Source organism: Luteimonas qiangzhengi (genome assembly GCF_039548515.1).
Lineage (GTDB): Bacteria > Pseudomonadota > Gammaproteobacteria > Xanthomonadales > Xanthomonadaceae > Luteimonas.
In genome coordinates this window covers 113,183-169,046 of the sequence record NZ_JBCLVE010000002.1, presented here as the reverse complement: position 1 = coordinate 169,046, position 55,864 = coordinate 113,183, and the positions used below count along the sequence as shown (strand labels likewise).

Here is a 55,864-nt window from a genome sequence, read left to right as displayed (position 1 = left end):
CATGGCCTATTCGCAGAGCCCGCGCACCAGCCGCTGGCTGATCGACACCGTGACCAGGCGTTTCAACGTGGACCTGGGCGAAGCGGCCGAGTCCGATCCCCGCGCCTATTCCAGCTTCAATGCCTTCTTCACCCGGGCGCTCAAGCCCGGGGCGCGCATCGCCGATCCCGATCCAGCCAGCCTGCTGATGCCGGCGGATGGCCATATCAGCCAGTGCGGGCCGATCGGCGACGCGGATGATGCCGGGCGCATCTTCCAGGCCAAGGGCCAGTCGTTCACCGCGGCGGAGCTGCTGGGTGATGCCGACGATGCCCGGGCATTCGAGGGCGGCGCCTTCGCCACCGTGTATCTGTCTCCGCGGGACTACCACCGCGTGCACATGCCCTGGACCGGCACCCTGCGCGAGACCGTGCACGTGCCCGGCCGGCTGTTCAGCGTGGGCACCGCCGCAGTGCGCCACGTGCCGCGGCTGTTCGCCCGCAACGAGCGCCTGGTGTGCCATTTCGATACCGACTTCGGGCCGATGGCCATGGTGATGGTCGGCGCGCTGCTGGTCTCGGGCGTGGAAACCGTCTGGGCCGGTGAGGAAATCCCCGCCTACGGCAAGCAGATCACCCGCAAGGACTACCGCGGCAAGGGCATCACCCTTGAACGCTTTGCCGAGATGGCGCGCTTCAACTACGGCTCCACCGTGGTTGTGCTGCTGCCGCCGGGCGTGGCCGAACTCTCGCCCGAGCTCGGCGCTGAGACGCCGGTCCGCCTCGGGCAGCGGCTGGCCACGCACGTTGGCTGAACCGGAGCCAGGTATCTCCAGCCTGAAAAAGCGTCCTCCGTACTAGGGTCAGCCCGGGTTACTCGTCGGCTGGGCGTGTGCAAAAGTGGTCGTGTCACTCTCAGTCAGGAGGCCTCGATCAATGGTCGGTAACGTTGCCCAGCACGATATGGGGATTGGGTCCCAACAGAATGTCTGCATGCAGATCGACCAGCGGAAGGTCGAAACGGCCCTGATGTCGATCCGCGCCGATGTCCCGCTCAACCAGTCGCAGCTCGCCGAGGCGCTGCAGAATCCGAACCTCAACCAGTCCGAACGCGATGCGATCATCCAGGAACTGGCAAGCGGGGACGAATCCGGACTGATGGCGTTCTACGCCAACGACAGTGCCCGTGCGATACGCGACGACCCCACCTTGGGCGCGGACCAGCAGGTCATTGGGGAGGCGCTGCAGCAGGCCTATGAGGACGGGGTGATCGGCGCAGACGACCTGCTGCGCATTGCCGACTTCAATGGCGCCGGCAATGGCGCACAGCGCTTCCTCACGATCCTGGAAAGCGGCGGGGGCGGCAGACCCAACGGCACAGTTGAAGCATTGTCCGATGCACTCTGGGAACGCAATGGCAACGACGGCCTGGATCGTGCCGGTGCTGCTATCGGCTACACCTCCAGCCCGGAATTGCAAAGCCGCAATCTGAACACGCCTGAGTTGCGACGCGAAGCATTTGAGGCGCTGGTGGACTTCAACGAGGCCGCGCCCTACAAGGACATCCCTGCCGGCTCGTTGGCCACGCAGTGGGAGAGCGGCGCGTTGAACGCAGCCGGCACCCTGTTCGTCAACAACAGCGCTGAGCTGATCGACTTCTATACCGGCGCCAACGGCGGCACCGTACAAACCGAAACGCTGGCCCGCTTCATGGCCCAGACCGTTTTCAATCCCGATGCCTCGTCGATCGTTCTTGACCGCCAGCGCGACCTGGTACCGGCGATCGAGTCGGCCATCAGCAACCACGCCGACCGCCTGTTGGCGGGCGCTGCCGACGCCCCTGCCGATTCACGCGAACAGGAAGGCCTGATCGAACAGTTCGCACGCCTGGATGCCTCCATCTCCGGCGGGGTCGCCGTTGCAATGGACCGGTATTCGGACGAAATCCTGGCCAACGAAGCCTCGAAACAGCAGTTCTCCTCTATCGTCGGCGCGCTGGTTGGGAAAACACCTGCCAGCAAGGTTCCCGGCTCCAACCTGATCGTCAAGGAAGTAGCCGAGGCCATCTACGATGCTCTATCCACTGATCCGGAGCGACCCGAACAAGCGCTGGCAGGTGTGATCCATGACGCCCACTTCGACCAGGTCCGCGAACTCGCCGATGAGCTCGGCCAAACCGGATTGACCAGCGCGTTCAACGGCGCGTACTCGGCCGAAGCCACTCAGATCCAGCAGAACCTGAACGTCAACTTTGGCGGCCACAAGGACTGACCTTGACGCTGGAGTCCTAGCCCCCGCAGGACTCCAGCGACAGCCGCTGGCCGGCTCGCAGGTTATAGGCGGGCGCGCGCAGGTTGTTGGCATTCGCCAGCTCGCGCAGGTTGCAGTTGTAGCGCTCGGCGATGCGGCCCAGGCTTTCCCCGCGGGACACCCGGTGCTCGCGGGGCGCGGCGCTTGCTGCCGGACGGGGCGCCTGCGGCGGTGGTCCGGAGCGCACCACGGCGCTGCCGGGATCACTATTGACCAGTTCACGGGCGATATCGGCACGGTTGCTGCGGGTGCACCAGCGACCGTACAGACGGGCCACGTCGGCGGTGACATTGAGGGTGGTCCCGGCCGGGATCACGTCATCGGCGCGGTAGCGCGGGTTGAGATTACGCAGCATGCGCATGAAACCGTAGCGCGTACCGCCGTTGCCTAGGCAGATGGTGAGCTCGTAGATCGAGGTGGCCCGCTCCAGCTGCAACAGCTCCGGGCGCGCGTTAATCTTCGGAAACTCCAGCCCGTAGCGGCGCGGGTGCAGGTACAGCCACGCTGCGGCGATCACCATCGGCACGTAGTCCCGGGTCTCGGGCGGGAACTGACTGTAGACCGATTCGTCCCAGAAGCTGCGCCCGCCGTTTTCCCGATGGATACGGCGCGCGCGCCCTTCCCCGCCGTTGTAACCGGCCAGTGCCAGTTCAATACTGTTGCTGAGCTCGGCCAGGCGCTCGTTGAGATAGGCCGCGCTGGCCTCGGCCGAGGCGTAGGGGTCGTAGCGGGTGTCAAAGCCGGTGGCATCGGGGCCCAGGCCGAAGCGCTGGCCGGTGGCGGGCATGAACTGCAGCGGCCCGGCCGCGCCCGCGCGCGAGGTTGAATGCACCCGGCCGGTGGATTCCTTGGCCAGGATGCCGAACAGCAGCGCCTCAGGCAGGCCGGCGCGCTCGAAGTTCGGCCACATCACGTGGCGCATGTACTGGTAGTTCTCATGGCTGACGATCAGCGAGTGGCGCATGTCGGTGAGCCAGCGGCGGATCCCCTCCTGCACCGCTGGGTTGAACTGCACCATCTCCACAAACCGGCGACCATCGCTGAGCAGGGCCGCGGCACGGGCGGCCTCGGGCACATCCGCGACCACGCCTTCGGCGAGCATGCCGTCCGGATCCGGGTCAAACGGATCGATGTCGTCGCCCGGGTCGGCCGAAGCCACGTCCGCTTCGGCCTTGAGCAGGCGCTTGAACGTGGTGACGAACCGGGTGGGATCACAGCCGCGGAGGTCTCCGCATTCCACCATCACGTCTTCCATGTCCTCCAGCGCGGCATCGCTTTCCACCACGGCCCCCGGCTCCTGGTTGCGCGCGCGCACCAGGGCTTCGCGGTAGCGGACCTCGGCCTGCTCCATGCGCTGCTGCAGCGCCTCGGCCGCCTCGCGATCACGGCGCGACTGCGCATCGGCACCAGCGGGGAACAGCAGGGCCAGGCCGAGAACGGCAACGGCGGACAGGCGGACGGCGGACATGGCAGGCAGGGTCATGGCAAGGATGGCTCGAAGCGGACGCGCAGGTTAGCCGCCACCACCACGCGCGGGCAAACCCGGCTGGTCCAGCGCATCAATTCCGGCGGCGGCACGCGTCCGCGCCGCGGACCCGGCCGGGCCGGCATGGCCTAGAATCCCGTGCATTCAATCTGTCAGGACAGACCATGCAGCCGGACCCCATCCTCGTCGGCCGTTCCGTGACCACCCCGCAGAGCGGCAACGTGCATCTGCTGCCCCGCTACGGCAACCGCCACGGCCTGGTGGCCGGCGCGACCGGCACCGGCAAGACGGTCACCCTGATGATGCTGGCCGAATCCTTCTCGCGCGCCGGCGTGCCGGTGTTCATGGCCGACATGAAGGGGGACGTGGCCGGCCTGGCACTCCCGGGAACGATGAACGAGGGCCTGCAAAAGCGCGCCGACCTGATGGGCATCGACGGCTTCACCGTGGAAGGCAGCCCCACCATTTTCTGGGACCTGTACGGCAGGCTCGGGCACCCGGTGCGCACCACCGTGACCGAGATGGGTCCGACCCTGCTGGGCCGGATCCTGGAGCTCAACGACACCCAGTCCGGCGTGCTGGACATCGTGTTCAAGCTGGCCGATGACCGCGGACTGCTGCTGCTGGACCTGACCGACCTGCGCGCCCTGCTGGCATTGGTGATCGAGGAACGCAAGGCGGTCTCGGCCGAGTACGGCCTGGTGAACTCCCAGTCGGTGGGCGCGATCCAGCGCGCGCTGCTGCGGCTGGAGCAGGACGGCGGCGGAGAGTTCTTCGGCGAGCCGGCGCTGGAGCTTTCCGACCTGATGCGCACCACCACCAACGGCCGCGGCGTGATCGGCATCCTTGCCGCCGACCAGCTGCTGATGAAGCCGCGGCTGTACTCAAGCTTCCTGCTGTGGCTGCTCTCGGAGCTGTTCGAGACCCTGCCGGAGGTCGGCGACCTGGACAAGCCGAAGCTGGTGTTCGTGTTCGACGAGGCCCACCTGCTGTTCAAGGACGCACCGTCGGCGCTGCGCCAGCGGATCGAGCAGGTGGTGCGGCTGATCCGCTCCAAGGGCGTGGGCGTGTACTTCTGCTCGCAGTTTCCCGATGACGTGCCCGATGAGATCCTCGGCCAGCTCGGCAACCGGGTGCAGCACGCTCTGCGCGCTTTCACCCCGCGCGACCAGAAGGCGGTGCGCACCGCAGCGCAGACCTTCGTGGCCAACCCTGACCTGGACGTGGTGGACACGATCTCGCGCCTGGGCACCGGTGAGGCACTGGTCTCGACCCTGCAGGACGTCCCTGATCAGGGCAAAGGCATTCCGATGCCGGTCGAGCACACCGTGATCGCACCACCGCGTTGCCGCATGGGCGCGATCAGCGACGAGGAGCGCGCCCGGATCCGTGCCGGCAGTCCGGTGGGTAGCAAGTACGACACCCCGGTCAACCGCGAATCGGCAGCCGAGGTGCTGGCCAGGCGCGCCGAGGAGATCGCTGTCGAAGCCAAGGCGCCTCAGGCGAAAAAGGACGATGGCGGTGGGCGCGGCCTGGGCCAGGTGGCACGCGACGCGATCTTCGGCACCGGCCGACGCCAGGGCATGATCGAGACCATGGGCAAGCAGGCAGCCCGCAACGTGGGCAACCAGATCAGCCGCCGGATTGTGCGCGGGATCATGGGCGTGTTCGGTGGCAAGCGTTGAGCACAGCCGTGGGGCGCTGGCGCCCGCCGCCGGAGACAAGCACCGCCCTGATCACGCCGGAGGGTCATGCACGCCTGAAGGCCGAGCTGGATGACCTGTGGCGCGTGCAGCGCCCGGAAGTGGTCCGCGCGCTGGCCGCAGCCGCCGCCGAGGGCGACCGCTCCGAGAACGCCGAATACATCTACCGCAAGAAGCAGCTGGGCGGGATCGACCGCCGCGTGCGCTACCTCAGCAAGCGGCTGCAGGCGCTGCGAGTGGTGGACACCGTACCGTCGGACCCGCAAGCGGTGTTCTTCGGCGCCACCGTGGAGCTCGAGGACCAGGACAGCGGCGACACCGTCCGCTACCGCATCGTCGGGCCGGATGAGACCGACGCGCCCAAGGGCTGGATCAGCATCGACTCCCCGCTGGCCCGGGCGATGCTCAAGAAGCGTTTGGACGATGAATTCCAGGCGGAATTGCCGGCCGGAGCGGTCTCGTTCGTCATCGTTGACGTGCAATACGAGCAGGATTGAACCAGCCCTCAGGAAAATGATCCCGGCGTGAACGCGACGCTGACATCGGCGGTGCTAGCGTCGCCTGCACCATGTTTGAAAACTTCGACGCCGTGTTCCTGGCGCGACTCCAGTTCGCGTTCACGATCAGCTTCCACTTCATCTTTCCGGCCTTCACCATTGGGCTGGCAAGCTTTCTCGCCGTGCTCGAGTGGCGCTGGCTGCGGACGAAGGAACAGGTGTACCTGGACCTGTTCCGCTTCTGGGTAAAGATCTTCGCGGTCGCGTTCGCGATGGGCGTGGTATCCGGCATCGTGATGACCTACCAGTTCGGCACCAACTGGGCGGTGTTCTCCGATCGCGCCGGGCCGATCATCGGCCCGCTGATGGCCTACGAGGTCATGACCGCATTCTTCCTGGAGGCCGGGTTCCTCGGGGTGATGTTGTTCGGCATGAAGCGGGTCGGCCCACGCCTGCACTTCATGGCCACCCTGCTGGTGGCGTTCGGCACCTTCCTGTCGGCGTTCTGGATTCTCAGTGCCAACAGCTGGATGCAGACGCCGACGGGCTTCCAGATCAATGATGTCGGCCAGTTCGTACCGGCCGGCAGCTGGGTGGAGATCATCTTCAACCCGAGCTTTCCCTACCGCCTGGCCCACACCCTCAGCGCCACCTACCTGACCACCGCGCTGGCCGTTGGCGGCGTGGGCGCCTGGCACCTGCTCAGGCACCGGCGCGGGCGGGGCGTGCCGGCAGCTTCGGATCCGGCGGCGGGAGGCGAGGAAGCGGCTGAGGCTTCACGGGCAACCTCGCTGGCGAGTTCGCGCAAGATGTTCTCCATGGCCATGTGGATGATCGCCATCGTGGCTCCGGTGCAGCTGGTGATCGGCGACCTACACGGGCTGAACACGTTGGAACACCAACCGGCCAAGGTGATGGCCATGGAAGGCCATTACGAAAGCTATCCAGATGGGGCGCCGCTGATCCTGTTCGGCATCCCGGACTCGGAGACGGGCCGGGTCAACTACGCGCTGGAAATCCCCAAGCTGTCCTCACTGATCCTCAAGCACGACCTCAACGCCCCGCTCGACGGGCTGGAGACGATCCCGGAAGACGAGCGGCCGCCGGTGGGGGTGGTGTTCTGGTCGTTCCGGGTGATGGTGGGACTGGGCATGGCGATGATCGCGCTGGGGGCCTGGAGCCTGTACGCACGCTGGCGGCGGCGCCTGTTCGAGTGGCCGGCCCTGCATCGCGCGGCGGTGGGCATGGGCCTGTCCGGTTTCGTGGCGGTGATCGCGGGCTGGATCACCACCGAGGTCGGGCGGCAGCCGTACACCGTGTACGGATTGATGACGACCCGGGAAAGCGCCTCGGCGCTGGACGCCTCCGCGGTCGGCACTTCGCTGGTCGCCTTTATCATCGTGTACTTCATCGTCTTCGGCCTTGGCACGCTGTACATCCTGCGGCTGATGGCCAAGGGCGTGCAGCCCTCCGAGCGGCCCATGGACGAGGACGAGGCGCCGATCCGCAGCGCCGGCATCACCCCGGGCCCGGCCATGCAGATGGCCGACAAGGGAGAGGATTGAACGATGGATCTTGATCTCACCATGGCCTGGGCAGCGATCATCCTGTTTGCGGTGTTCGCCTATGTGGTCATGGACGGCTTCGATCTGGGCATCGGCATCCTGTTCCGCGCCCTGCAGCCCGGTGAGGATCGCGACCAGGCGATGAACACGGTCGCCCCGGTGTGGGACGGCAACGAGACCTGGCTGGTGCTTGGCGGCGGCGGGCTGATGGCAGCCTTCCCGCTGGCATTCGCGGTGATCATGACCGCGGTCTATCCGCCGATCATCGCAATGCTGCTCGCGCTGGTGTTCCGCGGTGTCGCGTTTGAAGCACGCTGGCGCGACCCGGCGCATCGGGCGTGGTGGGATGCGGCCTTCCACGGCGGCTCCACCGTGGCTGCGTTGGCCCAGGGCATCATCCTCGGCGCGCTGCTGCAGGGCATCACTGTGGACGGTCGCGAATATGCCGGTGGGTGGTGGGACTGGTTGACCCCCTTCAGCCTGCTCACCGGGGTCAGCGTGGTGGCCGGCTACGCCCTGCTCGGCGCGGGCTGGCTCATCCTCAAGACCAGCGGACCGGTGCAGGCCAGGGCAAAAAAGCTGGCGCCGTGGCTGCTGGGCGCCATGCTGCTGGGGATCTTTGCAGTCAGCCTGGCCACCATCGGCCTGGACTTCGACTACCACCATCGTTGGACGGCCTACCCGACGGTGCTCTGGACCGCGCAGGTGCCGCTGCTGACCGCGATCATCGCCTATGCATTCTGGCGATCCCTGCGCCGCGGCCGCGAGCTTGCACCCTTCCTGCTGGGCCTGTCGCTGTTCGCGCTGACGTTCCTGGGCCTGTGCATCAGCATGTTTCCCTACGTCGTTCCGCAGACGCTGACCGTTTACGACGCCACCTCGCCCGACTCGAGCCTTGGCTTCATGCTGATCGGGGCAGTGATATTGGTCCCGGTGATCCTTGCCTACACCGGCTGGTCCTACTGGGTGTTCCGGGGCAAGGTTGGTGAGGGATACCATTGAGCAGCCCTCTGTGGAAACGCCTGCTCTGGCTGCTGATTCTCTGGCTGGCTGGATTGGCAACGGTCGGAACGGTTGCCTGGCTGCTGCGGCTGTGGATCGGATGAGTCCATACCCATTCAAGCCCATGCCGGTCCAAGCTCATGTCCGTTCAGCTACGAGCACATAGCGACGCCAAAAAAGGCCTTTGATGACTGCATTTCGCCGGCATGTCATCAAGCTGTAACAAAAACATCATTTCATGGCGTCATCCGCCGGCACCGCCGGCACTCCCTTCCATGGAGCACGCATGAAACTGCAGCCCGCCCGACTCGCCATCCTTTCCCTGTCCCTGCCGCTGGTGTTTGGACTGGCCGCGTGCCAGCCGTCCGGCGATGACGGCCAGCCTGGCGCCGGCTCATCCAGTGAGATCTCCGGCGCGGGCGCATCGTTCGTGTTTCCGCTGATGTCGCGCTGGTCGGCCGACTACAACGCCGCCACCGGGCACCGGATGAATTACCAGTCGATCGGATCGGGTGGCGGCATCGCCCAGATCAAGGCGGCCACGGTGGATTTCGGCTCGTCCGACGCGCCGCTGTCCAGCGAAGAGCTGGCCGAGGCCGGCCTGGGCCAGTTCCCCTCGACCATCGGCGGCGTCGTTCCGGTGTTCAACCTGGAAGGCATCGCACCGGGCGAGCTGCGCCTGACCGGCAGCGTGCTGGCCGATATCTTTCTGGGCGATGTCAGCAACTGGAACGATCCGGCCATCGCCGGGCTCAACCCGGACATCGATCTGCCGGAAGTGGAAATCAACATCGTGCACCGCTCCGATGGATCGGGCACCACGTTCAACTTCAGCAACTACCTGTCCAAGGTCAGCGGCAACTGGAAGGGCCGGATCGGCGAAGGCACCCAGCTGCAGTGGCCGGCCGGCGTTGGCGGCAAGGGCAACGAAGGCGTGGCCTCGTACGTGAAGCAGATCCGCGGTTCGATCGGCTACGTTGAACTGGCCTACGCGCTGCAGAACGACATGCCCTACGCGTCGCTGCAGAACGCCGCCGGCAACTGGGTGGGGCCGAGCGAGGAAACCTTCTCCGCTGCCGCCGCCACCGCCGACTGGGCGGGCGCTTCCGACTTCCACCTGGTGATCACCGACGCCCCGGGCGAGAACGCCTGGCCGATCACCGCCACCAACTTCATCCTGATGCCCAAACAGCCGGCCGACCAGGCGCGTTCGCATGCCACCCTGAGCTTCTTCAACTGGGCCCTCAAGGAAGGCACCGACCAGGCGAGTGCCCTGCATTACGTGCCGCTGCCCGCAGACCTGGTGACCCAGGTCGAGGCCTACTGGGCCAGCGAATTCGGCTTCACCGCCGAATAATCCGGAACCGGTCGGCTTCCCGATGAACACCACTGCCATTGAAGCGGGCCCGAAGGCCCGCAACGACCTGCGCGACACCCGCAACGACCGCCTGTTCCGGCTGGTCCTGGGCGGTACCGTGGTGCTGGTGATGCTGGCCCTGGCCGCGGCTGCCCTGTCCATGCTGTGGGGCGGCCGCGATGCATTGCTCTCCCAGGGCTGGCGGTTCTTCTTCACCGCCGACTGGAATCCGGTCGAAAACCGCTACGGCGCGCTCGCGCCGATCTACGGCACCATCGTCACCGCGGTGATCGCAATGATCATCGCGGTGCCGATCAGCTTCGGCATTGCGTTTTTCCTGACCGAAGTGGCGCCGCGCTGGATCCGCGGCCCCGTCGCCAGCGCGATCGAACTGCTGGCTGCCATTCCTTCGATCATCTACGGCATGTGGGGCCTGTTCGTGCTGGTACCGGTGATGACGGAATACGTCACCCCCTGGCTCAACCAGTACCTGGGCGCCGTGCCCGGTTTCGGCATGCTGTTCCGAGGCCCGCCGCTGGGGATCGGCACGCTGACCGCAGGCTTCGTGCTGGCAATCATGGTGATCCCGTTCATCACCTCGGTGATGCGCGAGGTGTTTTTGACCGTCCCTACCCGGCTCAAGGAATCGGCCTACGCCCTCGGCTCCACCAAGTGGGAAGTGAGCTGGGACATCGTGCTGCCCTACACGCGCTCCGCCGTGATCGGCGGCATCTTCCTGGGACTTGGCCGTGCGCTGGGTGAAACCATGGCGGTGGCGTTCGTCGTGGGCAACAGCGTACGCCTGTCGCCCTCCCTGCTGGAGCCCGGCACCACGATTGCCGCGCTGATCGCCAACGATTTCGGCGAGGCCACTGAAACCTACCGATCGGCGCTGCTGCTGCTCGGCTTCGTGCTGTTCCTGGTGACCTTCGTGGTGCTGGCGATCGCCCGGCTGATGCTGATGCGCCTGTCGCGCAAGGAAGGCAACTGATGTCGACCTCGCCTATGACGAATGCCGGCCCCAGTACCGCTGTCGCCGACCGCCTGTACCGCAGGCGTCGGGTGGGCAACATCGCCGCGATCGTCATCTCCTGCCTGGCGGCCGCGTTCGGCCTGTTTTTCCTGGGCTGGATCCTGTGGACGCTGGTCAGCAAGGCCGCCGGCGGCATCAACCTGGACCTGTTCACCCAGATGACCCCGCCGCCGATGCAGGAAGGCGGCGGTCTGCTCAACGCCTTCTTCGGCAGCGCGGTGATGTGTGCGCTGGCCATCGGCATCGGCACGCCGCTGGGCGTGGCCGCCGGCACGTGGCTCGCCGAATACGGCGTCGCGCGCAAGACCGGCACGGTGGTGCGGTTCGTCAATGACATCCTGCTCTCGGCACCGTCGATCGTGCTCGGTCTGTTCGTCTACACCCTGATCGTGATGCAGACCGGCGGCCGGTTCTCGGCGCTGGCCGGTGCCATCGCGCTGGCCTTCATCGTGCTGCCGGTGGTGGTGCGCACGACGGACGAAATGCTGCGCCTGGTGCCGGTGCAGATGCGCGAGGCGGCCCTGTCGCTGGGCGTGCCGCAGTGGAAGGTGATCGTGCAGGTGCTCTATCGCAGCGCCTCGGCGGGCATCATCACCGGCATCCTGCTCGCGCTTGCCCGAATCTCCGGCGAGACCGCGCCGCTGCTGTTCACCGCCTTCGGCAACCAGTACTGGAACTCCGACATCATGCGGCCGATGGCCAGCGTGCCGGTGGTGATGTACCAGTACGCCGGCAGCCCCTATGAATCCTGGCAGCAGCTGGCCTGGGCGGGCGCGCTGGTACTGACCACCTTTGTGCTGCTGATCAGCATTGGCGCGCGCGCCCTACTGCTGCGCAAGAGGATCTCCCATGACTGACCTTGCAACGGAACCGGCCATGACCGATACCCCGACCACCAGTGCCACAAAGCGGATTTCGCTGGCCACCAGCCACCGCGAAACCCAGCCGCAGGCACCGGTGAAGATTTCCACCCGTGGCCTGGACTTCCATTACGACAAATTCCACGCGCTGAAGGGAATCAACCTGGATATCCCGGAAAAGCGGGTGACGGCGCTGATCGGCCCCTCCGGTTGCGGCAAGTCCACCCTGCTGCGCGTCTACAACCGCATCTATTCGCTGTACCCCAAGCAGGAGGCCAGCGGTGAAGTGCTGCTGGACGGGGAAAACGTGTTGTCACCCAAGTACCCGCTCAACCGCCTGCGCAGCAAGGTGGGCATGGTGTTCCAGAAGCCGGTGCCGTTCCCGATGACCATCTACGAGAACATCGCCTATGCCATCCGCCACCACGAGAAGCTCTCGAAGAAGAAGATGGAAGAGCGCGTGGAGCATGCCCTGGGCCAGGCCGCGCTGTGGGACGAGGTGAAGGACAAGCTGGGCCAGAGCGCGCTCGGCCTGTCCGGCGGCCAGCAGCAGCGGCTGTGCATCGCCCGTGCGGTGGCCCTGCGACCCGATGTGCTGCTGCTGGACGAGCCCACCTCTGCCCTGGACCCGATCTCGACCAGCCGCATCGAGCAGCTCATTGCCGAGCTCAAGCACGAGTACACCATCGTGATCGTGACCCACAACATGCAGCAGGCGGCGCGCGTCTCGGACTTCACCGCTTTCATGTACCTGGGTGACCTGATCGAGCACGGCGAGACCAACACCATCTTCTCCAACCCCTCGAAGCAGCAGACCGAGGACTACATCACCGGGAGATTCGGCTGACATGCCCAACCATCAGCACGACCACATCGTCCACAGCTACGACGAAGAGCGCGACCGCCTGACCAGCGAGATCCTGCGCATGGGCAACATGGCGGCGGCCCAGCTGGAGGCCGCCCTGGACGTGGTGGAACGTCGCGACGATTCCGCCGCCCGCCGCGTGATCGACAACGACGACGCGATCGACGCGCTGGAAAAGGAAATCAGCGAGGACGTAATGAAACTCGCGCTGCGCGGTCCGATGGCCCGTGATCTGCGCGAGATCCTGGCCGCGCTGAAGGTCTCATCCGATATCGAACGTATCGGCGATTACGCCGCCAACGTGGCCAAGCGCTCACTGGCCCTGAACCAGTCCCCGGCCCTGCCGATCACCCGCGGGCTCAAGGGCCTGTCGCGGATTGCCGCGCGCCAGCTGCGTGAAGTGCTGGTGGCCTACCAGGCGGGTGACGCCGAAGCGGCGCAGCAGATCCGTGAGAACGACGCCGAGCTGGACCAGATGTACACCGGCCTGTTCCGCGAGCTGCTGACCTATATGATGGAAGACGCGCGCTCGATCACGCCCTGCACCCACCTGCTGTTCATGGCCAAGAACATCGAGCGGATTGGCGATCACGTGACCAACATCGCCGAGAACATCTGGTTCCTGGTGCACGGTGACGACACCCTGCCGCCGCGCGAAAAGCGCGACGAGACCAATACCGCGACCACCTGATCCGGATCACCGGATCAGTCGCGGATCGCGCGTCGGCCGCGTAGGGCCGACCTACAGTCGCGCAAGCCACTTGCGCGCCATCCGGCGCAACGATGCGTCCATGGCCGGATCGGCGGCAACCGCATCGATCCCGCGCCAAGCCAGGGCGTGCGACTCCTCGCTGACCACGAATGCCTCGTCCGCACCCGCCTGCACCACGTAGCGCACGTCGTAATGCCAATGTGCCGGCACGCCCTTGTGCTCCGGGATCCAGTGCCGGTCAAGGTCGAAGATCCCCGACCAGATCCCCGCGCCCAGTGCGAGAGCGCGCAGCCCGGACTCTTCCTCTGCTTCACGCAGTGCCACCCGCGCCAGGTTGCGATCGCCGTCCGCGTGCCCACCCGGCTGCACCCAGATGCCCAGCTTGCGGTGATGGGTCAACAGGGTGCGGCTGCCATCAGCACTGACCAGCCACGACGACGCGGTGAAGTGGCCTTCCAGCCGCTCGCGTACATAGGGGTTGTCCGGATCCGCGGCCAGCGCGATGAACTGGTCCACGCACTCGGCCTCTTCCGGCCACTGCCGGCGATAGCCGCTGAGCGCAGCGATGAAGTCGCTGCCGGGGGTGTCCAGTTCAGTCATGTTGCATTGCGCCATCAGGAGCCGGGGGGCGCGCCCATTATCGGTCATCCCGCGGCCCAGCCGGCCACCGTGGCTTCCGGCGCTTGTGAACATCAGCCTGCTTTGGCAAGGTACGGCGGCCGTGGCGCTGACATCCTGCGCGTCACGGCCTGGCCGGAACCGCTCGGGCAGCAACCGGCCCCGGGGCCGAGCAGGCATGAAGTCGAACGGAAGTGAAGCGATGACGACCGAATCCTCCCGCCAGCAGCTGCGCGAGCCCAGCCTGCTCCAGGCCCTCACCCCGCTGCTGTTCCTGGTCGCCACGTTGATCTGCGCGGTGTATCTGTACGCCGATGACGCCTCGTTCGGCGCCAGCCAGGTCGGACTGATGCTGTCCAGTGGGGTGGCCGCCCTGGTGGGACTGCGCAATCGTATGCCGTGGCACACGATCCAGAACAGCCTGGTCCACGGCGTGGCCCTGGCCGTGGTGCCCATCTTCATCCTGCTGTCGGTGGGCGCGCTGATCGGCACCTGGATCCTCAGCGGCACGGTACCGATGCTGATCGTCTATGGCATGCAGCTGATGCACCCGGCCTATTTCTATCCGGCCGCCTGCGTGGTGTGCGCCATTGTGGCGCTGTCGATCGGCAGCTCCTGGACCGTGGCCGGTACGCTCGGCGTAGCCCTGATCGGGGTCGCCCAGGGCATGGACATGTCGTTGCCAATCACCGCCGGGGCAATTATTTCCGGCGCCTACTTCGGCGACAAGATGTCGCCGATCTCCGACACCACCATCATCGCCCCGGCGGCTGCCGGAGCCGAGCTGTTTGCCCACATCCGCCACCTGACCTGGACCACTTTCCCCAGCATGGCGATCGCGTTGATGCTGTTTACGATAGTGGGCCTGAGCGAAGCCGGTGGCTCGGGCGATACCGGGTTCGGCAATCTGCCCCAGGTACTGGGCGAGCACTACAACCTGGGCTGGTATCTGCTTATTCCGATGGTGGTGCTGTTCGCGCTGGCCATGCTCCGTTTCCCCGCTTACCCCGCGATCCTGCTCAGCGCGATCCTGGGCGGCGTGTTCGCGGTGGTGTTCCAGCCCGAGCTGGTTCTGGCCCTGGTGGACCGCTCCGATATTCCGCGTCCAATGGCGCTGCTGTCCGGCGTGTGGCAGGCGCTGTTTGAAGGATACGAGGCCAACACCGGCAATGCGGACGTGGACGCGCTGCTCAGCCGCGGCGGCATGATCAGCATGCTCAACACGGTATGGCTGATCATGTGCGCGCTCGGCTTCGGCGCGGTGATGGAAAAGACCGGCCTGCTCGAGCGCATGATCCGCAGCGTGCTGACCCGGGTGAAGTCGGCCGGCTCGCTGATTGCCGCCACCATCGTCACCGCCTTCGGCACCAACGTGGTGGCCGCCGACCAGTACATGTCCCTGGTCCTGCCGGGCCGCCTGTACCAGCCTGAATTCCGCCGCCGGGGGCTGGAACCGGTGAACCTGTCACGCGCGCTGGAAGACGGCGCCACCATCACCTCTCCGCTGGTGCCCTGGAACACCTGCGGCGCCTACATGGCGGCCACGCTCGGCGTGGCGACCATGGATTACCTGCCGTATGCGTTCTTCAACCTGGTCGGCCCGGTAGTGGCGCTGGTGATGGCATATGCGGGCTTCAAGGTGCTGTACATCCCGCCTGAAGGCAGCCGCACCGCCGAACAGCAGCCCGACGCGGAAGCGGCTGGCACGTCATGACCACCCTGCCCTTCGACCCGCAGCAGCTGCACGAACTGTGCACGGAACTTGCCGCCGCCGTGCGCGCACTGGCGACCCGCGGCTGGACGCCGGCCACCAGCAGCAACTTCTCCCGCCGGATCGATGACGGCCACGCGGCCATCACCATCTCCGGTCGCGACAAGGGCAAGCTGGGCGAATCGGACCTGATGGTGATCGACCTGGACGGGCGCGCCGTAGGCAGCGACCACCGGCCCTCCGCGGAGACCCTGCTGCACACCCAGCTGTACCGGCGCCTGCCGGAAGTCGGCTGCGTGCTGCACACCCATTCGCTCAACCAGACGGTGGCCTCAAGGCTGTTTTCCGCTGCCGGCGGCGTCAGGCTGGCGGGCTATGAGCTGCTCAAGGCCTTTGCCGGCAACAGCACCCACGAAGCCGCGATCACCGTGCCGGTGCTGCCCAACAGCCAGCACATGCCCACCCTCGCCGCCCAGGTGGAAGCACTGTTGGACCAGGGGCCGATGTGGGGCTATCTCATCGACGGCCACGGGCTGTACGCCTGGGGTCGCGATGTGGCCGAAGCCAGTCGCCACCTGGAAGCGTTCGAATTCCTGCTCGGCTGCGAGCTGGAACTGTATCGGCTGACTGGCGGCCACACGGTGTTCCATCCGGACGCACCCGCAGGCTGATAGTCTGGAGATCCCTGCCGATCTCCCAAGAAAAACGATGAGCCGACTGCGCATCTTTGCCAACGATTCCCCCGACACGCCCCTGCTGGTGACCGAAGAGGGTGACCGCATCGCCAGCGAGCTGGCCGCGATCGGAGTGACATTCGAGCGCTGGCAGGCCGCACACCCTGTGGAGCCGGGCGCGAGCCAGGAAGAAGTGCTGGCCGCCTATCGCCAGGACGTGGACCGGCTCGTCGCCGAGCGCGGCTTCACCAGCGTGGATGTGATCAGCATCGCCCCCAATCATCCGGAGCGCGATGAGATCCGCCGCAAGTTCCTGGACGAGCACTATCACCGCGAGGACGAAGTGCGCTTCTTCGTGGCCGGCTCCGGCCTGTTCACCCTGCATGTGGATGGCAAGGTGTACGAGGTGGAATGCGTCAAGGATGACCTGATCGCCGTGCCGGACGGCACCACCCACTGGTTCGACATGGGCCCGCGCCCCAATTTCGTGGCGATCCGTTTTTTCCAGCAGCCCGATGGCTGGATCGGACATTTCACCGGCACCGATATCGCCCAGCGCTTCCCGCGCTACGGCGAGGCTTGAGCGTCACCAAGGAGACCCGATGTCCCGCATCATCCTGACCGATATCGAAGGCACCACCAGCAGCATCGCCTTCGTCAAGGACGTGCTGTTTCCCTATGCGCGCAGCGAGATGCCGCGCTTCGTGCGTGTGCGCGGCCAGGACCCGGAGGTCCGGCGCTGGCTGGACGAGGTGGCCACCGAGCTTGGCGGCGTCTGCCAGGACGGCATGATCGCTGAGACGCTGCAGGGCTGGATTGACCAGGATCTCAAGCACACCGCGCTCAAGGCCCTGCAGGGGATGCTGTGGGCCGACGGCTATCGCAATGGTGACTTCGCCGCGCCGGTCTATCCGGACGCCGTGGAACAGCTGCGGCAGTGGCATGACGCGGGTCATACCCTGGCGGTCTATTCTTCGGGCTCGGTCCCCGCCCAGGTGCTGTTGTTCTCCCACACCGACGCCGGCGACCTGAGCCCGCTGTTTTCAGCCTGGTTCGACACCGAGGTCGGCGGCAAGCGCGAAGCTGAAAGCTATGCCCGCATCCATCGACGCCTGGACGTGCCTGCCGAACAGGTGCTGTTTCTCTCGGACGTGGTGGAAGAGCTGGATGCAGCCAGCGCCGCCGGCATGGAGACCGTTCTGGTCGACCGCCCGCAGGACTACCCGCAGCCGCGCACCGGCGCCGCAGCCGGCAACCACACCCGCGTGGAGTCGTTCGATGGGATCGTTCCGTAAAGTCCGGCGGGGATGGCACACGACGCTGGCTCTGTTGCTTACAGGGCTGCTTGTCGCCGCCCCCGCCCTGGCCGGCACGCCGGCGGAAGAAACGCTGCCCGAGCGCGACAGTCGGCTGATCGCGGCAATGCTGGAAGCCATGCCGGCCCAGCAGCCCGGCAAGCCGGACCTGTACGTGGTCGGATTCGCCGGCGACGGCAACGAAGACGTGTTCCGCAACGAGGTGCTCTACCTGGAGCAGCTGATAAACGCACGCTTCCAGGCCGACGGCCGGGTCATCGGGCTGGTCAACCATCCTGACAGCCTGGACGAGGATGCGCCCAGGCCGCTGGCCACGCTGGAGAACCTCGACCAGGCCCTGGCCGGCGTGGGTACTGCGATGGATCCCGAGGAGGATCTGCTGCTGCTGTTCATCACCACCCACGGCAGCGAAGAGCATGAGCTGATAGTGGACCTGCCGCCGCTGCTGGAAGAAGAGATCACCGCGGACCAGCTGGCCGAAACCCTGGCGAGCTCCGGCATCCGCAACCGGGTGGTGGTGGTTTCGGCCTGCTTTTCGGGCGGCTTCCTGCCGGCGCTGCGCAGCCCGACCGGCGTTACCATCACTGCAGCGCGCAAGGACCGCACCTCGTTTGGCTGCGGCGCGACATCCCAGGTGACCTACTTCGGCCAGGCCTGGCTGGTGGATGCGCTCAACCACCACGATGATTTCATTGCCGCGTTCCGGGACGCGCGCAAGCGGGTCGCCGCACGCGAGACGGAAGGCGACTACACACCTTCGCTGCCGCAGATCCACGTGGGCACGCGGATCGAACCGGTGCTGGACGCCTGGCGCGAATCGTTCGAAGCCGGCCCCGCCGTGGCCTACCCCTACGAAGCCGCCGACGACCCGTAGGTCGGGGCTACGCCCCCGACGGCCCGAGAATCACGCACCCCCGCGTTCACCGCGAAGCATGCATCCCCCGCATCGGCCGCGTAGGGCCGACCTACGGTGTGGCCTCGATCAAGGTGTAGTGCGTCTGCGCCCGCTGCTCGCCCTGCCAGCGGTCGAAGGCGCGGACTTCAACCCGGTGTTCCCCTGCGTCCAGATCCGTAGGCAACGCCCCTCGCCACAGATGCGTGGATGGCTGCGCCTCGGGCGAGCGGTCGAAGCCGCGCAGCGCCGTGGCCAGATCATCGCGGACGTTTTCCACCACCAGCCGCGGGTCCGGCGCGGACACCTGGCGCATCGGCTGCCACTCGCCCTCGCCCACCCGGAACTCCACCCGGGTGTCCTCCAATCCCATGTACACGTTGGCGTACACGCCCCACGCCGGATAGGCGCCACGACGCAGGGCCCGCGGCGCGTGCAGGGCCATCGCATCAGTGAAACCCGGATCATCGTTGCCGTGATGTCCTCCGCGATGCCAGGAGAGACGGTATTCGCCCTGTGCATCCACGATCAGCCGCGCATAGCCGCTGGGAGTGCCATCGGCCATGGTCGAATCCGGCACGCCATCGCTGCCTGCCACGCCGGACCAGAACGCACCACTGGCGGCGCCCACGTTGAACTCGTGCAGCGGCGCGTCGCCGTGCCAGCCTGCCTCGGCACCGTGGAAGACATGCTGCAACGTATGCCGGTGCCCGCTGAGCACCAGCAGCTTCGGGAAGTGCTGCAGCAGAGCGAACAGACGCTCGCGGTCGGCGTGGCGGAAGGTTTCCCGGCCCGGGGCGGTATCAAACAAAGGCACGTGTACCAGCAGCACCAGCAGCCGATCAGTGGTGAGCAAAGGCAGCCAGGATTCAAGGAATTCAAACTGGTCCTCGCGCAGCCCGCCGATGTAGGCAGGGCGCTCACCTGGTTGGTAGATCACGTTGTCCAGACCGACGAAGACGGCCTGCTCCTCTTCCCATGCAAACGTGTCCGGCCCGTACACCGTGCGGAACGAGCGCAACGAGTCGCGGTCATTCCCAACCTCGAAATCCAGATCGTGGTTGCCGGCTACGTGCAGCCAAGGCACACCCAGGCTGGCGGTGGCTTCGTTCAGCGCCGGATAGAGCGCCGGCACATCGTTGGTCACGTCGCCCAGTGTCACACCCAGGCGGGCGGTATGCGTTCCGTGCAGCGGCGCCACGATCGAGTCCCGGTAGTAGCCGACTTCGCGCAGGTTGGCGGTCTGCGGATCGCTGAACACCAGGACTTCAAGGCTGCCGTCGTCGCTGTCGGCCGGGGCCGTGCGCAACAGTTCGAAGTCACAGCCCTGCGGCTCTGCCCCGCTGCGCCAGAAATCCGGCAGCCCATCCTCACCCGTCGGCAGCGCATATCCCGCAGGCTTGATCACGAACACCGGTCCGGCCGGTGCGGAGGCCAGGCTCCACTGCCCTTCCGGCCCGCTGATGACCACCTGTTGTCCGTCTGACACAGCAACTCCTGCCAGGCCACTGCCGCCGGACACCCGCACGGAGCCCTGCAGACAGCCGGCCTCACCGGCATAGGTGGGCAAAGCGAGTACCAGCAGCAGGCACAACCAGGCAGCGCGCATGTGGAATTCCTGAAACGGACGGGAGCCCGATTATGACGGGACCCAATGCAAAGCGCGCCGCGCTGGTCTAGTCTCCCCGCTGGGGCAGGAGTCTCCGGGGAGCGCCATGGTTGGCAGGTCCGTTGCATCCAGGATCGGGATAGTCGTCTGGGCGGCATTGCTGCTGGCGTGTCTGTGGCCGGGCATGCCAGCGAGCGCCGCGCCCGTTGAGCTGCCTGCCGATGCGGATCAGCTCAGGCTCACCCCGCATCTGACCTATTGGCACGACGCGCCATCGGCCGATCGCATGGAAGACGCCTTTGCCCATCTGGAGGCCGGCCGGTTTGAGCCCGTGCCGGGCGGCAACGCGGCGTTCGGCTTCCAGCGTGGCGCCTTCTGGTTCCACGTCGGCCTGGTGAACCGCAACCCGATGGAACAGCGCTGGCTGCTGGTACAGGAGTATCCGCTCAGCGATCGCCTGGACATCTACCTGCGCTATGCCGACGGCCGGATCGTGCACCAGTCCGGCGGAGACCACCTGCCCTTCGATGTGCGCAGCGTGCGCTACCGGCACCCCAACTTCCAGCTCGAGCTACCCGTCGACGAGCCGCTGGAGCTGCTGGTGCGGGTGGAAAGCGAGAGCTCCATGCAGGTGCCGCTGGAGCTGTACACGCCCGCGGCGTTCACCGAAATCTCCCGCGACGCCCAGCTGGCCATCGGCCTGTATTACGGGATCCTGCTGGCGCTGTTTTTCTACAACATGGTGCTGTGGATCTCGCTGCGCGACGCCAGCTACTTCTGGTACCTGTTCCACATCACCGCCTTTGGCCTGGTGCTGTTCACCCTCAACGGGCTGGGCTTTGAATACCTGTGGCCCAACTGGCCCTGGCTGGCGGACAAGTCGGTGCCGCTGTCGATCTGCCTGGCGCTGATCGGCATGAACCAGTTCACCCGCACGTTCCTCGAGCTGCCCCAGCGCTGGCCGCTGGGCAATGCGGTCAGCCTGACGGTGATCGGCTTCTTCCTGGTGTTCGGCGTCATCTCGTTCTGGCTTCCGGCCCGGATCGCCACGCCCGTGGCCGCGTTGGCAGTGCTGGTCGGAATCGCCTGGATCGTGACGGCGACCATCCACGTGGTCCGGCTCGGCTACCAGCCCGCACGCCTGCTGTTGCTGGCCTGGGGCATGTTCCTGCTCGGCACTGCGGTGTTCACGCTGCTGGCCTTCGGTGTGCTGCCGAAGAACTTCTTCACCGAATACGGGGTGCAGATCGGTTCGGCCCTGGAAATGCTGCTGCTTTCGATCGCACTCGGCTATCGCTATGCCGGCCTGCGCAACGAGAACGAGCGCATTGCCGGCGAAGCCAACGTGATGCTGGAACGCAAGGTGGCCCAGCGCACCCGGGAAGTCCGCAACGCGCTGCTGCAGCTGGAGGAAGTGCACGGAAAATTGCGCGAGTCCAGCCGCCGTGACGGCCTGACCGGCCTGAACAACCGCACCTGGTTCCATGAGGCCTTCGACCGCGCGGTGCGCGATTCCCGGGACAGTGGCCGCCCGGTCTCCCTGTTGATGGTGGACCTGGACCACTTCAAGGCCATCAACGATCGCAACGGTCACCTGGTGGGTGACGAATGCCTGCGTTGGGCGGCGCAGCGGATCCGCAGCGCGGCCGGCGACGGGGCGCTGCTGGCACGCTTTGGCGGTGAGGAGTTCGTGGTGGCGCTGCCGCACCACGATCAAGCCGAAGCGATGGCGGTGGCCGAAGCCATCCGCCAGTCACTTGTCGCCGACAGCTGTCTTGCCGGCGAAGAACCCATCCAGGTGACGGCAAGTATTGGGGTGCACACCCTGGGCGCGGAAAACCCGGAAGACATTGCCCAGGCCCTGGAGATCGCCGACAGGGCCATGTACGTGGCCAAGGCGCAGGGCCGCGACCGCGTGTACAGCTCGGCGTCGATGGCCTGAGCCGCGCGGTCTGAGCGTTGCGGAGGCTCAGCTTCCGCCCTGTGAACGCCCCTCCAGCCTGCGCTCCAGGTCGGCCAGTCCCAGTCCGCGCGCGCGCAGCAGCACCAGCAGGTGGTAGACCAGATCGGCGGCTTCGCCGACAAGCGCGGTGTCGTCCTCGACCACCGCCGCCAGCGCGGTTTCCACGCCTTCTTCGCCGACCTTCTGGGCCATCCGCCGCAGACCGCCTTCGAACAGGCGCGTGGTGTAGCTGCCTTCGGGCCGCTCGGCCGCGCGGTCGGCGATCAGCGCGTCCAACGTTGCCAGCACGCCACCGCCGGGAGCTTCGGGAAAGCAGCTGGGCCGCTGCAGGTGGCAGGTTGGACCGTGCGGACGAGCCAGCACCAGCAGCGCATCGCCGTCGCAATCGGCCTGCACGGACACCAGCTCGAGCACGTGCCCTGAGGCCTCGCCCTTGGTCCACAGCCGTCGCTTGCTGCGGCTGAAAAAGGTCACAAGCCGCAGCTCCAGCGTGGCGGCCAGCGCGGTGCGGTCCATATAGCCGAGCATCAGCACGCGCAGGCTTTCCGCATCCTGGACGATGACCGGCAGCAGGCCGTCGCCCTTGTCCCAGTCCAGGGAGTCGGCGTCGGGTGCCTCCGGGGTCGGATAATCATTCACTGCGTACCTCGATCCCCCGCGTGCGCAGGGCGGCCTTGAGTTCGGGAATACTGATTGTGCCGCTGTGGAATACGCTGGCAGCCAGCGCGCCGTCAACATCGGCCTGCTCGAACGCCGCGACAAAGTGCTCTACCGCACCCGCCCCGCCGGAAGCAATCAGCGGCACGGTGCAGACCTCGCGCACGGCCGCGAGCTGGCCGATATCGTAGCCCCGGCGAACGCCGTCACTGTCCATGCAGTTGAGTACGATCTCGCCCGCGCCCAGGCGCTGGGCTTCAACCACCCAGTCCAGGGTGAGTAGCCCCGGCGCCCGGGTGCTGTCCGGATCGCCAGTATGGCTGCGAACGCGCCACTGGCCATCAGGCTCGCGGATCGAATCGATCCCCACCACCACGCATTGCACGCCGAAGGCTTCGGCCAGCTCGGTGATCAACGCTGGTCGTTCCAGGGCGGGCGTGTTGATGGAGATCTTGTCGGCACCCGCATTGAGCACCGCCCGGGCGCTCGCCACGCTGCGGATGCCACCCGCCACGCAGAATGGGATGTCCAGCAGCGCGGAAACGCGCTCGACCCAGCGGTAATCCACCGAGCGCCCTTCCGGGCTGGCGCCAATGTCGTAGAACACCAGCTCGTCTGCGCCCTGGTCGCGGTAGCGCAGTGCCAGTTCCGCAATGTCGCCCATGTCGACGTGGTCGCGAAAGCGCACGCCCTTCACCACCCTGCCCTCGCGCACGTCCAGGCAGGGAATGATCCGCCGGCTCAGCATCCCGCCGCCTCCAATGCCTGCGACAGACGGAAGCGCCCTTCCAGCAGCGCCCGTCCCAGCACGATGCCGGCGCAGCCCGCATCCCGCGCTGCAACCACGTCTTCCAGCGCGGATACGCCGCCGGAAGCCTGTACTTCCAGCCCGGGTGCGATGCTGCGCAGGTGGGCGTAGAGCCGCAGGCTGGGACCGGTGAGCATGCCGTCGCGGTCGATGTCGGTACTGAGCAGGTGACGCAGCCCGGCCTGGCGGTAGCGGCCGGCGAGTTCATCCAGGGTCTGCGCACCGGTCTCGGTCCATCCGTGCACGGGCAGGCGCCAGATGCCTTCGCCATCGAGGCGCGCGTCCAGGGCCACGGTAATGCGCTGGGCGCCGAACTCCTCGATCCAGCCCAGCACCAGGTCGGGCTCGCGCACGGCCAGCGAGCCGATCACCACCCGGGCGGCACCGGCCTCCAGCAGCTTGGCAACGTCGTCGCGGCTGCGTACGCCGCCGCCGGTCTGAACTTTCAAGCGGCCTTCCGCTGCCAGCGTCTGCAGCAATGACAGCAGCGTGTAACCACCTTCGCGTGCGGCATCCAGATCCACCAGGTGCAGCCACTGGGCGCCTTCGTCCGCATAGCCCCGGGCCACGCCCAGTGGATCGTCGCCGTAGCGGGTCTCGCGTGCGTAGTCGCCCTGGGCCAGCCGGACCACGCGGCCGTCGCGGACGTCGATTGCCGGATAGAGGATGAAGTCGGTACTCATGGTGTTGCCTCGATGAAATTCTGCAACACGCGCGCGCCGACGCGTGAGGAGCGTTCCGGATGGAACTGGGCGCCAGCCACGTGGCCGCGCTGCACCACCGCGGCGAAGCGCTCACCGTGATCGCACGCCAGCAGGCAGTCGGGACCAGCCGGTGCGGCGTAGCTGTGCACGAAGTAGGCGAAGGCACCGTCTTCGATCCCGCAGGTCAGCGGGGATTCGCGCAGCACGCGCAGCCTGTTCCAGCCCATGTGCGGTACCCGCACCCCCGGAGCAGCCCGCATGCGGCGCACCCGTCCGGGCAGCAGACCGAGGCATGGCGCATCGCCTTCTTCGGAATGTTCAAACAACACCTGCATTCCTGCGCAGACGCCCAGCAGCGGCGCCTGCAATCCGCGCAGCACCTCCACCAGGTCCAGCTCGCGCAGCCGCTGCATCACCGCCGCCGCTGTGCTCACGCCCGGCAGGATCACCCGGTCGGCCGTGGAGATCGCGGCCGCATCCGCGCTAAGCATTGGGTCAACGCCAAGTCGCTGCAGCGCCTGCCGCACCGAGCCCAGGTTCGCCCCGCCGGCATCCACCATCACCACGCGCACTACAGCGCGCCCTTGGTGCTGGGAAGCTCCTTGCCCTCGCGCCGGATCGCCTGCCGCAGTGCCCGCGCCAGGGCCTTGAAAGCCGCCTCGACCTTGTGGTGGTCGTTGTCGCCGCGTACCGACAGATGCAGGTTGAGCCCGGCGGCGTCGCTCAGCGACCGGAAGAAGTGCGGCACCAGCTCGGTGGGCAGGTCACCCACCTTCTCGCGCCGGAATTCGCCCTCGAACACCAGCCACGGCCGGCCGCTGAAATCCAGCGCCACGCTGGCCAGCGCCTCGTCCATCGGCAGGGTGAATCCGTAGCGGCCGATGCCGCGCTTGTCGCCCAGCGCCTCGCGCAGCGCCTGGCCCAGCGCCAGCGCCGTGTCCTCGACGGAGTGGTGCTCGTCGATGTGCAGGTCGCCGGTGGTCTGTACTTCCAGCGCGAATCCGCCGTGCTTGCCGATCTGCTCCAGCATGTGGTCATAGAACGGCAGGCCGGTGCTGATTTTCGGCTCGGCTACCCGGTCCAGATCCACCCGGATGTGCACCTGGGTCTCGCGCGTATCCCGGCGTACTTCGGCGCGGCGCGGCGCATCGGCGAGCTCATGGGCAATGCCGGCCCAGTCCCATTCGCCCCCGAACTGCTCCGTGCGCAGCTGGAAGGCACGGATGCCCATGTTGGCGGCGAAGGCATTGTCGGTATCGCGATCGCCCACCATGGCTGAGCGCTGCGGATCGAAACTGCGTTCGCGCAGGTAATGCAGCGCCAGTCCGATCCCGGGTTTGCGCGTAGGCAGGTTCTCCTCCGGCCAGCTGGTATCGATCAGCACCTCGCGGAAGGTGATGCCCTGGCTTTCGAACACCTGCATCATCAGCGCATGCGGGCCATCGAAGTCGGCCTGCGGATAGCTCTCGCTGCCCAGCCCGTCCTGGTTGCTGACCATCACGAACTCGTACCCGGCATCGCGCAGCTTGAGCAGCGCCGGAATCACTCCCGGCACAAAGCGGAGCTTGTGATACGCGTCGATCTGGAAATCCTCGGGCTCCTCGATCAGGGTGCCGTCGCGGTCGATGAAAAGAATCGGGGTGCTCATGGGCTGGGCTCGGTGCAACACGATGAAAGGATTTCCACGACGCGGTCGTTCTGCGCGGGTGTGCCTACGGTGATCCGCAGCGCATCGTCCAGCTGGCATGCGCCGCGCTGGTCGCGCACCACCACCCCTGCCTCCAGCAGGGCCTGGAACGCACGTTTGGCGTTGGCCAGGCGGACCAGCAGGAAGTTGCCTTCCGAGCGATAGACCCGACGCACGCCCGGCAGTGCCTCCAGTGCCGGGCGCAGGCGCTCGCGCTCGCTGCAAACCAGTTCGACATGTCCGTGTGTGTATTCCAGCGCTTCGGGCGACAGCGCGGCCAGTGCAATGTCCACGCAGGGTGCCGGCACCGGATACGGCGCCTGGCAGCGACGCAGCACGGCAATCAACTCCGGCGCGGCGATGACCGCGCCAATCCGCGCCCCCGCCAAGGCATGGGCCTTGGACAGGGTGCGAAGTACTGCGAGGTTGGGATGCTGCGCCATCAGGGTGATCGCCGATGGCTGGGATGAAAACTCGCCGTACGCTTCGTCGATCACCAGCAGCGCCCGGCCTTCCAAACGTCGCGCAAGCGCGGCGATGGCGTCCACCGGCACCAGATTGCCGGTGGGGTTGCCCGGCGAACACAGGAATACCAGCTTGGTGCCCCCGGCGATGGAAGCGTCAGCCAGCGCATCAAGATCCGGTGCGAAGCCGTCCTCACCGTCCACCAGCGGCACTTCCAACAGCGGTGCGCCCTGCAGCCGGGCGCTGACTGCATACATACCGAACACCGGCGGCGTCACCGCCACCGCGTCGCGTCCCGGCCGGCACAGGGCGCGCACCAGCAGATCAATGGCTTCATCGCTGCCCCGGCCAACCAGCACTTGTTCCGGCGCACAGCCGTAGACGCGCGCCAGTGCCGCGGTCAGTTCCGGCGGCTGCGGCTCGGGATAGCGCCGGCAGGTGCCGGCAGGATCCTCCGCGCCCGGCCATGCGGATTCGTTGGCGTTGAGCCAGACATCGCCCTGCAGGCGCTGGCTGCGCGCCGAACCGTATCCGGTGAAGCCGCGGAGATCTTCGCGTACCAGTTCCAGCACGCTCATGCCGCCTCTCCGAGCCGCAGCCGCACCGCATTGGCATGGGCTTCGAGCCCCTCGGCCTCGGCCAGGGTAACGGCGCACGGACCGATCGCCGCCACCCCTTCCGGGGTTGCCGCCTGGACGCTGATGAAGGTCTGGAAGCTGGCCACCGACACCCCGCTCCACGCCCGCGCGGCGCCATTGGTGGGCAGCACGTGGTTGGTGCCGCTGCAGTAATCGCCCAGCGCTTCGGGCGTGTGGTCGCCCAGAAAGATAGACCCGGCCGACTGCACCTGATCCAGCCAGGCGCGCGGCTCGCGCAGCGCCAGAATCAGGTGTTCGGGCGCGTAGGCATTGCTGATGCGGAACGCTTCTTCGAGCCCATCGACGATGATCAGGCGCGATCGCGAAAGCGCCTGCGCCGCAATCCCGGCGCGCGGAAGCGCCTGCAGTTGTGCACTGAGCTCGCGTTCCACCGCGTCGATCAGCGCCGTACTGTCCGACAGCAGTAGCACCTGCGAATCCGGCCCGTGCTCGGCCTGCGACAGCAGGTCGGCGGCGACCCATGCGGCATTGGCTCCGGCATCGGCGATCACCAACACCTCCGACGGACCAGCCGGCATGTCGATGGCAACGTTGCCGGATTGGGCCAGCTGCTGCTTGGCCTCGGTCACCCACGCGTTGCCGGGCCCAAACAGCTTGTCGCAGGCGGGCACGCTGTCGGTGCCGAGCCCCATCGCCGCAATCGCCTGCGCGCCGCCGAATTTGAATACGCGCGTCACGCCGGTCATCCGTGCGCCCACCAGCACGGCCGGATCGGCGCTGCCATCGGCGCGCGGAGGCGTGCACAGCACCGTTTCAGTACAGCCCGCCAGACGCGCCGGGACGCCCAGCATCAGTGCAGTTGAGGGCAGCGGCGCGCTGCCGGCCGGCACGTACAGTCCCACCCTTCGGATCGGGCGCACCACCCGTTCGCACACCACGCCCGGAGCGGTTTCCACCGCATAGGGTTGGGTCATGCCCGCACGATGGAAGGCTTCGATCCGGCCAGCCGCCTCCGCCATTGCATCGCGCAACGCCTGCGGCAACGCGGCTTCGGCGGCGGCAAATTCGTCTTCGCCCACCTCCAGGCTGTCCAGCGCCACGCCGTCCAACCGTTGAGTGATCGCACGCAGCGCTGCATCACCGCCAGCGCGTACTTCTTCGACCAGGGTCGAAACGGTTTCCCGCACTTCCGCGGCCACGGCCTGCACCGGTCGCGCCAATGCGTCCCGGCGCGCGGCTGCGTCCAGACCGGACCATCGCAATCGCTGGATGGACAGCGCGCTCATGCCAGGCTCCGTTCAACCGGCAACACCATCAGGCTGCGTGCGCCCGCCCGACGCAGCTCCTCCAGCCGTTGCCACGTCATCTCACCGCGACACAGGGTCTGCAGCGCCAGTGTGTCCTCGCCGTCCAGCTGCATCATGGTCGGCCGGTCCGCATCGGGCAGCAGCTTGAGCACATCAGCCAGCCGCGAGCGCTCCGCCTGGAACATCAGCAGGCGGCTGTCCTTGAGCCGCAGCACGCCGTCCATGCGCCGCAGCAGCAGCTGCATCAGGTCGGCGCGCACGTCATTGAACGGCTGCACCGGTGCGGCCAGCACCGATTCGCTCCGCAACAGGGTCAGCACAGGCTTGAGCTGGTTCGCAGCCAGCGTCGCGCCGCTGGAGACCAGGTCGCAGATCAGGTCCGCCTGCCCCAGCCGGGGCGCGATCTCCACCGAACCGGACAGGAACACTACATCGGCCTCGATGCCCTGCCCGTCCAACCACTGGCGAACCAGTTTGGGATAGCTGGTGGCAATGCGCTTGCCGCGCAGCTGTTCCGGTCCCTGCCAGTCCCAGCCATCGGGCACGGCCAGATCCAGACGGCAGCCGCCGAAACCGAGGGCGCGGATCTCCTGCGCCACCTGCGGGGTGCCTGCGAGAGCCCGCTCCGCGGTCTGTTCGGCCAGCACATTGCGCCCGACGATGCCGAGGTCGCACACGCCGTCGGCGAGAAGCCCTGGAATATCGTCATCGCGGACCAGCAGCAGGTCGATCGGCAGCGATTCGCCGTAGCAGAACAGGCGATCGCGACTCTCGCGCCAGTCCAGGCCGCAGGATTTCAGCAGGGCACGCGAGGGCTCGCCGAGTCGGCCGGATTTCTGGATGGCGATGCGCAGGCGGTCACGCGCCGCGCCGGTGACAGGAGGACTCATGGCGGGCAGGCTCAGTGGGAGGGAGCGAGATGGGGGTACTGCTTGCGAACGGCCGCGGCATAGCCGTCTTCGCCGTATTCGATGGTGCGGGCAACGCGGCCGATGGTGGTCACGCTGACACCGGTGCGCTCGTGGATCTCCCGGTACGGGACGCGCTCAAGCAGCAAAGGCACCACCCGCCAGCGGTCGGCCATGGCCTCAAGCTCGGCGGGCGTACAGAGGTCGCGCAGGAAGGCGGCGACCTCTTCAGGCTTGTCCAGCACGGACAGCACTTCAGCCAACGCCCGGAACGGGACGTCGGCTTCCTTCTTCTGGCGCTGGGCAGGACGTTGCTTCACCGCGCCAATGTAATAGCGCGTTATTACATTGTCAAACAGAAGAAATGCCTTTGGGCTACCGGGGTACCCTTCATCCGACAGGTGCGAATCCGCCCCGCGCCGGAGAACGAAATGGATTTCCGTCCCAATGTCCTTCCCTTGGCCCTGCTGCTGTGTCTTTTCCTTGCGGCGCCGCACAGCGCAGCCACGCCAGGCGATGGCTGCCGCCTTCCTCCGAAAGGTGGGCCGATCAGCTCGCGCGCGGCGCTGGATGCCTGGCTGCAGCGCTGCCCGTCCCCACTCCGGCACATGACGCCCGGCGCCCGGGGGCGCTTCCTTGATTCGCTTGATTTCAACGAACGTGGCGTCATCCGCCTGCTCAGCGACGACCTGTCCAGCGAGCTGACCAGGGAAGAAATCGGCCAGGTTTTCGCGTTGTTTGGCATGCCAGCCTCAACCGCACCGGCGGGCATCAGCCACGAGGAAGCGGAATGGCTGCGGGACGACACGCGGCAGGCATCCTCCGGTCGCGGCGAAAGCGATACGGAACGTCGCTTCAACACGCTTTATCACGCTTCGTTGAGCGCGCCCGATGACGATTCCGGCGCGGCCGTTGCGGCGCTGTACGACGAACTTTTTCCGGCCGGCAACTTCCCGGACGATTTCCCCGGAGTCTCCGCGCATGAGGTGAGGCTGATGTACCGGGCCGCGCTGATAGCTTCTTGGTACGGCTACCGTGCCGCTCACGTCACCGCGGCCGCGCGGGCGTTGGCTGAGCTGGAGCGTCACGGCATCACCACGACGGGAGAACTGGGATCGATGTATCAGGTGCTGATTCATGCCGGCCAGCTCGAAGAAGCCCGCCAGTTCGCCCGGCGCCACACCGCGGCCGGCCTGGAGCCACTGCCGCCGCTGCATGAGCCGGTTCCGGTCGCCGACGACGTGCCCAGCATCCTGCGACTGTCGCCGGCCGGGGATGCATTGCTGCACGAAGCAGCGGACCTGGAATCAGTGCAGATCGTGGTCGTAGCCGGCCCGGGCTGCCGCTACAGCCAGGCTGCCGCCCTGGCGATCACCCAGGATCCCGAGCTTGGCCCGGTGTTTCAACGCAAGGCGCTGTGGCTGGCCTCCCACACCCTGCTGGACGATCACAGGGCACTGCAACACTGGAATAACGCCCACCCCGGCGCTCCACTCGTGATCGCTGCGTCACCGGAACGCTGGCCGATGCTCGATCTCGATACCGTCCCGCAGTTCCACGTGTTCCGCGACGGCGAGCTGGCAGCCAGCGTCAGTGGATGGCCAGTGGAAGAAGGCAATCGCGACGCGGTGCTGGCTGCATTGCGCAGTGCGGGGTTGCTGGCGGACCCGTAAGGCCCGCTCAACCCCGCCTGGCATCGTCCAGCAGCCTTGCCGTGCTGTCAGTCCTCCCCGGCTTCAGCGCGGCGTGCGGCTTCCAGCAGGCTGCCGCCGGACACGAGGCGCACTGCCTCGGCGACTTCACCATCCATGGCACGGTCGCGCTCCAGGAATGCGATGCGTTCGCGCAGGGCGTCGTGGGCTGCGGCCACAGCAACGCCCGGATGGTAGGGCTCGGAGGCGGCCAGTTCGGCGCGCAACGCATCCACTTCTTCAAGGAACCGCGCGCGGTCCGGATGATCTTGCGCCGGAGCGCCCTGCACCTTTGCCGAGAACCCAGCGGCGTCTGTGCTGCGTGCCAATTCACGCGCGGCGTTGATCATGTCGCGGCGCAGATCCAACGCCTGGGCGGCGGTGTACAGCTCCAGCCCCAGCACCTTGCCCAGGTCATCGGCCATGGACAGCACGTGACGGGCCTCGTTGGCACCCATTGACACGTGGTCTTCGGCGTTGGCGCTGGTCGGTATGGAGTACACGCTGGCCGGGTGGGCACGGGTGGCCAGGTCGTTGACGATTGCAGCCGCCGTGTACTGCACGATCATGTGCCCGGATTCGGTGCCATCCTCGTTGCCGATCAGGAACGCCGGCAGGCCATCGTTGGTGGCCGGGTCAACCAGCTTGTTGAGCCGACGCTCCGAGATCGAGGCCAGCACCGGGATCGCCGCCTTGACGTAGCTGAGCGCCAGCGCCAGCGGCATGCCGTGGAAGTGGCCGGCGGAGATCACCTGATCTTCCACGTGCTCGGCCGGCTGGTCAGGGAAGATCAGCGGATTGTCGGTGACCGCGTTGAGCTCCACGTCCAGCACGCGGCGCGCCTGGTCCAGCGCATCGCGCACCGCGCCGTGCACCTGCGGAATGCAGCGCAGCGAATAGCTGTCCTGCGGCTGGTGCTTCTTGCCGCCGCGGAAGGGTTTGAAGCGCTGGTAGAACTTCTCGCGTCCGTGGCGCTGGCTGGCCGGCACCCAGTCCCAGCCGATATCGAAGCTCAGGGCCTGGGCCTGTTCGCCTTCCCAGCTGTCCGGCAGCCACTGCCGGAACTTCGGCACCAGGTGATACGGAATGTCGGCCAGCGTGGAGCCCTGCAGCAGTGCGCGCAGCCGCGCCGCCACTTCCACCTGGCCCGGATGCGGACGCAGCGCGTGCACCTGTTCGGCGAATGCACCCAGGCGCCCGGCGAAAGCATCGAGGGTCATAGCCGCGGCCAGGTCGGCGGTATCGGCCAGTCGCTCCAGGCGGTCCAGGGCCAGCACTCCCATGGCCAGCATCTGCGCGGTGCCATTATTCAGCGCCAGGCCTTCCTTGTAGGACAGGGTGACCGGCTCAAGGCCTGCGCGGCGCAGGGCCTCGGCACCCGCCATGCGCTCGCCTTCGTAGAAGGCTTCACCACCGCCCAGCAGCACGATTGCCAGGTGCGAGAGCGGCGCCAGGTCGCCCGACGCGCCCACTGAACCGAGCTCGGGCACCACCGGCACGATGCCGGCATTGAGCATCGCGGTCAGCGCCTGCAGGGTCTGCACGCGAATGCCCGAATGCCCCTTGAGCAGGGTGTTGATGCGGATGCACAGCATCGCCCGCACCACTTCCGCTGACATCGGCTCACCGATGCAGACCGCGTGGGTGACGATCAGGTTCTGCTGCAGCTCAGCGTGCAGCGAGCGGCCCGATGGCTTCGCACCGGGCAGCTCGTCGCGCAGCGGATGCGCGCCAAGCAGCTTGTCGGCATTGCTGCCAAAGCCGGTGGAGACACCGTAGATGGGCTCCTCACGACGCACCTGCTCGGCAAGGAAGTCCGCGGCGCGGGCGACCTTCTCCAGCGCACCGGAATCCAGCTCGACCGAGGCGCCGTTGGCGATCATCACCAGCTGGCCACGGGTCAGGGACACACCATCCAGACAAATATGTTTCATGCACCTTCCCCGTCATTGGTCAGTGCGCCCTGGATGCGAAGCTGTTCGCGCTCCACCCGCAGCGCGCTGGCCACTTCGTCTTCAGCCACTTCGAACTGCTCGCCGCGACGCAGGTCCTTGACCGCCACCACGCCACGCGCGGCTTCGTCCTCACCGCGCACAACCACGAATCGGATACCGGCCCGATCCGCGTACTGGAACTGCCGGCCCAGCTTGCGCGGCTCCATCTGGGTTTCCACGTTCAACCCGGCGGCGCGCAGCCGCTGCGAGAGGGCCAATGCATGGTCCAGGCCCGCATCGTCCATCAGGGTGACCAGCGCATCGACGGTGCTCTCCGCCATGTTGACCAGGCCGGCATCGCGCAGCTGCCAGAACAGCCGGGTCAGGCCGATCGAAATGCCCACGCCCGGCAGCTTGGACTTGGTGTAGTGGCTGGCCAGGTCCTCATAGCGCCCACCGGAGCAGATCGATCCGATCTGCGGGTAATCATCCAGCGTGGTCTCGTAGACCATGCCGGTGTAGTAATCCAGGCCGCGCGCGATCGACAGGTTGATCGCGTAATCGGACTCCGCCACGCCCATTGAGCGCAGCCGTTCCAGCGCCTCGCGCAGCTCTGCCCGCCCCTCCTCGAACAGCGGCGTACCCGGGCCCAGCGCATCGAGTTTGGCCAGTGCGTCATCGTGGCCGCTGGAGCGCACCTGCGAGAACGCCATCAGCTTGTCGACCGCATCCTCAGCCAGATTGAAGCCTTCGCCCAGCAGCGTGTCGCGCACCGCATCGGCGCCGCGCTTGTCGAGCTTGTCCAGCTCGCGCAGCACCGTCAGCTGCTGGTCGCCCTCGATGCCCAGGCCTTCGAACCAGCCGCGCAGCAGCTTGCGGTGGTTCATCCAGATGGTGAACCCGCCCAGCCCCAGCGCCTTGAACACGGAGTGGATGACCGCGGGAATTTCGGCGTCATAGCGCGGCGACAGCGCGTCCTTGCCGATGACGTCGATATCACACTGGTAGAACTCGCGGAACCGCCCGCGCTGGGCGCGCTCGCCGCGGTAGACCCGCTGCATCTGGTAGCGGCGGAACGGGAATGCGAGATCGTGCTCGTGCTCGGCCACGTAGCGGGCCAGCGGCACGGTCAGGTCGAAGCGCAGGGCCATATCGGGCCGGGCGTCATCACCCTTCTCCAGTGCGCCGGTGGACTGGACGAAATACACCTGGCGCTCGGTCTCGCCGCCCGACTTGGTCAGCAGCACATCGGACAGTTCGAACACGGGCGTTTCGATCGGCAGGAAGCCGAACCCCTCGAAACTGCGGCGGATGATGTCGAGCATGCGCTGGAACGCGATCTGCTCGCGGGGCAGCAGCTCCATGACCCCGGGCGGGGTACGCGGCTTGATCAAAGTGGTCTCCGGATGATGCGGCGGAAAGACACACAGTTTAGCCGTTCGGGCCGCTGGCACGGCCCCATCCACGTTTCGCGGGCAACAAAAAACCGGCACTGGGCCGGTTTTCCGATTCGCCAATTTTGGTCGGGGAGACAGGATTCGAACCTGCGACCTCTACGTCCCGAACGTAGCGCTCTACCAGGCTGAGCTACACCCCGACGGCGAGCCGCTCATTGTAGTGGGCAACCCCTGGAGAGGCAAGAGGTGGGATGCACATCAAGTGCACCCCACCCTGCGCGCCGCATCAAAGCGGCAGATTTCCCAGGCGGGCGCGCAGTTCATCCAGCCGCAGCGCTGCGGCCGCGCCTGGAGACACCCTGGCGTCCAGGCTGGATTCCGGCGTGCGTCCATCGCCGGCACTGTCGACCGACTCCGCCGCAGCCCGATAGGCATCGCGAAAAGGAACGCCCGCTGCAGCCTGTTCCACCGCCACATCAGTCGCGTACATGCCGGCGTCAATCGCCGCCCGCATGCGCTCCGGCTGCCAGTCCAGGTTCTCCAGCAGTGCCGGCAGCAGCTCCAGCCCGGCCAGCCCGCGGCCGAAGCCGTGGAAGATCGCCCCCTTGCTGGCCTGCAGATCGCGGTGATAGCCGGACGGCAGCGACAGCAGCTGCTCGATCTCGGTGCGCGCCGCGGCCACGCTGGCGTGCACCGCACGCATCAGCTCGATCACGTCGGGATTGCGCTTGTTGGGCATGATCGAACTGCCGGTGGTGTACTGCGCCGGCAGGCTGACGAAGCCGAATTCGGCGCTGGTGAACAGCGACAGATCCCAGGCCAGGCGGCGCAGATCCAGCGTCGCAGAGCCTAGCGCTTCCAGCGCCGCCAGCTCGAACTTGCCGCGCGACAGCTGCGCGTAGATCGGGCTGACCTGCATGCGCGAGAAGCCGAGCGCGGCGGTGGTGTGGTCCCGGTCCAGCGGCAGGTTCACGCCGTAGCCCGCGGCGGTGCCCAGCGGGTTGCAGTCCACCAGCGCCAGCGTGTCGGCGGCGCGGCGGGCGTTGTCGATGAAGGCCTCCGCCCAGCCGGCCCACCACATGCCGGCCGAGGACACCACGGCGCGCTGCAGGTGGGTGTAACCCGGCAGCGGCAGCGAGGCCTCCGCTTCAGCGCGATCAAGCGCAATGCGGGCAATTTCCCGGCACAGCGTGGCCGTCCGCTCCAGCTTCTCCTTCAGCCACAGGCGCGTGGCCACCAGCACCTGGTCGTTGCGGCTGCGGCCGGTGTGGATCTTCTTGCCCGTGTCGCCCAGTCGCTCCACCAGCCGCGCCTCGATTGCCGAGTGTCCGTCTTCGTAGCGCTCGTCGAGCACGAAGGCGCCGCTGGAGAAGTCCGCCGCCAGCGCGTCCAGTTCGCGCTCAAGCTCCGCCAGCTCATCGGCCGACAGGATCCCGATCCGCTCCAGCCCCTGCGCATGGGCAAAGCTGGCGCGGATGTCATGCAGGAAGAATTCGCGATCCAGCAGCACATCGTCGCCGGCCAGGAAGGCCTGGATCTTCGCGTCCACGGCAACGCCGGGTTTTTGCCACAACAGCTCGGACATCATTGTTCTCCTGTCACTTGTCTGTAGGAGCGCGCCATGCGCGCGAAGCCGCGTGAATCACTTTGCGTCTTGATTGTCACGGCCATCATGGTGCCTCCCGGAGCTGCGCGGGCGGCCCGGCGGGCCACTCCCGGTCAGGACACGCTGTGAATACATCCATGTACGCTTGGCGGCGCCGTCCATGGCGCCGACAGTCCTGACCGGGAGTGGCCCACCGGACCTTTGCGTACACGGTGATCTGCCGGGGATCAGGTTCACGCGGCTTCGCGCGCATGGCGCGCTCCTACAGGGAGGGGTTATAGGTTTGTGGGGGTCGGGAGGGGGATGCTTTCGAATTCTTCGAAGCCCAGGGCAAGGTTCACGTTCTGCATGGCCTGGGTGGCTGCGCCCTTGAGCAGGTTGTCCAAGGTGGCCACCACCACCACCCGGCGCCCGCCCGGGGCCACGGTGAAGCCGCCGATCTGTACGCCGTGGCGGCCGGCGATGCGGCTGACCCAGGGAGCGTCTTCCAGCACTTCGATCAGAGGCTCATTGGCGTAACGGCGGCGATAGGTACGCTCCACCGCATCCGCTTCCCACGGCTCGCTCAGCCACAGGTTCACGGTCATGGTGATGCCGCGGAAGTGCGGCGCCACGTGCGGCATGAACTCCACCGGCACGCCAAGGTGCGCGGTGACCTCGCGCTCGTGGATGTGATTGGCCAGCGCGTAGGGCATCAGGTTGTCGCGCAGCAGTTCGGGGTTGTTGCGGTCCGAGGGCGTGGTGCCAGCGCCCGAATAGCCCGACACGCCGAAGCACTGCGGTGGCCCGGCCAGCTGGTCCAGCAGCGGCGCGATGGCCAGCTGCATCGCCGTGGCATAGCAGCCTGGATTGGCAATGCGGCGTGCGCCTCGGAGCCGGTCGCGGCCCAGCTCCGGCAGGCCGTACACCCAGGTGGGATCGAAGCGACGGTCGGCCGACAGGTCCACGATCAGACTGTCCGGCGAACCCGCCTGCATCGCCTCCACAAACGGCGCGCCCTTGTCGTTGGGCAGCGCCAGCACCAACGCATCGACGTTCTCGCCCGCGGCGGCGTCAGCAGACCAGTTTCCGTAGCGAAGCCCGCCCTCGTAGCCCGGCACATGGTCGGCTACAGGTTGTCCGTCCAGCTCGCGCGAGGAAACGAACGCCAGCTCCAGCGACGGGTGCGCCGCCACCAGCCGGATCAGCTCCGCGCCGGTATGCCCGCGCGCGCCGATGATGCCGATGGTCTTCCTGCTCATTTGCCTCTCTCCTTCAAGGTCGCCGGCCTTTGCATGCTGTGCTTCACGCAGGCGCGGATCACGTCGAAATCCTCCAGCCCGTACCAGAAGGTCCGCCACGGCTGATGGCGGATACAGCCATCCGATTCAGCGTGATAGAACTGGTTGACTCCGTTGCCCAGGCGCGAACGCCAGAACAGCTGCGGCGTCTGCTCACGCATCACCTGCCACACCGCGCGCCCCAGGCCTTCGCCCTGGGCTTCATCCAGCACCGCGAACTTGTCCAGGTACGGCACGCCGTCCACCTCAGTCAGGATCACCGCGGTGCGGTAGTTCTCGCTCACATAGGCGCGCAGCAGAGGCGTGCTTTCAAAGTATCCGGGCACCAGCTCGCGGCAGAAGCTGGACTCGATCAGGCCCTGCAGTCGCGGCAGGTCCAGTTCATCCCAGCTGGTCGCCTGCAGCACCCGCTCACCGCGCCGCACCAGGGTGCCCGAGCCGCGGTGGGTGAACAGCTCGCGGGCCAGCTCGGCCGGTCGGGTGATCGACACCGATGACGACAGCGGCAGCCCGTCCAGCAGGCCCTTGATCTGCTGCAGCTTCAGGCGCATACCGCCGTTGATCCACGCCTGCGCCATCAGGTGATCGTATTCGGTGGACAGGTTGATCGAATCGATTACCTTGCCGGCCTCGTCCAGCAGCCCGCCGGTGCCGGTGAGAAAGATGATCTTGTACGGGCGCAGCACCCGCACCAGCTCGTTGGCGGACACGTCGGCGTTGACGTTGAGGATCTGGCCGCTGGAGGTTTCACCCAGACTGGCGATCACCGGGATGGAACCGGCGCGCAGGCTGGCCTCGATCGTCGCCAGGTTGACCTGCTTCACCTCGCCCACCAGACCCAGGCGCTCGCGATCCAGATAGTCGGCTTCCAGTACGCCGCCGGTGATCGATGTCGCCCGGGCGCCCGCCTGCTGCAGGGCTTCCACCAGGCTCAGGTTGGAAGCCTGGAACACGCGGCGCACGATCGCCAGCGCCTCCGGCGTGGTGACCCGCAGTCCGTTGACGGTCTGTTTTTCGATGCCGGCCGCGGACAGTTCCGCGTCCAGCTGCGGGCCGGCACCGTGGATCACGATCGGGGTCAGCCCGACCTGCTGCAGGAAGGTCAGCGAGGAGGTCAGTGCTTCCAGGTCGTCGCGAAGCACCGCGCCACCGACCTTCACCACGGCGAAACGCTTGGCATCCAGCTGCGAGAAGCGCTTCAGGTACTGGTCGATCTCGCGCGCACTGGCCATGGAGGACAGCAGGCGGATGATGGTCTGGCGGGTCTGGAGATGAGGCTGCATTGCGTGCGTGGCTCAGTTCTAACGGACGGGGCCGTTGAGGAAGTTGGTGATCGTGGTGGCGTAGGTGTCGAGCTGGTCCAGCGCCACCCATTCGTCAGCGGTATGGGCCTGGGCGATATCGCCGGGGCCGTAAACCAGCGCGGTCAGGCCGCCCTGCGAAAACAGCGAAGCCTCGGTCCAGAAATCAACCGCGTTGCCGATCGGCAGACCCAGCGCGTCGGCCAGGTCGCGCGCCTGCAGCCTGCGCTCCTCGGCCTCGGCGATGCCGCCGGCAGGCAGCGGCGGACCGCGGAAGGTTTCCTCGTAATGCTCCAGCTCACCGGCGCCGGCAAAGCCGCGGAAGCCTTCGTGCAGCGCATCGATATCGTGGGAAGGCAGCGGACGGAAGCCGAAGCGGACCTCGGCCTGCGGCGCGATCACGTTGGCCTTGATCCCGCCCTCCACCCGGCCGATGTTGAAGCGCAGCCCGGTCAGCCCGCCAAAGCGCTGATGGGCCTCGCCGGCGGCGAAGTCCAGCGCCCGGGTGCCCCAGCGCATCGCCCGGTGCAGCGCGCTGGCATCCAGCGCCCCGGCGCCGGATGCATGCCCGGCCTCACCGCGGAATCGGGCCAGCACCGAGGCGATGCCGCGATGGGCCAGCACCGCCTCGCAATTGGTCGGCTCGGCCACCACCACTTCGTCAAACGGCAGCCCGCGGGCGAGGAAAGCCGCGATGCAGCGCGCATCGTTGGCCTCCTCGTCGCTGGAAAACAGGAATGCCGCTTCACCGTCACTCTGCCGCGCGGCCGCGATCAGGCCCGCGGCCGCGCCCTTGATGTCGCAGGCGCCCAGGCCGATCGCCCGGCCCTGCTCCACCCGCAAGGTCAGCGGATCGGCGCTCCAGTGCGGCGAGTCCGGCACCGTGTCAAGGTGCACGTTGAACAGCCGCTTCGGCTGACCGCGCACCGCCAGCAGCGACACCGCACCGGCACCGTGGTCGGTCACTTCAATGCGGAAATCCGGCAGCTGCCCGCGGATGTAATCGAAGATGCCGCCGGTATCGATCACCCGCGGCGGATTGCGGGTATCGAACGACACCAGCGCCTCCAGGTGCGCCAGGGTGCTGTCGAGCAGGCTGCTCACCGGTTCACCCTGGCCCACAGGGTGCTGCTCATGCCGAACAGCTTGATGAAGCCCTCGGCCTCCTCCACGCCCCAGTCGGCCGACTGCGCGTAGGTGGCGCCCGAGTCGATCAGCAGGTTGGGCGAACGCACCGACACCGCGTCCACGCGGCCACCGCTGGTCTGCAGGACGACTTCGCCATTCACCCCGGCCTGCGAGGAGGCCAGGAAGGCTTCGAGATCGGTCTTCAGCGGATCATGGAAGAAGCCCTCGTACACCAGCTCCACCCACTTGCGCGCCACGTCCGGCTTGAACCGGTTCTGCTGCTTGCTCAGCACCGCCTCTTCCAGCGCCCGGTGGGCGGTCAGCAATGCGACCAGGCCCGGGGCCTCGTACACGATCCGGCCCTTCAGGCCGATCACGGTGTCACCGGTGTACATGCCGCGGCCCACGCCGTAGGACGCGAACAGCCGGTTCAGGCCGGCCAGGATTTCCTCACCCGGCAGGCGCTTGCCGTCCAGGGCTACCGCTTCACCCGCCTCGAACTCGACCAGCACCGTCAGCGGCTCTTCCGGCCACGCGCTGCGCGGTGCGCACCAGCCGCGCGCACCCTTGCCCGGCACATCCCATTCGTCGATTTCACCGCCGGACATGGTCACGCCCAGCAGGTTCTCGTTGATGGTGTAGGCCCGCTGCTTGGCCTGCACGCCAAAGCCGCGCTCGGCCAGATAGGCCTGCTCGTAGGCGCGGGTCTGGGTGTGTTCCTTCTGGATCTCACGGATCGGCGCCACGATGCGCCAGTCGCCCTGCGCCTTCACCGCCAGGTCAAAGCGGACCTGGTCGTTGCCCATGCCGGTGCAGCCGTGGGCGATCACGTTGGTGCCCAGCTCCTTCGCCCGGGCCAGGGCCGCATCCACGATCAGGTAGCGGTCCGACACCAGCAGCGGGTACTGGCCCTGGTAGCCCTCGCCCGCCCATACGAACGGCTTGACGAAATCGCTCCAGATCGCCGGCCCGCCGTCCACGGTCAGGTGCGAGGCCACGCCCAGTTCGGCGGCACGCTCCTCGATCGCCTTGCGCTCGGCCGCATCCACGCCGCCGGTATCGGCAAACACGGTATGCACGTTCCAGCCCTGCTCCTTCAGGTAGGGCACGCAGAAGCTGGTATCCAGGCCACCGGAGAAGGCGAGGACGATGTCTTTGGATTCGGAAGCGGTCATGTTGTTGTTCTCATGCGGCGTAGGGCCGCCGGTGGGGTGGGAAACGTAGGGATCAGGAGCGTTCGCGCATCAGTTCGGCCATGATCGCTTTCTGCACGTGCAAGCGGTTTTCGGCTTCGTTGATGGCGATGCAGGCGGGCGAATCCATCACCGCGTCGGTGGCTTTTACATTGCGGCGCAGCGGCAGGCAGTGGCTGAAGACGGCATTGTTGGTCATTGCCATCTTGGCTTCATCCACCATGAAGTGCTTGAACCGGTCGCGGATGGGCTTTTCCGGCGCCCAGTTGCCGAAATACGGCAACGCGCCCCAGCTCTTTGCGTAGACCACGTCGGCGCCGGCGTAGGCAGCCTCGACGTCGTGGCTGACGGCCAGCGAACCGCCGCTTTCTGCCACGTTGGCCTCGGCCCAGCCCATGTAGCGCTCATCGAGCACGTAATCGGGCGTCGGGCACAGCAGGGTCACATCCATGCCCATCCGGGTGGCGATGGTCAGGGCGGAGTTGGCGACCGCGGTGTTCAGCGGCTTGGGGTGATAGGTCCAGGTCAGCACGTATTTTTTCCCGCGAAGGTCAGCGGCGCCAAAATGCTCCTGCAGCGCCAGCGCGTGGGCCAGCTCCTGGCAGGGATGGGTGATGGTTTCCATGTTGATCACCGGCACCGGCGAGTAGCGGGCAAACGCCTTGAGCACCTTGTCCTGGCGGTCTTCGCTCCAGTCGATGAACTTCGGGAACGCCCGCACCCCGATCATGTCCACGTAGCGACCCAGCACCTGGGCCACCTCGGCAATGTGCTCCTCGCTGTCGCCGTCCATCACCGTGCCCAGGTCGAACTCGATCGGCCACGCATCCTTGCCCGGCTGCAGCACGATCGCGTGCCCGCCCAGCTGGAACGCGCCCAGCTCGAAGCTGGTGCGGGTGCGCATGGACGGGTTGAAGAACACCAGCGCGATCGAACGCCCCTTCAGGACATCGCCCATGCGCTCGCGCTTGAAGCGGGCGGCGTCGGCGAGCAGCGCATCCAGGTCGGGGCGCGACCAGTCCTGGGTATTGAGGAAATGGCGGGAAACGGTCATGGCGCGGTAAACCCCTGGAAGCTGCGGAACGGTCAAGGAAAACAGCAGGACTAAAAACAAAAAACCCGGCGCCGGGGCCGGGTTTTCGCGTGAAACTCAATAAAACGGGTTCCGGCTACCCAGCGCGTTGGCAAGGCTCCGGTCGGCGGGCGCGCGAGGTCATGCCTGCCGCCATACGGGCAGAGGTCAGGATCAGGGCGTCGGCACGGAAGTTCATCATCGGATCGCATCGTCGCATGCGGCGCAGGCCGCGGCAAGCTGCTCCAGCCTATTCGCCGCTCACCACCGGGGTGACCGAGACCCGCACCCGCACCCGGTTGCCGGGGTCATACGGCATGCGCGAACGGTACTTGACCCCGCGGTGCACGTAATCGACGTCAAAACCGATCGGCCGCCGGAATTCGCGCTCCACCGGCACCATGCGGCACTCGCCGCCCGCCGAGGCGTCCACTTCGTCCACCCTGCCGTCGGAAGACAGCACATCGCGCACCGCGCCCACCACCCGCTGCAGGCCACGCCGTTCGTCGTCCTCGGCCACCGGGCTGGCAGCCTCGCAGCGCTCCACCATGCTGGTGGCGCGCAGGGTCTGATGAACGGGCTCGGCAGCCAGGACCCGGGCAAATTCGATCCGGACGTTCTCCTGCGGGCCCGGCACGGGAGGTGGCGGCAATGCAGCCATGCCCTGGCCAGCCTGCTGCCCCCGATCCTGGGCCATCACGGCGGGCGCCGCGCTCAACGCGGCACAGAGGAGCAACGGCAGGGTCGGGAAAGATCGGAGCATCGGACCTTTGCGGTGGACTGAGGGCAAGTGCGCCCTGCGACAAGTCTAGGCGCTGGGCGCGTTCATCTGCTGAACCGGCGCTGTCGTGAACCTGCCCCGCCCGATAGAATCCGGGCTCCCCCTGCGTATCGAAATGATGAGCCTGCGCCTTTACAACAGTCTGACCCGCCGCATCGAGCCCTTCCAGCCGCTCGATCCCGCCTGCCCGACCATGTACGTGTGCGGCCCCACCGTGTACGACTACGTGCACATCGGCAACGCCCGTGGACCGGTGGTGTTCGGCGTGCTCGCCACGCTGCTGCGGCGCCGCTATGGCGCACTGCGCTACGCGCGCAACATCACCGACGTGGACGACAAGATCAACGCCGCCGCCAGCCAGGCAGGCGTGCCGATCTCGGCCATCACCGACCGGTTCGCCACGGCCTACCGCGAAGACATGGCCGCCCTTGGCGTGGCGCCGCCCGATATCGAGCCGGAAGCCACTGCCCACATCGGCGAGATCATCGCCATGATCGAGCGCCTGATCGAAGCCGGCCATGCCTACGCCGCCGAGGGTCATGCGCTGTTCGCGGTGGACAGCTATCCGGATTACGGCAAGCTGTCGCGCCGCGATACCGAGCAGATGCTGGCCGGTGCCCGCGTGGACGTGGCGCCGTACAAGCGCAACCCCGGCGACTTCGTACTGTGGAAGCCCTCCACGCCCGACCTGCCCGGCTGGGATTCCCCGTGGGGCGTGGGCCGCCCCGGCTGGCACATTGAATGCTCGGCCATGGCTGCCGCGCATCTGGGCGAGACGATCGATATCCACGCCGGCGGCGTCGATCTGCAGTTTCCGCACCACGAGAACGAGATCGCGCAGAGCGAGTGCGCCCACGGCGGCCGCACCTTCGCCCGCTTCTGGCTGCACAACGGCATGCTCAACCTGTCCGGCGCCAAGATGTCCAAGTCGGTCGGCAACATCGCCAAGGTCCGCGACCTGCTGGCCGAACACCCGCCCGAGGCGCTGCGCTATGCGCTGCTTTCGGCCCACTACCGCCAGCCGCTGGACTGGTCGGATGGCCTGGTGGAGCAGTCCCTGCGCACGCTGGACCGGCTTTACGCCACCCTGCGCGACCTGGCCGATGTGTCCGCGGAGCCGGCCATTCCGGAATCGATTGAAGCCGCGCTGGTCGAAGACCTGAACACGCCGCAGGCGCTGGCCGAGCTGGCACGCCTGGCCGGCGAGGCACGCAAGGCCGGTGATGACGGAGCCCGCGCCGAAGCCAAGGCCCGCCTGCTCGGCGCCGGACTGGCGCTGGGGCTGCTGCAGCAGGACCCGCAGATCTGGTTTGCACGCGGCGCAGCCGCGGACGATGACGCCCGTATCCAGGCCCTGGTGGATGAACGCACCGCGGCCAAGAAGGACCGCGACTTTGCCCGCGCCGACGCCATCCGCGACCAGCTCGCCGCCGAAGGCATCGCGCTGGAGGACACGCCCCAGGGCGTCCGCTGGGTCCGCAAGCGCGCCTGAGGCCACCTCCGCCGGCGCGCCCCGCAAACCAATCGTCACGCGGCTTCGCGCGCATGGCGCGCTCCTACAAAGGGTGGGAGCCGGTTTCTGCGACAATAGCCGGCTGATCCGAACCGGGGCCATCCGGCCGCCTGCTGCCGTGTCCAACACACCCTTCCCGCTTGAACCCACTCCCGGCGCCGCCCAGGGCGCGATCCGTGACGAATTCTCCTTTTTCAGCGACTGGTCGGAACGCTACCAGTACCTGATCGACCTGGGCCGCAAGCTCCCCCCCTTCCCCGAAGAATGGAAGACGGATGAGCACCGCCTGCACGGCTGCCAGTCGATGGTGTGGATCGTGCCGTCAGGTGACGCTTCGCGCCTTGATTTCGCCGCAGTCAGCGATTCGGCCATCGTCTCCGGCCTGATCTACCTGGCCCTGCGCGTCTACTCCGGCCGCAGCGCCGCCGAGATCGTCGCCACCGACCCGGATTACATTGGCGATATCGGCCTGGCCAAGCACCTGTCGCCCACGCGCAGCAACGGACTGGCTTCGCTGCTGGCCTTCATCCGCGAACAGGCCGAACGCGCCGCCGCAGCGTGAGCGCTGGCACAGCTACCGACGCTTCCGCCTCCACCGACCCGACCGTCCCGCCGCTGCGAAATCCCAACTTCCGGGCCCTGATGGGCTACCGGATCTGCACCATCCTGTCCTACCAGATGGTCGCGGTCACGGTGGGTTGGCACGTGTACGAGCTGACCCGCAACCCGTGGATGCTGGGCCTGATCGGCCTGGCCGAGGTACTGCCCTACTTTTGCGTGGCGCCTTTTGCCGGCTATCTGGTCGACCACCTGCCCCGGCGCAGGCTGGGCATGGTGGCCTGTGCCGGCCTGGCGGTCACTCCGCTGCTGCTGGTGGCGATCACGCTGGGCTGGTTTGGCGAGGGCGTGTGGAAGATCTACGCGGCGGTGATCCTGACCGGCGCGGTGCGCTCCTTCCTCGGCCCGGTCTACAACGCACTGTTTGCACGGGTGCTGGTGCGCGAGCAGTTCGTCCGTGGCGCCAGCCTGGGCAGCATCGTGTTCCAGTCCGCCCTGGTGGTGGGGCCGGCACTGGGCGGCGTGCTGGTGGGCTGGGCCGGCATGGCCACTGCGTATGGGCTGGCCACGGTGTTCGCCGCCACAGCCATCCTGGCCCTGGCACGGATGGAGGTGACCGAGCCCGCGCCGCAGCTGCAGCGCGGGCCGGTGTTCGCCAGCATCGCCGAGGGCGCGCGGTTCGTGTTCGGTCACCAGATCCTGCTGGCGGCCCTGGCGCTGGACATGTTCGCGGTGCTGTTCGGCGGGGCGATCTCGCTGGCTCCGGCTTTCATCCGCGAGATCCTGCATTACGGACCGGAAGGTCTGGGAATCCTGCGCGCCTCGCCTGCGCTGGGCGCGGTGGCGGTCGGGATCTGGCTGGCGCGACGGCCAATCCAGCGCAATGCCGGACGGACCCTGCTGATCGCCGTGGCCTGCTTCGGGCTGTGCATCATCGGCTTCGGCCTGTCGAAGCTGTTCTGGCTGTCGGCCTTCTTCCTGCTGCTGTCCGGCATGTGTGACGGAGTCTCGGTGGTGCTGCGCTCGACCATCATGCAGCTGGCCACGCCGGACGAGATGCGCGGCCGGGTGTCATCCATCAACGGCCTGTTCGTGGGCTCATCCAACGAGCTGGGCGCCTTTTACGCCGGCTCCATGGGCCGGCTGCTGGGCCTGGTGCCGGCGGTGGTGCTGGGCGGCTGCGTGACCATGGGCGTGGTGGCGACCACCGCACTGAAGGCGCCGAAGCTGCGCCGGCTGGATCTGCGCGACCTGCGATAGCTCCGGCTGATGGCCCCGCCGTGGCCGGGAGCGCACAAAAAACCCCGCCGAAGCGGGGTTTTGTAGTCCAGCGTGCTGGAGATCCGGAACTCAGTCGCCCATCTGCTTGCGCAGATGTTCCCAGCGTTCCTGCGCGTCGATCGTGCGCTCGGCTTCGGGGCGGGCTTCAAGCCGCTCCAGACCGATTTCTTCGCCCGTTTCCACGCAGTAGCCGTAATCGCCTTCGTCGACCCGGCGGATGATGCTCTCGATCTTGCTGATCAGCTTGCGGTAGCGGTCGCGGGTGCGAAGCTCCAGCGCGTTCTCGGTTTCCCGGCTGGCGCGCTCGGCTTCATCGCCCACGTCGCGTACTTCGCCGCGCAGGTTCTCGATGGTCTGCCGTGACTCATCCACCAGTTCTTCGCGGCGGGAGATCAGCTTGTGGCGGAAATACTCGAGCTGCAGCGGGCTCATGTACTCCTCATCCGCGCCGGGCTTGTAGCCCTTGGGAATGATCGGACGGCCGCTGGTCTTGTCCACCGCGTGTTCGACCACCTTGTACCGGGTCCTGGTCGCGGGCGCCGACTCGCGGGCGGTCACTGCAACAGCCACCTTGCCGCGCGTGCGGATGGGGCTCGGCTGCAGGGACTTCCTGACCGCCTTTTTCACGACTGCCTTCTTTGCTGCGGCCTTCTTTGCTGCAGCCTTCTTCACGACGGCCTTTTTGACGGTCGCCTTCTTGGCTGGGGCCTGCTTTGCAGGTGCCTTGGTCGCGGCGGTTTTCTTCGCCACGGTCTTCACTGGAGCTTTCTTCACTGCCACCTTCTTTGTTGCCGACTTCTTTACTGCGGCTTTCTTGACTGCGGCCTTCTTGGCCGCCGCCTTCTTGACTGGAGTCTTGGCAACCGCCTTGCTGGCGGTCTTTTTCGCAGCGGCCTTCTTCGCCACCGTCGAGGCCGCCTTCTTCACAGGCGCCTTGGCGGCGGAACCCTTGCTGACGGACTTCTTGACGGTTTTCTTGGTAGCCACTGCGATACCCCCGACTGCGGAATCCCTTGGTGTGGGAAGGCGCGCTGTTATACCCTGCTACGGCCCCAGCGGCAAGTTCAGCCGTCGGATTTCAAGCAGTTTCCGGACCATGATCGACCGTTTCCTCATCGCCCTGCTGCGCCTGTACAAACGGCTGATCAGCCCCCTTCTTGGACCCCGCTGCCGGTTCGTGCCCAGCTGTTCGGAATACGCGATGACCGCGATCGGGCGCTATGGCGCCTTCAAGGGCGGCTGGATGGCCATGCGCCGGCTTGGCCGCTGCCACCCGCTGCATCCCGGCGGCCACGATCCTGTGCCCGAACCACCCCCTCACCGTACGGAATCCCAGCAATGACCGACACCCTGATTGTCAACGCCCGCCTGGTGAACGAAGGCCGCGAGTTCGAGGCCGACCTGCGCATCCAGGACGGACGCATTGCCCGGATCGACGCCGGCCTGACCGCCCGCGGCAACGAGCGCGTGGTGGATGCCGCCGGCCGCCGCCTGCTGCCCGGAATGATCGATGACCAGGTGCATTTCCGCGAGCCCGGCATGGAATACAAGGCCGACATGGCCACCGAGTCGGCCGCGGCGGTGGCCGGCGGCCTGACCAGTTTCATGGACATGCCCAACACCAGCCCGCCCACGCTCGACCGCGACGCGCTGGAGGACAAATACGCCCGCGCCGCGGGCCGTGCCCGCGCCAACTTCGGGTTCTACTTCGGCGCCAGCAACGACAATCTTGAAGCGGTGCGCGGGCTGGATCCCAGGACCGCTCCGGGGGTGAAGGTGTTTATGGGCGCCTCGACCGGCAACATGCTGGTGGACGATCCCGCCACGCTGGACGCAATCTTCCGCGACACGCCGGTGCCGATCATCACCCACTGCGAAGACACTCCGATGATCGATGCCGAGCTGGCCCGTCACCGCCAGCAGTACGGCGACGACATCCCTGCCCGCCTGCATCCGGACATCCGCTCGCGCGAAGCCTGCATCAAGTCCACCCGCCTGGCGCTGGAACTGGCGCGCCGCCACGACACCCGGCTGCACGTGCTGCACATCTCCACCGCCGACGAGCTGGCGCTGTTCGAAGCCGGCCCGCTGGTGGATGCCGATGGCAAGGTGCGCAAGCGCATCACCGCCGAAACCTGCATCCACTTCCTGCGCTTTTCGCGCGAGGATTACGACCGCCTGGGGCACCAGATCAAGTGCAACCCGGCGATCAAGGAAGCGTCCGACCGCGAAGCCCTGCTGCGGGCGCTCGCAGACGATGTGATCGACGTGCTGGCCACCGACCACGCGCCGCATACGCTGCAGGAAAAGCAGGCCCCCTACGTGCGCGCCCCGAGCGGACTGCCGCTGGTGCAGTTCGCGCTGAACGCAGCGCTGGAGTGCGTGCACGAGGGCCACTTCGACACCCCGACCGTGGTGCAGAAATTCGCCCACGCGCCGGCACAGCTGTTCGACGTGGCCGGGCGCGGCTTCCTGCGCGAAGGCTACTGGGCCGATCTGGTACTGGTGGAGGACACGCCGTTCACCGTGTCCCGCGAACAGGTGCTGTCGCGCTGCGGCTGGTCTCCGTTCGAGGGCACCACCTTCCGCAGCCGCATTGCCTCCACCTGGGTCAACGGCGAGCTGGCCTGGGACGGGGAACAGCTGGTGGGCGATGCGTACGGTCGGCGCCTGGAGTTCACCCGCTGATGCGCGCCCTGTTTGGCCTGATGCTGGCAGCCGTGCTGGGCTGCGCCGCGCCCGCAGTCATGGCTGGCGACCAGCGCATCGTATTTCCCTCTGAAGTTCAGCAGGGCGCGATGGTGATCGGCAAGGTGCCGCCCGGCAGCCGGGTCGAGCATGCCGGCCGCAGCCTGCGCGTGACCGGCTATGGCAGCGTGGTGTTCGGCATTGGCCGCGATCACAGCGGCCCTGCCGAGGTGCAGGTCACCCGCCCAAATGGTGCAACGGAAAGCCTCCGCATCGCCGTCAGCACCCGCGACTGGCCGCTGCAGCGGGTCGATGGCGTGCCCCCGGCCACCGTGAATCCGCCTGCGGCGGTTGCCGAACGGATCCGTCGTGAGCAGGCCCGGGTGACGGCCGCACGCACCGATGATGCCGCGCACATCGGTTTCGCCCAGCCGTTCATCCAGCCCGTACAAGGCCGGATCAGCGGCCGCTTTGGGCGCGCAAGGGTCTACAACGGCACACCCGGCTCACCCCATTCGGGCATGGATATCGCCGCACCGACCGGCACGCCGATCCGGGCGCCGGCGGCCGGCGTCGTCACCCTGGCCGACCCGGACCTGTACATCACCGGCGGCACGGTGCTGATCGACCACGGCCACGGGATCGGCTCGAACTTCCTGCACATGGCGCGGCTGGATGTCGAGGTCGGCGATGTGATCGAACAGGGACAGGTGATCGGCACGGTGGGCGCCACTGGACGCGCGACCGGACCACATCTTCATTGGGGGATGACGTGGTTCGACGTGCGGATCGATCCGCAGCTGGTGCTGGCCCGCACGCCCTGAACTCCCCGCGCCCCGCTCCGGGGCTCAGCCGGTGACGCGGGCCACGGCGTCGTGGGCGTGGAGGCTCTCGTAGTGGGCCACGCGCGCGTCGAACTTCTCCACGCGCTCATCGGCGGCCAGCACGGCCGCCACGCGGCGGGCGGCGTCTTCGCAGAACATCAGGTTCTCGGCGTTGAGGCGGGCAAAGGCCTGTTCGTCCTCGCGCTTGACCGCGGTCTGTACCGGCGTGCCCAGGGCCGCCTCGAGGGCGTCCACCAGCGATGCCAGCGGGATCTCATCAAACGCGGGCCGCAGTTCCAGCTTCACCTGGGCGCTGCTGCGCTGGGCGTGCGGGGTGGCCGCCAGGCCACGCTCGGATGCCAGCCATTCCTCGACCACGGCCGTTGACAGCGGATGGGCGGCGGCAAAGTCGGCAGCAAAACGCTCCGAATTGGCCTGCCGCGACAGCGCCGCGGATGCGGGACAGGTGCTGGAATATTCCACCGAAAACGACAGCATCAGGCGAAAATGGCCGTCGACGATCGTCGCCTCCAGTTCCACCGGATAGTTCTTCCAGCCGGCATTGTCACTGGCCAGCGCCGCGCGCTTGAGCAGGTGTTCGTAGCGCAGCACCAGGCGTGCGGAAGACGACAGACCGCGCTGTGATTCCACCAGGTCCTGCAGGATCCGGCGCAGGCCGGCCACGGTCATGGTCTCGGTGGTAAATGCATCCTGCAGCCGCAGGTACAGGCGCGACATGTGGATCCCACGGGTGTCAGGCTTGCGCAGGTCCACGGAGACATCCGCGGAAGCCGGCACCTGGATCGACCCACCATTGCCATCGGAGAGCCGCAGCGGCAGCGCGATCCTTTCCATACCCACCCAATCGAGGGCGCGGGCGGCAAAGGCGGCGTCGTCGGCGACGTCGGGCAGGGGCTGGGCGGGAGATTGGCTCATTGCGTGGGGGCCTTCACGGCATCTGGGATCGGGGGATCGGGCCGGATAGTGTAACGGGAGGCTGCGCAACGTCCCTGAAACGCTGCGTCCGCGACAGCGGGTTGGAAACGGGTTTCAGCGCCCGGGGTCAGCGCCCGCGCACAGCGCGCCACGAAGCACCCAGGACCCGCCAGCCAGACAGCGGCCGCCCCTGCTTGCCGGCCACCAGCCCGGCCAACCTGCCACGCAGCAGAGCGCGATGCAGGCGTCCCGGCCGCGATCCGCTCGCGCCCCGCGGCCAGCGCTGCAGCAACCAGCCGGCATCTTCGCCCGAACCGGTCAGCAGCGCGCGCGCGCCCAGTAACGCCAGCGTGGTTGCCTCGGTAGCCGGCGCGCCACTGTCGCGGGTGTCTCCAAGCAGGGCCGCTTCGCAGGTGTCCAGCGCGTCTGCCAGGCCAACCAGCGCGGATTGCGCCGTGGCCGGATCCTGCCCGCGGGTGGAAGGAAAAATCGACAGCGCCCTTGCGAGTGTCGTCCAGGGCGCCGGCAGGCGCTGCAGCGATGCGCCCAGGGGATGACGACGCGCCCCCTTGGCCCAGCCTTCCAGCTCCTCATGCCACCAGGCCAGCTTGGCCAGGCCGGGAGTCGGATCTTCCCCGCCCCACGCGGCTTCCGTCAGCTCGTTCTGCAGCGACAGCCAGGCGACGGCGATCTCGCGCTGGGCGGCGGGCACGAAAGCTTCGGCGATGCCCCACTCCGGCCAGCGTCGCTGCCACTTGGCGGTGAATTCTTCCGCTGCCGGTTCCTGATCGGCCACCGCTCAGCCCACCTTCGGCCACGCGGCGGGGTCGAGCAGATCCCGCGGCGCGTCGATCATCACGTCGCCGCGCCAGGCGATGGGATCGTCTCCATCCAGGCGATAACCCCACAGGGCCACCACGGAGGGCATGGCCGCGGCCTGGGCGGCCACGATGTCACGCTCGTCGTCTCCCACGTAAACGCACTGGTCGGCGGGCATCCCCAGCGCCTGGGCCGCATGCAGCAGCGGCAGCGGGTGGGGCTTGCGTTCGGCCAGGGTGTCGCCGCCCACCAGCACGGCGCAGCGCGACTGCCACCCCAGCTGCGGAACCACCTCGCGGGCGAGATATTCGGGCTTGTTGGTCACGATGCCCCAGACGGTCCCGGCCTGCTCCAGCGCGGCCAGCATCTCTTCCACGCCTTCGAAGGCATGGCTGTGGCGGCCCAGTTCCTGGCGGTAGATATCAAGAAATTCCGGCACCAGCGCGGCGATCTCGTCCGCCGACAGGTCCGGAAACGCCACCGACGACATCGCCCGCGCGCCCTTGGACACCGTGGGGCGCAGCGCGGCCAGCCCCAGCGGGCCCATGCCGCGGCTGTCGCGCATGCGGTTGACGGTGGCCAGCATGTCCGGCGCGCTGTCCAGCAGCGTGCCGTCCAGGTCAAACAGCACGGCGGGCGGAAAGCGCCCTGCCGCAGACTCAGTCATTGCCGGCATCCGGCTTGCGCGCTGCGGCCAGGTAATTGACCCCGGTGCGTCGCGACAGACGGGCGGAATTCCGCCACGGCTCATAGATCATGCCGCTCACATCCTCCAGCTGCAGCTTGGCGCCACGCAGCCACGCGGCCAGTTCCGAAGGCTTGATGAAATCCTCGTACCGGTGCGTGCCCCGCGGCAGCAGCCGGGCCACGTATTCGGCCCCGACGATCGCCAGTGCGAACGCTTGCGGGGTGCGATTGAGGGTGGAGACAAACAGCATGCCGCCCGGCTTGAGCAGGGTCGCGCAGGCCTGCAGGATGGCGGCCGGATCCGGCACGTGCTCCAGCATTTCCATGCAGGTGATCACGTCGAAGCTTGCCGGCTGCTCCGCCGCCAGGGTTTCCACCGCGGTCACCTGGTATTCCACCTGCACGGCGGACTCCAAGGCGTGCAGCCGGGCCACCTTGACCAGCGCTTCGGCCAGATCGATGCCGGTCACCTCGGCGCCCTCGCGTGCCATCGCCTCGCTCAGCAGGCCGGCACCGCAGCCCACGTCCAGCACCCGCTTGCCCTGCAGCGGCGCGCGATCGGCCACGTAGCCCAGACGCACCGGATTCAGCGCGTGCAGGGGCTTCTGCGGCCCGTCGGGATCCCACCAGCGACTGGCGAGGGCGGCAAATTTGTCGAGCTCCGCCTGGCGGAAGTTTTCAGTCGTCACGAAGTGCGTCCATGGAGGCCGGCAATGCGTCCACGCCATTGCCTGGCATTTGCGATTACGGCGTCCTCGTCCATGTTCACCAGCTTGCGCGAGGCCAGTTTGGGCTGACCCGCAATCCACACGTCGCTCACCTGATGCCGGCCGGTGGCATACACCAGCTGCGAGAGCACGTTGTGCAGCGGCTGGGACTCCAGCGCGGACAGGTCCACCAGGGCCAGGTCGGCCTGCTTGCCCGGCTCGATCGAGCCGACCAGGTGATCGAATCCGATCGCCTTGGCGCCGCCAAGGGTCGCCGCGCGCAGGGCCGAGGCGGCACCGAAGCCGGCGGCGTCATTGGCCACCGCCTTGGCCAGCTGGGCCGCGGTGCGGGTTTCGCCAAACATGTCCAGGTCGTTGTTGCTGGCGCAGCCGTCGGTGCCGATCGACATGTTCACCCCGGCACGCTCGAGCGCGCACACCGGACAGAAGCCCGAGGCCAGTTTGAGGTTGGATTCCGGGCAGTGCACCACCGATACTCCGCGCTCGGCGCACAGTTCGATTTCCGCCTGGGTCAGCTGGGTCATGTGCACGGCGATCAGGCGGTCGTTGATCAGGCCCAGCCGGTCCAGGCGTGCGATCGGGCGCTGGCCGTACTGTTTGAGCGAGTCCTCCACCTCCTGCGCGGTCTCGTGCAGGTGCAGATGCACCGGCACGTCCAGCTGGTCGGCCAGCATGCGGATGCGTTCGAAGCTGGCGTCCTTGACCGTGTACGGCGCGTGCGGCACGAAGGCGGTGTCGATCAGCGCATCGCCGCGCCACTGGTCGTGGACCTCGCCGGCCTTGTCGAAGTATTCGTCATCGGTCTTCGCCCACGCGGTGGGGAAGTCGATCACCGGCAGTCCGACCCGGGCGCGGAAGCCGTGACGCCGATAGGTTGCCGCCTGCACGTCGGGGAAGAAGTAGTTCTCGTTGACGCAGGTGGTGCCCCCGCGCAGCATTTCAGCAATCGCCAGCTCCACGCCGTCGGCCACGAACTCCGGCCCGATCACCGCCGCTTCCACCGGCCAGATGTGCTCCTGCAGCCACACCATCAGCGGCAGGTCGTCGGCAATGCCGCGCAGCAGGGTCATCGGGTTGTGGGTATGGGCGTTGACCAGCCCCGGCATCAGCGCACTGTGTGGCCGCGATACCGTTTCCTTCGCCGCAAACCTGCGCCGGGCTTCGTCGCTCGGCAGGACGGCCACGATCGCGCCGTCGCGCACGGCCACGGCGTGGTCTTCCAGCACCACGCCGTGCGGCTCGATCGGGACCACATAACCGGCTTCGATGAGCAGATCGACGGCTTCTGGAGCTGTTTCGGTCATGGGAGCACCCGCCACGTCACTTCACCCGCGAAACGTACTCGCCCGAACGGGTGTCGACCTTGATGATTTCATCCTGGCCCACGAACAGCGGCACGCGCACCACGGCGCCGGTCTCCAGGGTGGCCGGCTTGCCGCCGCCGCCCGAGGTATCGCCGCGCACGCCGGGGTCGGTCTGGGTGATCTGCAGCTCGACGAAGTTCGGCGGGGTGACCTGGATCGGGCTGCCGTTGAACAGGGTCACCACGCACTCCTCCTCACCTTTCAGCCACTTTTCAGCGCCACCCATGCCGGCCGCATTGGCCTGCACCTGCTCGAAGGACTCCGGATTCATGAAGTGCCAGTACTCGCCATCGCTGTACAGGTACTGCATATCGGTATCCATCACGTCGGCCGCTTCCACCGTGTCGGTGGACTTCATGGTGATTTCCTGGACCCGGCCGGTACGGATCTGGCGGTATTTGACGCGGGTAAAGGCCTGGCCCTTGCCGGGTTTGACGAAGTCGGTGTCGGTAATGACCGCCGGTTCGCCGTTGACCAGGATCTTCGCCCCGTTCTTGACGTCGTTCATGCCGTAGTTGGCCATCGGTTGCTCCTGCGGTGTCCGCCGCGCTGGCGGATTAGAATGTGGGGTCCGACCCAACCTTCCGGGGCGGACGGAAACTGACCATTCATGATACCTGCAGCTCCCCTATCCATGCAGCAACGTCGCTGGCAACAGGCCTGGCGCGAGGCAGTACGGGACCCGCGCGAGCTGCTGTCGCTGCTCGGGCTCGAACATGCGGCCGCTGCCGTATCCGCTGCCGCCGCGGCACAATTTCCTCTCCGGGTGCCGCGCAGCTTCGTGGCCCGGATGCGCCGTGGCGACCTGGACGACCCCCTGCTGCGCCAGGTATTGCCGCTGGATGAGGAAATGCGCCCGGTTCCCGGGTTCGACATTGACGCTGTCGGCGACGGCGCCGCACGCGCCGGACGCGGGCTGATCCGCAAGTACAACGGCCGCGCCCTGCTGGTGTCCACCGGCAGCTGCGCGGTCCACTGCCGCTATTGCTTCCGTCGGCATTTCCCCTACGCGGAGGAAACCGCTGCCGCCGGGGGCTGGCGTGAGGCCGCAGCCGCCATCGCGGCGGACCCGCAGATTGACGAGGTGATCCTGTCCGGGGGCGACCCGCTGTCGCTGGCCACCTCCAAGCTGGCCGAACTGACCGACGCCCTGGTCGCGATCCCGCACCTGCGGCGGCTGCGTATCCACAGCCGACTGCCGATCGTGCTGCCCGAGCGCGTGGATGATGAACTCATCGACTGGCTGGCCGCCCTGCCCTGGCCAACCACCGTGGTGGTACACGCCAATCACGGCAACGAATTCGATCCCCATGTGGATGCCGCCATGGCACGCCTGCGGGGCGCCGGCGCCACCCTGCTCAACCAGGCCGTGCTGCTGCGCGGGGTGAACGACAGCGAGCAGGCCCTGGCCGATCTGTGCGAACGGGGTTTCGAGGCGGGCGTGCTGCCCTATTACCTGCACCAGCTGGACCGGGTGGCCGGCGCCGCCCATTTCGAAGTGGCTGACGCAACGGCCCTGGCCCTGCACCGCGCCCTGCTTCACCGCCTGCCCGGCTACCTGGTTCCAAAGCTGGTGCGCGAAGTCGCCGGGGACGCGTCCAAGCGCCCACTTTGAGGCATCTTCAATAGACTCGACCCGGGGTGCGTGGCATAACCCGGGAGCACTTTGGGGGAGACACATGGCGACACACCAAGACAATGCGCTTCGGCTGATGGTCATCGACGACAGCATGGAAGAGGCCGAGGCGATCGTGAGCGCACTGCGCAACGCCGGCATCGCCGTGCGACCGCTGCGCC

General features: G+C 67.1%; 55 protein-coding genes and 1 tRNA gene (2 of these 56 cut by a window edge). 27 read left to right on the top strand and 29 right to left on the bottom strand.

Annotated elements, in window-relative coordinates:
• Together asd and WCE59_RS01000 are read left to right on the top strand one after the other, a co-directional pair.
• Positions 1-793 carry the 3' portion of an archaetidylserine decarboxylase gene (gene asd, locus WCE59_RS01005; protein ID WP_343256838.1) on the top strand. Its footprint begins 65 nt before the window's first position, so only the last 793 of its 858 coding nucleotides appear in the window; the start codon falls outside the window, past its left edge; its stop codon occupies positions 791-793.
• A 178-nt stretch (positions 794-971) separates the two neighbouring features.
• Complete coding sequence (locus WCE59_RS01000; RefSeq protein WP_343256837.1) at positions 972-2,249, top strand: hypothetical protein; 1,278 nt, start codon at positions 972-974, stop codon at positions 2,247-2,249.
• Positions 2,250-2,265: 16 nt separating this feature from the next.
• On the opposite strand, the gene WCE59_RS00995 is transcribed toward WCE59_RS01000, so the two are convergent.
• The gene (locus tag WCE59_RS00995; protein ID WP_343256836.1) at positions 2,266-3,771 is read right to left on the bottom strand and encodes a transglycosylase SLT domain-containing protein; all 1,506 of its coding nucleotides are present in this window, start codon (positions 3,769-3,771) and stop codon (positions 2,266-2,268) included.
• Between the two features lie 167 nt (positions 3,772-3,938).
• On the opposite strand from WCE59_RS00995, the gene WCE59_RS00990 reads away from it, so the two are divergent.
• The 10 genes from WCE59_RS00990 (at position 3,939) to phoU (ending at position 13,347) form a co-directional block, all read left to right on the top strand.
• A complete protein-coding gene (locus WCE59_RS00990; protein ID WP_343256835.1) occupies positions 3,939-5,459 on the top strand; it encodes a helicase HerA-like domain-containing protein in 1,521 nt (506 codons plus the stop codon).
• Between the two features lie 8 nt (positions 5,460-5,467).
• Positions 5,468-5,974: a transcription elongation factor GreB gene (greB, locus tag WCE59_RS00985; RefSeq protein WP_343257094.1), complete on the top strand. Its 507-nt coding sequence runs from the start codon at positions 5,468-5,470 to the stop codon at positions 5,972-5,974.
• A gap of 71 nt (positions 5,975-6,045) precedes the next feature.
• Positions 6,046-7,539 (top strand): cytochrome ubiquinol oxidase subunit I, encoded by a 1,494-nt coding sequence (locus WCE59_RS00980; RefSeq protein WP_343256834.1) that lies wholly within the window; start codon positions 6,046-6,048, stop codon positions 7,537-7,539.
• Positions 7,540-7,542: 3 nt separating this feature from the next.
• Complete coding sequence (gene cydB, locus WCE59_RS00975) at positions 7,543-8,541, top strand: cytochrome d ubiquinol oxidase subunit II (protein WP_343256833.1); 999 nt, start codon at positions 7,543-7,545, stop codon at positions 8,539-8,541.
• A complete protein-coding gene (locus WCE59_RS13720; protein WP_449284066.1) occupies positions 8,538-8,645 on the top strand; it encodes a DUF2474 family protein in 108 nt (35 codons plus the stop codon). The genes cydB and WCE59_RS13720 overlap by 4 nt, the downstream gene beginning before the upstream one ends.
• Before the next feature lie 182 nt (positions 8,646-8,827).
• Positions 8,828-9,898 carry a phosphate ABC transporter substrate-binding protein PstS gene (gene pstS / locus WCE59_RS00970; RefSeq protein WP_343256832.1) on the top strand — a complete coding sequence of 357 codons (1,071 nt, stop codon included), beginning with the start codon at positions 8,828-8,830 and terminating at the stop codon, positions 9,896-9,898.
• 22 nt (positions 9,899-9,920) lie between these two features.
• Entirely contained in the window at positions 9,921-10,889 is a 969-nt protein-coding gene (pstC, locus tag WCE59_RS00965; RefSeq protein WP_343256831.1) for a phosphate ABC transporter permease subunit PstC, read from the top strand.
• Positions 10,890-10,903: 14 nt separating this feature from the next.
• A complete protein-coding gene (gene pstA / locus WCE59_RS00960; protein ID WP_343257093.1) occupies positions 10,904-11,788 on the top strand; it encodes a phosphate ABC transporter permease PstA in 885 nt (294 codons plus the stop codon).
• A complete protein-coding gene (gene pstB / locus WCE59_RS00955; protein WP_343256830.1) occupies positions 11,781-12,638 on the top strand; it encodes a phosphate ABC transporter ATP-binding protein PstB in 858 nt (285 codons plus the stop codon). The genes pstA and pstB overlap by 8 nt, the downstream gene beginning before the upstream one ends.
• Position 12,639: 1 nt before the next feature.
• The gene (gene phoU / locus WCE59_RS00950; RefSeq protein WP_343256829.1) at positions 12,640-13,347 is read left to right on the top strand and encodes a phosphate signaling complex protein PhoU; all 708 of its coding nucleotides are present in this window, start codon (positions 12,640-12,642) and stop codon (positions 13,345-13,347) included.
• A 51-nt stretch (positions 13,348-13,398) separates the two neighbouring features.
• On the opposite strand, the gene WCE59_RS00945 is transcribed toward phoU, so the two are convergent.
• The gene (locus WCE59_RS00945) at positions 13,399-13,968 is read right to left on the bottom strand and encodes an NUDIX hydrolase (RefSeq protein WP_343256828.1); all 570 of its coding nucleotides are present in this window, start codon (positions 13,966-13,968) and stop codon (positions 13,399-13,401) included.
• Positions 13,969-14,188: 220 nt separating this feature from the next.
• Here WCE59_RS00945 and nhaC point away from each other — a divergent pair, with 220 nt between their 5' ends.
• From nhaC to WCE59_RS00920, 5 genes are read left to right on the top strand one after another with little or no spacing between them, the layout of a single operon-like run.
• Positions 14,189-15,700, top strand: a complete 1,512-nt coding sequence (gene nhaC, locus WCE59_RS00940; protein WP_343256827.1) for a Na+/H+ antiporter NhaC — start codon at positions 14,189-14,191, stop codon at positions 15,698-15,700.
• Positions 15,697-16,368 (top strand): methylthioribulose 1-phosphate dehydratase, encoded by a 672-nt coding sequence (locus tag WCE59_RS00935; RefSeq protein ID WP_343256826.1) that lies wholly within the window; start codon positions 15,697-15,699, stop codon positions 16,366-16,368. Before nhaC ends, WCE59_RS00935 begins: the two co-directional genes overlap by 4 nt.
• 37 nt (positions 16,369-16,405) lie before the next feature.
• Positions 16,406-16,954, top strand: a complete 549-nt coding sequence (locus WCE59_RS00930) for a 1,2-dihydroxy-3-keto-5-methylthiopentene dioxygenase (protein ID WP_343256825.1) — start codon at positions 16,406-16,408, stop codon at positions 16,952-16,954.
• Positions 16,955-16,973: 19 nt separating this feature from the next.
• Positions 16,974-17,666 (top strand): acireductone synthase, encoded by a 693-nt coding sequence (gene mtnC / locus WCE59_RS00925; protein WP_343256824.1) that lies wholly within the window; start codon positions 16,974-16,976, stop codon positions 17,664-17,666.
• 34 nt (positions 17,667-17,700) lie between these two features.
• Positions 17,701-18,561: a C13 family peptidase gene (locus tag WCE59_RS00920; RefSeq protein ID WP_343256823.1), complete on the top strand. Its 861-nt coding sequence runs from the start codon at positions 17,701-17,703 to the stop codon at positions 18,559-18,561.
• Positions 18,562-18,652: 91 nt separating this feature from the next.
• Here the strand turns inward: WCE59_RS00920 and WCE59_RS00915 are convergent, their stop codons facing one another.
• Positions 18,653-20,188: a calcineurin-like phosphoesterase C-terminal domain-containing protein gene (locus WCE59_RS00915; RefSeq protein WP_343256822.1), complete on the bottom strand. Its 1,536-nt coding sequence runs from the start codon at positions 20,186-20,188 to the stop codon at positions 18,653-18,655.
• Between the two features lie 106 nt (positions 20,189-20,294).
• On the opposite strand from WCE59_RS00915, the gene WCE59_RS00910 reads away from it, so the two are divergent.
• Positions 20,295-22,130 (top strand): 7TM diverse intracellular signaling domain-containing protein, encoded by a 1,836-nt coding sequence (locus WCE59_RS00910; protein WP_343256821.1) that lies wholly within the window; start codon positions 20,295-20,297, stop codon positions 22,128-22,130.
• A 27-nt stretch (positions 22,131-22,157) separates the two neighbouring features.
• Here WCE59_RS00910 and hisIE read toward each other — a convergent pair whose 3' ends face one another.
• From hisIE to WCE59_RS00865, 9 genes are read right to left on the bottom strand one after another with little or no spacing between them, the layout of a single operon-like run.
• Positions 22,158-22,790, bottom strand: coding sequence for a bifunctional phosphoribosyl-AMP cyclohydrolase/phosphoribosyl-ATP diphosphatase HisIE (gene hisIE / locus WCE59_RS00905; protein ID WP_343256820.1), 633 nt, complete (start codon positions 22,788-22,790; stop codon positions 22,158-22,160).
• A complete protein-coding gene (hisF, locus tag WCE59_RS00900) occupies positions 22,783-23,556 on the bottom strand; it encodes an imidazole glycerol phosphate synthase subunit HisF (protein ID WP_343256819.1) in 774 nt (257 codons plus the stop codon). The genes hisIE and hisF overlap by 8 nt, the downstream gene beginning before the upstream one ends.
• On the bottom strand, positions 23,550-24,299 hold the full coding sequence (hisA, locus tag WCE59_RS00895) for a 1-(5-phosphoribosyl)-5-[(5-phosphoribosylamino)methylideneamino]imidazole-4-carboxamide isomerase (protein WP_343256818.1): 750 nt from the start codon (positions 24,297-24,299) through the stop codon (positions 23,550-23,552). The genes hisF and hisA overlap by 7 nt, the downstream gene beginning before the upstream one ends.
• Complete coding sequence (gene hisH / locus WCE59_RS00890; protein WP_343257092.1) at positions 24,296-24,880, bottom strand: imidazole glycerol phosphate synthase subunit HisH; 585 nt, start codon at positions 24,878-24,880, stop codon at positions 24,296-24,298. The genes hisA and hisH overlap by 4 nt, the downstream gene beginning before the upstream one ends.
• 11 nt (positions 24,881-24,891) lie before the next feature.
• On the bottom strand, positions 24,892-25,968 hold the full coding sequence (gene hisB, locus WCE59_RS00885; protein WP_343256817.1) for a bifunctional histidinol-phosphatase/imidazoleglycerol-phosphate dehydratase HisB: 1,077 nt from the start codon (positions 25,966-25,968) through the stop codon (positions 24,892-24,894).
• Positions 25,965-27,050, bottom strand: coding sequence for a histidinol-phosphate transaminase (gene hisC / locus WCE59_RS00880; protein ID WP_343256816.1), 1,086 nt, complete (start codon positions 27,048-27,050; stop codon positions 25,965-25,967). The genes hisB and hisC overlap by 4 nt, the downstream gene beginning before the upstream one ends.
• Positions 27,047-28,342, bottom strand: coding sequence for a histidinol dehydrogenase (hisD, locus tag WCE59_RS00875; protein WP_343257091.1), 1,296 nt, complete (start codon positions 28,340-28,342; stop codon positions 27,047-27,049). The genes hisC and hisD overlap by 4 nt, the downstream gene beginning before the upstream one ends.
• Positions 28,343-28,353: 11 nt before the next feature.
• Positions 28,354-29,268, bottom strand: coding sequence for an ATP phosphoribosyltransferase (hisG, locus tag WCE59_RS00870; RefSeq protein WP_343256815.1), 915 nt, complete (start codon positions 29,266-29,268; stop codon positions 28,354-28,356).
• An 11-nt stretch (positions 29,269-29,279) separates the two neighbouring features.
• The gene (locus tag WCE59_RS00865) at positions 29,280-29,606 is read right to left on the bottom strand and encodes a YerC/YecD family TrpR-related protein (protein WP_343256814.1); all 327 of its coding nucleotides are present in this window, start codon (positions 29,604-29,606) and stop codon (positions 29,280-29,282) included.
• 111 nt (positions 29,607-29,717) lie between these two features.
• On the opposite strand from WCE59_RS00865, the gene WCE59_RS00860 reads away from it, so the two are divergent.
• Complete coding sequence (locus WCE59_RS00860; RefSeq protein ID WP_343256813.1) at positions 29,718-30,959, top strand: hypothetical protein; 1,242 nt, start codon at positions 29,718-29,720, stop codon at positions 30,957-30,959.
• Between the two features lie 47 nt (positions 30,960-31,006).
• Here the strand turns inward: WCE59_RS00860 and WCE59_RS00855 are convergent, their stop codons facing one another.
• The 10 genes from WCE59_RS00855 to WCE59_RS00810 form a co-directional block, all read right to left on the bottom strand.
• Entirely contained in the window at positions 31,007-32,911 is a 1,905-nt protein-coding gene (locus WCE59_RS00855) for an HAL/PAL/TAL family ammonia-lyase (protein ID WP_343256812.1), read from the bottom strand.
• Positions 32,908-34,305, bottom strand: coding sequence for a histidine--tRNA ligase (gene hisS / locus WCE59_RS00850; RefSeq protein ID WP_343256811.1), 1,398 nt, complete (start codon positions 34,303-34,305; stop codon positions 32,908-32,910). Before hisS ends, WCE59_RS00855 begins: the two co-directional genes overlap by 4 nt.
• 126 nt (positions 34,306-34,431) lie before the next feature.
• Positions 34,432-34,508: transfer RNA gene (locus tag WCE59_RS00845), tRNA-Pro, on the bottom strand.
• A gap of 86 nt (positions 34,509-34,594) precedes the next feature.
• The gene (gene argH / locus WCE59_RS00840; RefSeq protein ID WP_343256810.1) at positions 34,595-35,893 is read right to left on the bottom strand and encodes an argininosuccinate lyase; all 1,299 of its coding nucleotides are present in this window, start codon (positions 35,891-35,893) and stop codon (positions 34,595-34,597) included.
• 296 nt (positions 35,894-36,189) lie between these two features.
• Complete coding sequence (gene argC / locus WCE59_RS00835) at positions 36,190-37,155, bottom strand: N-acetyl-gamma-glutamyl-phosphate reductase (protein WP_343256809.1); 966 nt, start codon at positions 37,153-37,155, stop codon at positions 36,190-36,192.
• Positions 37,152-38,477: an acetylglutamate kinase gene (locus tag WCE59_RS00830; RefSeq protein ID WP_343256808.1), complete on the bottom strand. Its 1,326-nt coding sequence runs from the start codon at positions 38,475-38,477 to the stop codon at positions 37,152-37,154. Before WCE59_RS00830 ends, argC begins: the two co-directional genes overlap by 4 nt.
• Before the next feature lie 18 nt (positions 38,478-38,495).
• Positions 38,496-39,599 (bottom strand): acetylornithine deacetylase, encoded by a 1,104-nt coding sequence (locus WCE59_RS00825; RefSeq protein ID WP_343256807.1) that lies wholly within the window; start codon positions 39,597-39,599, stop codon positions 38,496-38,498.
• Positions 39,596-40,798: an argininosuccinate synthase gene (locus WCE59_RS00820; protein ID WP_343256806.1), complete on the bottom strand. Its 1,203-nt coding sequence runs from the start codon at positions 40,796-40,798 to the stop codon at positions 39,596-39,598. Before WCE59_RS00820 ends, WCE59_RS00825 begins: the two co-directional genes overlap by 4 nt.
• 52 nt (positions 40,799-40,850) lie before the next feature.
• Positions 40,851-41,870, bottom strand: coding sequence for an N-acetylornithine carbamoyltransferase (locus WCE59_RS00815; protein ID WP_343256805.1), 1,020 nt, complete (start codon positions 41,868-41,870; stop codon positions 40,851-40,853).
• Positions 41,871-42,138: 268 nt separating this feature from the next.
• The gene (locus tag WCE59_RS00810) at positions 42,139-42,651 is read right to left on the bottom strand and encodes a hypothetical protein (protein ID WP_343256804.1); all 513 of its coding nucleotides are present in this window, start codon (positions 42,649-42,651) and stop codon (positions 42,139-42,141) included.
• Positions 42,652-42,787: 136 nt separating this feature from the next.
• On the opposite strand from WCE59_RS00810, the gene cysS reads away from it, so the two are divergent.
• The 3 genes from cysS to WCE59_RS00795 all read left to right on the top strand — a co-directional run bounded on the left by cysS (position 42,788) and on the right by WCE59_RS00795 (position 46,000).
• Positions 42,788-44,161, top strand: coding sequence for a cysteine--tRNA ligase (gene cysS / locus WCE59_RS00805; protein WP_343256803.1), 1,374 nt, complete (start codon positions 42,788-42,790; stop codon positions 44,159-44,161).
• Positions 44,162-44,300: 139 nt separating this feature from the next.
• Positions 44,301-44,744 carry a SufE family protein gene (locus WCE59_RS00800; RefSeq protein ID WP_343256802.1) on the top strand — a complete coding sequence of 148 codons (444 nt, stop codon included), beginning with the start codon at positions 44,301-44,303 and terminating at the stop codon, positions 44,742-44,744.
• Between the two features lie 80 nt (positions 44,745-44,824).
• The gene (locus tag WCE59_RS00795) at positions 44,825-46,000 is read left to right on the top strand and encodes an MFS transporter (protein WP_449284082.1); all 1,176 of its coding nucleotides are present in this window, start codon (positions 44,825-44,827) and stop codon (positions 45,998-46,000) included.
• Between the two features lie 90 nt (positions 46,001-46,090).
• On the opposite strand, the gene dksA is transcribed toward WCE59_RS00795, so the two are convergent.
• Positions 46,091-46,579 carry an RNA polymerase-binding protein DksA gene (gene dksA, locus WCE59_RS13715; RefSeq protein WP_449284065.1) on the bottom strand — a complete coding sequence of 163 codons (489 nt, stop codon included), beginning with the start codon at positions 46,577-46,579 and terminating at the stop codon, positions 46,091-46,093.
• Positions 46,580-47,117: 538 nt separating this feature from the next.
• On the opposite strand from dksA, the gene yidD reads away from it, so the two are divergent.
• The 3 genes from yidD to WCE59_RS00775 are packed head-to-tail and all read left to right on the top strand — an operon-like array spanning position 47,118 to position 49,533.
• Positions 47,118-47,363 (top strand): membrane protein insertion efficiency factor YidD, encoded by a 246-nt coding sequence (yidD, locus tag WCE59_RS00785; protein WP_343256800.1) that lies wholly within the window; start codon positions 47,118-47,120, stop codon positions 47,361-47,363.
• Positions 47,360-48,709, top strand: coding sequence for a dihydroorotase (locus WCE59_RS00780; protein ID WP_343256799.1), 1,350 nt, complete (start codon positions 47,360-47,362; stop codon positions 48,707-48,709). Before yidD ends, WCE59_RS00780 begins: the two co-directional genes overlap by 4 nt.
• Positions 48,709-49,533: a M23 family metallopeptidase gene (locus WCE59_RS00775; RefSeq protein ID WP_449284064.1), complete on the top strand. Its 825-nt coding sequence runs from the start codon at positions 48,709-48,711 to the stop codon at positions 49,531-49,533. The genes WCE59_RS00780 and WCE59_RS00775 overlap by 1 nt, the downstream gene beginning before the upstream one ends.
• 24 nt (positions 49,534-49,557) lie before the next feature.
• Here WCE59_RS00775 and folE2 read toward each other — a convergent pair whose 3' ends face one another.
• The 6 genes from folE2 to efp all read right to left on the bottom strand — a co-directional run bounded on the left by folE2 (position 49,558) and on the right by efp (position 54,590).
• Positions 49,558-50,469 (bottom strand): GTP cyclohydrolase FolE2, encoded by a 912-nt coding sequence (gene folE2 / locus WCE59_RS00770; RefSeq protein ID WP_343256798.1) that lies wholly within the window; start codon positions 50,467-50,469, stop codon positions 49,558-49,560.
• Between the two features lie 127 nt (positions 50,470-50,596).
• The gene (locus WCE59_RS00765; protein WP_343256797.1) at positions 50,597-51,265 is read right to left on the bottom strand and encodes a phytoene/squalene synthase family protein; all 669 of its coding nucleotides are present in this window, start codon (positions 51,263-51,265) and stop codon (positions 50,597-50,599) included.
• A gap of 3 nt (positions 51,266-51,268) precedes the next feature.
• Positions 51,269-51,964: a phosphoglycolate phosphatase gene (locus WCE59_RS00760; protein ID WP_449284063.1), complete on the bottom strand. Its 696-nt coding sequence runs from the start codon at positions 51,962-51,964 to the stop codon at positions 51,269-51,271.
• Complete coding sequence (gene ubiG, locus WCE59_RS00755; RefSeq protein ID WP_343256795.1) at positions 51,948-52,664, bottom strand: bifunctional 2-polyprenyl-6-hydroxyphenol methylase/3-demethylubiquinol 3-O-methyltransferase UbiG; 717 nt, start codon at positions 52,662-52,664, stop codon at positions 51,948-51,950. Before ubiG ends, WCE59_RS00760 begins: the two co-directional genes overlap by 17 nt.
• Positions 52,661-54,007, bottom strand: coding sequence for a TRZ/ATZ family hydrolase (locus tag WCE59_RS00750; RefSeq protein WP_343256794.1), 1,347 nt, complete (start codon positions 54,005-54,007; stop codon positions 52,661-52,663). The genes ubiG and WCE59_RS00750 overlap by 4 nt, the downstream gene beginning before the upstream one ends.
• A gap of 16 nt (positions 54,008-54,023) precedes the next feature.
• A complete protein-coding gene (efp, locus tag WCE59_RS00745; protein WP_343256793.1) occupies positions 54,024-54,590 on the bottom strand; it encodes an elongation factor P in 567 nt (188 codons plus the stop codon).
• A gap of 87 nt (positions 54,591-54,677) precedes the next feature.
• On the opposite strand from efp, the gene epmB reads away from it, so the two are divergent.
• A complete protein-coding gene (epmB, locus tag WCE59_RS00740; RefSeq protein WP_343256792.1) occupies positions 54,678-55,682 on the top strand; it encodes an EF-P beta-lysylation protein EpmB in 1,005 nt (334 codons plus the stop codon).
• A 64-nt stretch (positions 55,683-55,746) separates the two neighbouring features.
• Positions 55,747-55,864 carry the 5' end (the start) of a GGDEF/EAL domain-containing response regulator gene (locus WCE59_RS00735; protein WP_343256791.1) on the top strand. 1,961 nt of this gene lie beyond the right edge of the window, so the window shows 118 of its 2,079 coding nt (coding positions 1-118); it begins with the start codon at positions 55,747-55,749; its stop codon lies beyond the right edge, outside the window.

What these genes read in the sequence shown, in the direction of transcription:
- WCE59_RS01000 (WP_343256837.1), top strand. Translation starts at nt 972, where the DNA reads ATGCAGATCGACCAGCGGAAGGTCGAAACGGCCCTGATGTCGATCCGC.
- WCE59_RS00995 (WP_343256836.1), bottom strand. Translation starts at nt 3,771, where the DNA reads ATGACCCTGCCTGCCATGTCCGCCGTCCGCCTGTCCGCCGTTGCCGTT.
- WCE59_RS00990 (WP_343256835.1), top strand. Translation starts at nt 3,939, where the DNA reads ATGCAGCCGGACCCCATCCTCGTCGGCCGTTCCGTGACCACCCCGCAG.
- WCE59_RS00980 (WP_343256834.1), top strand. Translation starts at nt 6,046, where the DNA reads ATGTTTGAAAACTTCGACGCCGTGTTCCTGGCGCGACTCCAGTTCGCG.
- cydB (WP_343256833.1), top strand. Translation starts at nt 7,543, where the DNA reads ATGGATCTTGATCTCACCATGGCCTGGGCAGCGATCATCCTGTTTGCG.
- pstS (WP_343256832.1), top strand. Translation starts at nt 8,828, where the DNA reads ATGAAACTGCAGCCCGCCCGACTCGCCATCCTTTCCCTGTCCCTGCCG.
- pstC (WP_343256831.1), top strand. Translation starts at nt 9,921, where the DNA reads ATGAACACCACTGCCATTGAAGCGGGCCCGAAGGCCCGCAACGACCTG.
- pstA (WP_343257093.1), top strand. Translation starts at nt 10,904, where the DNA reads ATGACGAATGCCGGCCCCAGTACCGCTGTCGCCGACCGCCTGTACCGC.
- pstB (WP_343256830.1), top strand. Translation starts at nt 11,781, where the DNA reads ATGACTGACCTTGCAACGGAACCGGCCATGACCGATACCCCGACCACC.
- phoU (WP_343256829.1), top strand. Translation starts at nt 12,640, where the DNA reads ATGCCCAACCATCAGCACGACCACATCGTCCACAGCTACGACGAAGAG.
- WCE59_RS00945 (WP_343256828.1), bottom strand. Translation starts at nt 13,968, where the DNA reads ATGACTGAACTGGACACCCCCGGCAGCGACTTCATCGCTGCGCTCAGC.
- nhaC (WP_343256827.1), top strand. Translation starts at nt 14,189, where the DNA reads ATGACGACCGAATCCTCCCGCCAGCAGCTGCGCGAGCCCAGCCTGCTC.
- WCE59_RS00935 (WP_343256826.1), top strand. Translation starts at nt 15,697, where the DNA reads ATGACCACCCTGCCCTTCGACCCGCAGCAGCTGCACGAACTGTGCACG.
- WCE59_RS00930 (WP_343256825.1), top strand. Translation starts at nt 16,406, where the DNA reads ATGAGCCGACTGCGCATCTTTGCCAACGATTCCCCCGACACGCCCCTG.
- mtnC (WP_343256824.1), top strand. Translation starts at nt 16,974, where the DNA reads ATGTCCCGCATCATCCTGACCGATATCGAAGGCACCACCAGCAGCATC.
- WCE59_RS00915 (WP_343256822.1), bottom strand. Translation starts at nt 20,188, where the DNA reads ATGCGCGCTGCCTGGTTGTGCCTGCTGCTGGTACTCGCTTTGCCCACC.
- WCE59_RS00910 (WP_343256821.1), top strand. Translation starts at nt 20,295, where the DNA reads ATGGTTGGCAGGTCCGTTGCATCCAGGATCGGGATAGTCGTCTGGGCG.
- hisF (WP_343256819.1), bottom strand. Translation starts at nt 23,556, where the DNA reads ATGCTGAGCCGGCGGATCATTCCCTGCCTGGACGTGCGCGAGGGCAGG.
- hisA (WP_343256818.1), bottom strand. Translation starts at nt 24,299, where the DNA reads ATGAGTACCGACTTCATCCTCTATCCGGCAATCGACGTCCGCGACGGC.
- hisH (WP_343257092.1), bottom strand. Translation starts at nt 24,880, where the DNA reads ATGGTGGATGCCGGCGGGGCGAACCTGGGCTCGGTGCGGCAGGCGCTG.
- hisB (WP_343256817.1), bottom strand. Translation starts at nt 25,968, where the DNA reads ATGAGCACCCCGATTCTTTTCATCGACCGCGACGGCACCCTGATCGAG.
- hisC (WP_343256816.1), bottom strand. Translation starts at nt 27,050, where the DNA reads ATGAGCGTGCTGGAACTGGTACGCGAAGATCTCCGCGGCTTCACCGGA.
- hisG (WP_343256815.1), bottom strand. Translation starts at nt 29,268, where the DNA reads ATGAGTCCTCCTGTCACCGGCGCGGCGCGTGACCGCCTGCGCATCGCC.
- WCE59_RS00860 (WP_343256813.1), top strand. Translation starts at nt 29,718, where the DNA reads ATGGATTTCCGTCCCAATGTCCTTCCCTTGGCCCTGCTGCTGTGTCTT.
- WCE59_RS00855 (WP_343256812.1), bottom strand. Translation starts at nt 32,911, where the DNA reads ATGAAACATATTTGTCTGGATGGTGTGTCCCTGACCCGTGGCCAGCTG.
- argH (WP_343256810.1), bottom strand. Translation starts at nt 35,893, where the DNA reads ATGTCCGAGCTGTTGTGGCAAAAACCCGGCGTTGCCGTGGACGCGAAG.
- argC (WP_343256809.1), bottom strand. Translation starts at nt 37,155, where the DNA reads ATGAGCAGGAAGACCATCGGCATCATCGGCGCGCGCGGGCATACCGGC.
- WCE59_RS00830 (WP_343256808.1), bottom strand. Translation starts at nt 38,477, where the DNA reads ATGCAGCCTCATCTCCAGACCCGCCAGACCATCATCCGCCTGCTGTCC.
- WCE59_RS00820 (WP_343256806.1), bottom strand. Translation starts at nt 40,798, where the DNA reads ATGACCGCTTCCGAATCCAAAGACATCGTCCTCGCCTTCTCCGGTGGC.
- WCE59_RS00815 (WP_343256805.1), bottom strand. Translation starts at nt 41,870, where the DNA reads ATGACCGTTTCCCGCCATTTCCTCAATACCCAGGACTGGTCGCGCCCC.
- WCE59_RS00810 (WP_343256804.1), bottom strand. Translation starts at nt 42,651, where the DNA reads ATGCTCCGATCTTTCCCGACCCTGCCGTTGCTCCTCTGTGCCGCGTTG.
- cysS (WP_343256803.1), top strand. Translation starts at nt 42,788, where the DNA reads ATGAGCCTGCGCCTTTACAACAGTCTGACCCGCCGCATCGAGCCCTTC.
- WCE59_RS00795 (WP_449284082.1), top strand. Translation starts at nt 44,825, where the DNA reads ATGGGCTACCGGATCTGCACCATCCTGTCCTACCAGATGGTCGCGGTC.
- yidD (WP_343256800.1), top strand. Translation starts at nt 47,118, where the DNA reads ATGATCGACCGTTTCCTCATCGCCCTGCTGCGCCTGTACAAACGGCTG.
- WCE59_RS00780 (WP_343256799.1), top strand. Translation starts at nt 47,360, where the DNA reads ATGACCGACACCCTGATTGTCAACGCCCGCCTGGTGAACGAAGGCCGC.
- WCE59_RS00775 (WP_449284064.1), top strand. Translation starts at nt 48,709, where the DNA reads ATGCGCGCCCTGTTTGGCCTGATGCTGGCAGCCGTGCTGGGCTGCGCC.
- folE2 (WP_343256798.1), bottom strand. Translation starts at nt 50,469, where the DNA reads ATGAGCCAATCTCCCGCCCAGCCCCTGCCCGACGTCGCCGACGACGCC.
- WCE59_RS00760 (WP_449284063.1), bottom strand. Translation starts at nt 51,964, where the DNA reads ATGCCGGCAATGACTGAGTCTGCGGCAGGGCGCTTTCCGCCCGCCGTG.
- WCE59_RS00750 (WP_343256794.1), bottom strand. Translation starts at nt 54,007, where the DNA reads ATGACCGAAACAGCTCCAGAAGCCGTCGATCTGCTCATCGAAGCCGGT.
- efp (WP_343256793.1), bottom strand. Translation starts at nt 54,590, where the DNA reads ATGGCCAACTACGGCATGAACGACGTCAAGAACGGGGCGAAGATCCTG.
- epmB (WP_343256792.1), top strand. Translation starts at nt 54,678, where the DNA reads ATGATACCTGCAGCTCCCCTATCCATGCAGCAACGTCGCTGGCAACAG.